43 protein-coding genes and 1 pseudogene (1 of these 44 running past the window's edge) are annotated in these 50,425 nt (G+C 56.2%); 21 read left to right on the top strand and 23 right to left on the bottom strand.

The window, feature by feature from the left end:
* From PH256_RS09380 to PH256_RS09395, 5 genes and pseudogenes are all read right to left on the bottom strand, one after another.
* A protein-coding gene (locus PH256_RS09380; RefSeq protein WP_270913928.1) for an insulinase family protein crosses the window boundary here: on the bottom strand, nucleotides 1-2,522 show its 5' portion. It extends 361 nt beyond the left edge of the window; only the first 2,522 of its 2,883 coding nucleotides appear in the window; the start codon lies at nucleotides 2,520-2,522; its stop codon lies beyond the left edge, outside the window.
* Nucleotides 2,523-2,851: 329 nt separating this feature from the next.
* Nucleotides 2,852-3,913 (bottom strand): glycoside hydrolase family 3 protein, encoded by a 1,062-nt coding sequence (locus tag PH256_RS09385; protein ID WP_333766356.1) that lies wholly within the window; start codon nucleotides 3,911-3,913, stop codon nucleotides 2,852-2,854.
* Nucleotides 3,914-4,093: 180 nt separating this feature from the next.
* Nucleotides 4,094-4,216: pseudogene (locus PH256_RS15275) on the bottom strand (fibronectin type III-like domain-contianing protein); the annotation flags it as partial.
* Nucleotides 4,217-4,631: 415 nt separating this feature from the next.
* Nucleotides 4,632-5,834: an IS110 family transposase gene (locus PH256_RS09390; protein WP_270913929.1), complete on the bottom strand. Its 1,203-nt coding sequence runs from the start codon at nucleotides 5,832-5,834 to the stop codon at nucleotides 4,632-4,634.
* Between the two features lie 402 nt (nucleotides 5,835-6,236).
* A complete protein-coding gene (locus tag PH256_RS09395) occupies nucleotides 6,237-7,460 on the bottom strand; it encodes an IS110 family transposase (protein ID WP_087185407.1) in 1,224 nt (407 codons plus the stop codon).
* A 283-nt stretch (nucleotides 7,461-7,743) separates the two neighbouring features.
* Between PH256_RS09395 and PH256_RS09400 the strand changes: the two genes are divergently transcribed.
* From PH256_RS09400 to PH256_RS09425, 6 genes are all read left to right on the top strand, one after another.
* Nucleotides 7,744-8,586, top strand: a complete 843-nt coding sequence (locus PH256_RS09400) for a sigma-70 family RNA polymerase sigma factor (protein WP_270913930.1) — start codon at nucleotides 7,744-7,746, stop codon at nucleotides 8,584-8,586.
* A gap of 31 nt (nucleotides 8,587-8,617) precedes the next feature.
* The gene (locus PH256_RS09405; protein WP_270913931.1) at nucleotides 8,618-9,532 is read left to right on the top strand and encodes a hypothetical protein; all 915 of its coding nucleotides are present in this window, start codon (nucleotides 8,618-8,620) and stop codon (nucleotides 9,530-9,532) included.
* Nucleotides 9,533-9,538: 6 nt separating this feature from the next.
* Complete coding sequence (locus PH256_RS09410; RefSeq protein WP_087249498.1) at nucleotides 9,539-9,991, top strand: GNAT family N-acetyltransferase; 453 nt, start codon at nucleotides 9,539-9,541, stop codon at nucleotides 9,989-9,991.
* A gap of 134 nt (nucleotides 9,992-10,125) precedes the next feature.
* Entirely contained in the window at nucleotides 10,126-10,674 is a 549-nt protein-coding gene (locus PH256_RS09415; RefSeq protein ID WP_087249496.1) for a GNAT family N-acetyltransferase, read from the top strand.
* A complete protein-coding gene (locus tag PH256_RS09420) occupies nucleotides 10,674-11,150 on the top strand; it encodes a GNAT family N-acetyltransferase (protein ID WP_087171134.1) in 477 nt (158 codons plus the stop codon). The genes PH256_RS09415 and PH256_RS09420 overlap by 1 nt, the downstream gene beginning before the upstream one ends.
* 77 nt (nucleotides 11,151-11,227) lie before the next feature.
* Nucleotides 11,228-12,256 carry a virulence RhuM family protein gene (locus tag PH256_RS09425; RefSeq protein ID WP_270913932.1) on the top strand — a complete coding sequence of 343 codons (1,029 nt, stop codon included), beginning with the start codon at nucleotides 11,228-11,230 and terminating at the stop codon, nucleotides 12,254-12,256.
* Between the two features lie 68 nt (nucleotides 12,257-12,324).
* Here the strand turns inward: PH256_RS09425 and PH256_RS09430 are convergent, their stop codons facing one another.
* From PH256_RS09430 to PH256_RS09460, 7 genes are all read right to left on the bottom strand, one after another.
* Nucleotides 12,325-12,600: a DUF6809 family protein gene (locus tag PH256_RS09430; protein ID WP_002596150.1), complete on the bottom strand. Its 276-nt coding sequence runs from the start codon at nucleotides 12,598-12,600 to the stop codon at nucleotides 12,325-12,327.
* A 13-nt stretch (nucleotides 12,601-12,613) separates the two neighbouring features.
* Nucleotides 12,614-12,964: a TnpV protein gene (locus tag PH256_RS09435; RefSeq protein ID WP_154041233.1), complete on the bottom strand. Its 351-nt coding sequence runs from the start codon at nucleotides 12,962-12,964 to the stop codon at nucleotides 12,614-12,616.
* Between the two features lie 526 nt (nucleotides 12,965-13,490).
* A complete protein-coding gene (locus PH256_RS15335; RefSeq protein WP_082669622.1) occupies nucleotides 13,491-13,679 on the bottom strand; it encodes a poly(ADP-ribose) glycohydrolase domain-containing protein in 189 nt (62 codons plus the stop codon).
* Between the two features lie 365 nt (nucleotides 13,680-14,044).
* A complete protein-coding gene (locus PH256_RS09445) occupies nucleotides 14,045-15,319 on the bottom strand; it encodes a TIGR02679 family protein (RefSeq protein WP_270913935.1) in 1,275 nt (424 codons plus the stop codon).
* The gene (locus PH256_RS09450; protein ID WP_270913936.1) at nucleotides 15,316-19,350 is read right to left on the bottom strand and encodes a TIGR02680 family protein; all 4,035 of its coding nucleotides are present in this window, start codon (nucleotides 19,348-19,350) and stop codon (nucleotides 15,316-15,318) included. The genes PH256_RS09445 and PH256_RS09450 overlap by 4 nt, the downstream gene beginning before the upstream one ends.
* 19 nt (nucleotides 19,351-19,369) lie before the next feature.
* A complete protein-coding gene (locus tag PH256_RS09455; protein WP_270913937.1) occupies nucleotides 19,370-20,491 on the bottom strand; it encodes a TIGR02678 family protein in 1,122 nt (373 codons plus the stop codon).
* Nucleotides 20,484-21,986, bottom strand: a complete 1,503-nt coding sequence (locus tag PH256_RS09460; RefSeq protein WP_270913938.1) for a TIGR02677 family protein — start codon at nucleotides 21,984-21,986, stop codon at nucleotides 20,484-20,486. Before PH256_RS09460 ends, PH256_RS09455 begins: the two co-directional genes overlap by 8 nt.
* A gap of 247 nt (nucleotides 21,987-22,233) precedes the next feature.
* Here PH256_RS09460 and PH256_RS09465 point away from each other — a divergent pair, with 247 nt between their 5' ends.
* Both PH256_RS09465 and PH256_RS09470 read left to right on the top strand, forming a co-directional pair.
* Nucleotides 22,234-22,503, top strand: coding sequence for a hypothetical protein (locus PH256_RS09465; RefSeq protein WP_270913940.1), 270 nt, complete (start codon nucleotides 22,234-22,236; stop codon nucleotides 22,501-22,503).
* A 338-nt stretch (nucleotides 22,504-22,841) separates the two neighbouring features.
* Nucleotides 22,842-23,285, top strand: coding sequence for a molybdenum cofactor biosynthesis protein MoaE (locus PH256_RS09470; RefSeq protein WP_270913941.1), 444 nt, complete (start codon nucleotides 22,842-22,844; stop codon nucleotides 23,283-23,285).
* 114 nt (nucleotides 23,286-23,399) lie between these two features.
* On the opposite strand, the gene PH256_RS09475 is transcribed toward PH256_RS09470, so the two are convergent.
* The 4 genes from PH256_RS09475 to PH256_RS09490 form a co-directional block, all read right to left on the bottom strand.
* Nucleotides 23,400-24,329: an AEC family transporter gene (locus PH256_RS09475; protein WP_270913942.1), complete on the bottom strand. Its 930-nt coding sequence runs from the start codon at nucleotides 24,327-24,329 to the stop codon at nucleotides 23,400-23,402.
* A gap of 29 nt (nucleotides 24,330-24,358) precedes the next feature.
* Nucleotides 24,359-25,147 carry a DAPG hydrolase family protein gene (locus PH256_RS09480; RefSeq protein ID WP_270913943.1) on the bottom strand — a complete coding sequence of 263 codons (789 nt, stop codon included), beginning with the start codon at nucleotides 25,145-25,147 and terminating at the stop codon, nucleotides 24,359-24,361.
* A gap of 16 nt (nucleotides 25,148-25,163) precedes the next feature.
* Entirely contained in the window at nucleotides 25,164-25,607 is a 444-nt protein-coding gene (locus PH256_RS09485) for a MarR family winged helix-turn-helix transcriptional regulator (protein WP_270913944.1), read from the bottom strand.
* A gap of 228 nt (nucleotides 25,608-25,835) precedes the next feature.
* Complete coding sequence (locus PH256_RS09490) at nucleotides 25,836-26,828, bottom strand: LacI family DNA-binding transcriptional regulator (RefSeq protein ID WP_087184874.1); 993 nt, start codon at nucleotides 26,826-26,828, stop codon at nucleotides 25,836-25,838.
* 297 nt (nucleotides 26,829-27,125) lie between these two features.
* On the opposite strand from PH256_RS09490, the gene PH256_RS09495 reads away from it, so the two are divergent.
* The 12 genes from PH256_RS09495 to PH256_RS09550 all read left to right on the top strand — a co-directional run bounded on the left by PH256_RS09495 (nucleotide 27,126) and on the right by PH256_RS09550 (nucleotide 43,974).
* Nucleotides 27,126-28,358 carry an extracellular solute-binding protein gene (locus tag PH256_RS09495; RefSeq protein WP_270913945.1) on the top strand — a complete coding sequence of 411 codons (1,233 nt, stop codon included), beginning with the start codon at nucleotides 27,126-27,128 and terminating at the stop codon, nucleotides 28,356-28,358.
* Nucleotides 28,359-28,378: 20 nt separating this feature from the next.
* Complete coding sequence (locus tag PH256_RS09500; protein WP_270913947.1) at nucleotides 28,379-29,758, top strand: carbohydrate ABC transporter permease; 1,380 nt, start codon at nucleotides 28,379-28,381, stop codon at nucleotides 29,756-29,758.
* A 63-nt stretch (nucleotides 29,759-29,821) separates the two neighbouring features.
* Nucleotides 29,822-30,628, top strand: coding sequence for a sugar ABC transporter permease (locus tag PH256_RS09505; protein ID WP_442866657.1), 807 nt, complete (start codon nucleotides 29,822-29,824; stop codon nucleotides 30,626-30,628).
* Nucleotides 30,629-30,661: 33 nt separating this feature from the next.
* Nucleotides 30,662-32,578 carry a type I pullulanase gene (pulA, locus tag PH256_RS09510; protein ID WP_270913948.1) on the top strand — a complete coding sequence of 639 codons (1,917 nt, stop codon included), beginning with the start codon at nucleotides 30,662-30,664 and terminating at the stop codon, nucleotides 32,576-32,578.
* Between the two features lie 24 nt (nucleotides 32,579-32,602).
* Nucleotides 32,603-34,552: an amylo-alpha-1,6-glucosidase gene (locus PH256_RS09515; RefSeq protein WP_270913949.1), complete on the top strand. Its 1,950-nt coding sequence runs from the start codon at nucleotides 32,603-32,605 to the stop codon at nucleotides 34,550-34,552.
* Nucleotides 34,553-34,574: 22 nt separating this feature from the next.
* Entirely contained in the window at nucleotides 34,575-36,833 is a 2,259-nt protein-coding gene (locus PH256_RS09520) for a glycogen/starch/alpha-glucan phosphorylase (RefSeq protein WP_270913950.1), read from the top strand.
* 10 nt (nucleotides 36,834-36,843) lie between these two features.
* Complete coding sequence (gene malQ, locus PH256_RS09525; RefSeq protein ID WP_270913951.1) at nucleotides 36,844-38,307, top strand: 4-alpha-glucanotransferase; 1,464 nt, start codon at nucleotides 36,844-36,846, stop codon at nucleotides 38,305-38,307.
* On the top strand, nucleotides 38,304-40,034 hold the full coding sequence (locus PH256_RS09530; protein WP_270913952.1) for a glycoside hydrolase family 13 protein: 1,731 nt from the start codon (nucleotides 38,304-38,306) through the stop codon (nucleotides 40,032-40,034). The genes malQ and PH256_RS09530 overlap by 4 nt, the downstream gene beginning before the upstream one ends.
* 19 nt (nucleotides 40,035-40,053) lie before the next feature.
* Nucleotides 40,054-40,809, top strand: a complete 756-nt coding sequence (locus PH256_RS09535) for an HAD family hydrolase (RefSeq protein WP_270913953.1) — start codon at nucleotides 40,054-40,056, stop codon at nucleotides 40,807-40,809.
* A 12-nt stretch (nucleotides 40,810-40,821) separates the two neighbouring features.
* Nucleotides 40,822-42,450, top strand: coding sequence for a glycoside hydrolase family 13 protein (locus PH256_RS09540; protein WP_270913954.1), 1,629 nt, complete (start codon nucleotides 40,822-40,824; stop codon nucleotides 42,448-42,450).
* 313 nt (nucleotides 42,451-42,763) lie between these two features.
* The gene (locus PH256_RS09545; RefSeq protein ID WP_087184863.1) at nucleotides 42,764-43,360 is read left to right on the top strand and encodes a sugar O-acetyltransferase; all 597 of its coding nucleotides are present in this window, start codon (nucleotides 42,764-42,766) and stop codon (nucleotides 43,358-43,360) included.
* Entirely contained in the window at nucleotides 43,357-43,974 is a 618-nt protein-coding gene (locus PH256_RS09550; RefSeq protein WP_270913955.1) for a DUF1349 domain-containing protein, read from the top strand. The genes PH256_RS09545 and PH256_RS09550 overlap by 4 nt, the downstream gene beginning before the upstream one ends.
* 121 nt (nucleotides 43,975-44,095) lie before the next feature.
* Here the strand turns inward: PH256_RS09550 and PH256_RS09555 are convergent, their stop codons facing one another.
* Genes PH256_RS09555 through PH256_RS09565 form a run of 3 tightly spaced genes read right to left on the bottom strand, consistent with a single transcriptional unit; the run spans nucleotide 44,096 to nucleotide 44,918 of the window.
* The gene (locus tag PH256_RS09555) at nucleotides 44,096-44,329 is read right to left on the bottom strand and encodes an ABC-2 transporter permease (RefSeq protein ID WP_087184861.1); all 234 of its coding nucleotides are present in this window, start codon (nucleotides 44,327-44,329) and stop codon (nucleotides 44,096-44,098) included.
* Nucleotides 44,311-44,538 (bottom strand): ATP-binding cassette domain-containing protein, encoded by a 228-nt coding sequence (locus tag PH256_RS09560; RefSeq protein WP_442866658.1) that lies wholly within the window; start codon nucleotides 44,536-44,538, stop codon nucleotides 44,311-44,313. The genes PH256_RS09555 and PH256_RS09560 overlap by 19 nt, the downstream gene beginning before the upstream one ends.
* The gene (locus tag PH256_RS09565; RefSeq protein WP_087184860.1) at nucleotides 44,535-44,918 is read right to left on the bottom strand and encodes a GntR family transcriptional regulator; all 384 of its coding nucleotides are present in this window, start codon (nucleotides 44,916-44,918) and stop codon (nucleotides 44,535-44,537) included. Before PH256_RS09565 ends, PH256_RS09560 begins: the two co-directional genes overlap by 4 nt.
* A gap of 222 nt (nucleotides 44,919-45,140) precedes the next feature.
* Here PH256_RS09565 and PH256_RS09570 point away from each other — a divergent pair, with 222 nt between their 5' ends.
* Nucleotides 45,141-46,025 carry a DMT family transporter gene (locus tag PH256_RS09570; protein WP_270913956.1) on the top strand — a complete coding sequence of 295 codons (885 nt, stop codon included), beginning with the start codon at nucleotides 45,141-45,143 and terminating at the stop codon, nucleotides 46,023-46,025.
* A gap of 75 nt (nucleotides 46,026-46,100) precedes the next feature.
* Here PH256_RS09570 and PH256_RS09575 read toward each other — a convergent pair whose 3' ends face one another.
* The 4 genes from PH256_RS09575 to PH256_RS09590 all read right to left on the bottom strand — a co-directional run bounded on the left by PH256_RS09575 (nucleotide 46,101) and on the right by PH256_RS09590 (nucleotide 50,118).
* Nucleotides 46,101-46,475, bottom strand: coding sequence for a desulfoferrodoxin family protein (locus PH256_RS09575; protein ID WP_270913957.1), 375 nt, complete (start codon nucleotides 46,473-46,475; stop codon nucleotides 46,101-46,103).
* A gap of 15 nt (nucleotides 46,476-46,490) precedes the next feature.
* Nucleotides 46,491-47,051, bottom strand: a complete 561-nt coding sequence (locus PH256_RS09580) for a DUF308 domain-containing protein (RefSeq protein ID WP_087184857.1) — start codon at nucleotides 47,049-47,051, stop codon at nucleotides 46,491-46,493.
* A 234-nt stretch (nucleotides 47,052-47,285) separates the two neighbouring features.
* Nucleotides 47,286-49,184, bottom strand: coding sequence for an alpha-amylase family protein (locus PH256_RS09585; RefSeq protein WP_270913958.1), 1,899 nt, complete (start codon nucleotides 49,182-49,184; stop codon nucleotides 47,286-47,288).
* A 4-nt stretch (nucleotides 49,185-49,188) separates the two neighbouring features.
* The gene (locus tag PH256_RS09590; protein ID WP_270913960.1) at nucleotides 49,189-50,118 is read right to left on the bottom strand and encodes a carbohydrate kinase family protein; all 930 of its coding nucleotides are present in this window, start codon (nucleotides 50,116-50,118) and stop codon (nucleotides 49,189-49,191) included.
* Nucleotides 50,119-50,425: the final 307 nt, after the last annotated feature.

The raw sequence follows: 50,425 nt of genomic DNA on the forward strand, positions 1-50,425 counted from the left end.
CATGCCGCCAGGCCGGTGTCTCGCACCGCCAGCCCGGTACCGTAGGCCCCGCCCTGCACCCGCACGGCGTTCCACAGGTATTCAAGCCCCAGCAGCTTGGACGCCAGCTGCCAAGCGCCGGTGTAACCCTGCCCGGCGCGGCGGAAGTCCCCGCCGCAGCAGGCAAAGGCGATGTCGGCCGGGATGGCAATGCCCTCCCGCCGCGCACCCCAGGGGGCCAGCGCGGTAGCTTCGGGGGCGGCGACGCCTTCGGGCAGGGCCGCGGCCAGCCGGGCGGCGGCCTGCCCGGCCAGGTCATGGTCGGTGGTCACGGCCAGCGTCAGCCGGGCCTGGCAGGCGATGGCGTCCAGCAGGCTTTGCAAGGCCGGGCGCAGGGCGGCCCAGTCCCAATGATCCTCCTGGGCTTTGACCCACTGGTAGCCCGCAAACCCGGTCAGATATTCCTGCGCCGCGCCGGCAGCCGAGAACTGCGCCGCCAGCCGGCCAATGCCCACATTGTGCCCGGCCATGATGCAGTTCTGCATCCGCTGCGTCCGCAGCTGGCGCAGAATGTCTCGGGCGGCAGGCTCGGCGCTCAGGTCGGTGGTGGTCAGCACCTCGGCGGCCAGGTCCAGCGCTGCGTCCAGCTTGGGCTCCAGCGCGCTCAGGCTCAGGCAGAGCTTGACATGGCAGCGGTCGGTCTCGCCGGGGATCGCAAAGGCGGTGGCGTAGAACCGCAGTTCGCCGCAGGTCAGCCGGATGCGGTCGTTGAGCTGTTCCGCTGTGTAGTGCCGGGTGGGCAGGTGGCCCAGCAGTTGGCACAGATAGCCGAGTTCGCTCATCTGCTCGGGGCGCAGGCCGTCGGCGTCCAAGTAGAAGGTCACGTAGACGATGCCCCGCGTCTTGACCCGGTGCCGCAGCACCGGAATCCCCGCCAGTGTGGCCGTTTCCAGCGGCAGGTCAGTGGGGGCGGCGGGCAGGTCGGCCAGCGTCAGGCTGGGCAGCGTGGCCAGCGCTTCGGGGCTGTCCGGCGTTTGCTGCCAGGCGTCGAGCTCCTGCTGCTTTTGTTGCAGCGCGGTGCGGTCGGCTTCGGTCCAGGCGGCGGCCTCCCGGGCCAGACGGTCAGCCTCGGCCTGGCGGCGGGCCTCGCCGGCGGTGTGGCTCGGGGTCAGCACCACCTTGGCCTTGTGCGGGTTTTCAAGGAAGATGCGCCGCAGCAGCTCCTCAAAGTAGCCCTCGCGCATCTTGGCGCGCAGGCTGTCGAACAGCGCGCCCACCTGCAAGTTGGCTTCCGGCTGGCCGCCGTACAGCCAGCTTTCCAGCGTCTGCATACACAGGCCCACGCCCGGCGTGTAGGGGCCGAAATCCCGCTCCCGCATCTCAAATTCCCGCCGGGCCAGGGCGGCTTCCAGCTTGGCGCGGTCGATGCCCTGCTCGGCCAGGCGGCGCAGCTCGTCCAGAATCGCCTGCTCGGCGGCGGCCGCGTTCTCGGCGTTGAGGTCGGTGATCTCCATTTGCAGCCAGGGCTGGGCTACGCTGTCATACACCCGCAGCATCAGGTCCTTGGCCAGCTGGCGGGACAAAACTGCCCGGCACAGCGGGGATTCGTTGTCCCCGGCCAGCACCTGGGCCAGCACCCCGGCGGCCACCAGCGTCTCGCGGTCGGCGTAGCTGCCCAGCACAAAGCCGTAGCCCAGGCGGGTGCGGCCGGGCTCCTCGGCCTCGCTGGCCACCTCGTACTCGATGCGCTGCACGCCGCCGTCCACCGGGGCTTGTAGCGGCGGGAACACCGTGCGCTCGCTGCGCGCAAAACTGCTCAGATATTCCTCGTCCAGTACCCGCAGCACGGTGTCCAGGTCCACGGCGCCGTCCAGAAAGATCAACGCGTTGGAGGGCGCGTAGAACTTGCGGTGGGCGGCCAAAAACTGTTCGTAAGTCAGGTCTGGAATGCAGGCCGGGTCGCCGCCCGACACAAACCGGTAGGGCGTGTTGGGGAAAAGCGCACGGTTGAGGGCGTTTGTTTCCAGTTCGTCGGCATCGGCGAACGCACCCTTCATCTCGTTAAACACGACGCCCTTGTAGTGGGGCTTGCCGTCGGCGTCAAACTCGTACCGCCAGCCCTCCTGCCGGAAGATGGCGGGGTTGTGGTAGATGGCCGGGTGGAACACCGCGTCAAGATACACCCGCATCAGGGTCAGAAAGTCCTTGGGGTTGCGGCTGGAAATGGGGTACAGCGTTTTATCCGGGAAGGTCAGCGCGTTCAAAAAGGTGTTCATCGAGTGTTTGAGCAGTTCGACGAAGGGCTCCTTGACCGGGTAGCGGTCCGACCCGCAGAGCACCGAGTGCTCGAGGATATGAAAGACGCCGGTGTCGTCTTTTGGCAGGGTGGGGAAGGCGATGCCAAAGGTTTTATTCTCCTCGTCCCGCTCGAGCCAGACCAGCCGCGCGCCGGTCTGCGTGTGTTCCATCTCGTGTAGGGTGGCGTCGAGCTCGGGCAGCGGGGCCTGCCGGATTTCGGTAAAACCGTGAAGGAGTGTGTTCATGGGTGGTTCCCTCGCTTTCTGCAATGAAAATAGCGGCCGTCCCGGGGGCGGCAGGCGCGAATTGTCCGCTTCTTATACTTACTGTAAAAGGTAGCACCGGTTTTGTCAATTTGGTTTGTCGATTCTGTCCGGTTTGCGTTCTATTTGGTATGGATTTACAGCGCCAACGCTGCAAGCAACACAGAAAAGCGCGCATCCGCCGATGGGGCTGAAACCGAAACGGCGCGGGGATTTGTGTGGCGTGCACAAATCCCCGCGCCGCGTACTATACAAGACAGAAGAATGTCAGCGTGTGAAAGAAATCTCCCAAAGTCACGGCCGTCCGGTGCTCACCCCCCGCGCAGGGCGCTGGCCAGGGCGATCAGGCGGGCGGCGGACTGGCGGGCAGCGGTTTCGGGCAGGCGGCCGTCCGCGAGGGCGGCCCGGATGTCGGCATCATCGTGGGGGTTGCCCGGCATGATGACGTCATTGCCGGCCCAGGCGCACCGCCAGGGGGTGGAGCCGTCCTGCGGCACGGTGGTATTCCAGTCCGACATGACCAGGCCGGCAAAGCCCCATTCCTGCCGCAGCACGACGGTGCACAGGTCCCGGCTGTTGGCGGCGTGCACCCCGTTGATGCAATTGTAGGCCGACATGACGGCGGCCGGGGCGGCGGCTTTGACCGCGATCTCAAACCCGCGCAGGTAAATTTCCCGCAGGGCGCGCTCCGACACCCGCGCGTCCACCGCCATACGGTTGTCCTCCTGGTTGTTGCAGGCAAAATGCTTGAGGGTCACCCCGTGCCGCCCGGATTCCTGCACGCCGGCCGTGATGGCCGCCGCCAGCGTGCCGGTGAGCAGCGGATCCTCGGAATAATACTCGAAGTTGCGCCCGCACAGTGGGTTGCGCTGGATGTTCATGCCGGGGGCCAGCCACAAATCCACATGGAACTCGTCCATTTCGCGGCTGACGGCGCGACCCACCTGCGCCAGCAGGTCGGGGTCCCAACTCTGGGCCAGGGCGGTGCCCACCGGGAACGCCGTGCAGAACTGGTAGTAGGTGTCGGCGCTCTCGTGGCGGGGCGGCGCTTCCAGAAAGCCGTTTTCGAGCGAGCCCAGCACCCCGGCGCCGTAGACCTCGCCGGTGGCGCGGTCCGCCTGGTAGCACTGGCGCAGCCGCAGCCCGGCGGGGCCGTCCGCCATAATCAGGCTGGGGATCTGGCGGCTGGCCTCCAGCGCTTCGGAGGTCTCGCCGGCGGAACCGGGCACTCGGATCCCCGCCGAGCCCAGCGTGCTGGCCCCCGCCGTGATGTTGCCGTACAAAAGCGGCACCAGGCTGTCCAAATCCCCTTCGGCCAACAGCGGTGCGGCGGGCGCCGGGGCCGCCGGGGCCACCGGCACAAACTTGTACACCGGCAGGTCGTACTCCACTTTCTGGCGCCACTGGTCGGCTTCCCTGTCCTGTGCATCGGGGGCGGCGCCCAGTTCCCCAATGGGGTGCTGCGGCGGGCAGATCGGATGGGTGCGCTCCAGCGTCACCGCCGCATCCACCTCGAGCAGCGCGCACAGGCGCAGCGCGTCGCTGCTGTTGCCCACCCAGACGCCGTACAGGCCCGCGTCCACCACCCAGGCGTTCTGTTCCGGGTGGAAGGCCGCCAGTTGCTTTTGCGGGATCTCGAGGGTCAGGGTCTGGGTTTCGCCGGGGGCGAGCCGCCGGGTCTTGGCAAATGTGCCGGGTCAGAAACACGGCGTTTTTATCTGCCATAGAACCTCTCTTTCTTGCGCTTTCAGCGCATCCGGTGTATACTGTTGTTATGGTTCCGTTGTTTGTAACCTGTGATTATGTTACTACTTTTTTGTGTCAAGCGTGAACGAGCCAATGTAACCCAAGTAACTTGTTTTCAGATTACTCTTTCACTAATAGGAGAAATCCGGGGTGCAAAACGGAACCATTTTTGAAAAATCGCAAAATATTTTTTTAAAAGAGTCCTGCAAAACCTGCCAAGAGTTGTCAAGGCCTAAAAGCATAAAAATCTGGAAAGGGTGATCCAACAAAAATGAGCGTAGAAAAGTAAACCGTCATGTTCTGGCGGTCATGGAATTGGTATGAAAATCGTCGTCTATGATGGGGTTATAGCTTCTTTAAATAAGCCATGACAGTACCGTAGTAGATTCTCAGAAACTTATTTGCGGCAGCGGTCATGTAGACGTAATAGTGCTTGCCCTCCCGTCTTTTACGGTCAAGGAATTGGAATACAGGATCGTCAGTAGGTGCGTGTTGGATGATGGTGGACATGACTTGAAAGAGCGTTTTGCGCAGCCTGGGAGACCCGCGTTTGGAAATATGTCTGTTCTTCGATTCAAAGGTACCAGACTGGCAAGGCGGTGCATCTACACCAGCAAAGGCCACTAAAGACTGCTTGCGGTCAAATCGGCGCACATCGCCAATCTCTGCCATGAGCTGAGGCCCAAGAACGGGGCCAACGCCAAACATCCGCATCACGACAGGATACTCTGGAAGCTGAGCAGCCAGAGTGAGCATCTCGTGTTGGATCACGGAAATCGTTTCTATGATTGTGTTGAGTTGAGAAACCGCAAGAGTAACAAGGCATTTAATCGAGTCAGTCATCGGAAGCGTATTTACCTGTGAGACGGCGTGAGCATAGATGGACGAGGCCTTTTCCTCTTTAAATCTGTACCCGGCTTTGGCACACCACTTTTTGTATTGGCTTGTGAACGCTTTTTCGGAGTTCCTGCAGATACACTCCCGATGCCAGAATTTCTCGGCAAAATCCACCCATTTTTCGTGTCCGTCCATATCCCGGGGAGCACTTTTGAACAGGATATTGAGGCCAGGAAACGTTCCATCCAGTAGTGCGATTAAATTGTTTTTGAGATTGACTTTCAATCTTATGTACTGGTCGTACTGGCGACGGCACGTTTTGAGCGTCTGCCGGATTTGGTCAACAGGCGTGTAACGTTCAAGAACTGTCCAACGGTCAAGGCAGTAATTTGCAATTTTCACAGCGTCCAACTTGTCTGTCTTACCCTTCCGGATCGAGTTGTTGCCGTATTTGTAGATTAACAGTGCATTTACGATAGAAACAAAAATGCCTGCATCGTACAACACATTGGCGATAGGTTGCCAGTAGTTCCCGGTGTACTCCATGACAATCTTTGTTTCTCCGGGCAGCTTCTCCAAAAAGCAAGCCAGTTTCCGCAACTCTGTATCCGTATGGAGTACCTCAAACGGTTCCGCAACCACTTCGCCGAAAGGCCGCATAATGGCTACTGTGCTTTTCCCTTTGGAAACGTCAATCCCTACTGCGTTCATTTCACTTGTCCCTCCCTATCTAATCAGTTTCAAATTGGCGGCCATCGATTTCTCACTGCCGATTCAAATTGCTTGGTCACACGAACATCCTGGATTTCCAGTGGTTCAACCTGCCTCAACCGAACGCTACAGTGGAAGGATGGCTGACTGTTTAGCAGCCGGACATGGTTAGTCCATTAAAAGTCTCGTCAGGCCAATTTCCCTTCCATTGTAGCTTAGGCGTGAGTACGAGAAAAGCACGCCTGGCTGGCGTGCTTCACCCGGTTGTTGACATTGTAGCAACAAAAGTCAATAGATGAAATAAAAAAAGTCCCGCAAATTTTGCGAGGCTAAAAAAGGTACAACAAACCAGACCGGAGAGAAAGCATCTCGCCAGCCGGAAAGAAATTCGGTTGTTAAAGATTACGATTGCTTAGCAGGTTCTGTATCAAAAGCCTCCAGGCATTCTTTCACGCGGGCGTAGTAGATGCGCAGGAACTTGTTCTGAGCGGCAGTCATGTAGACAAAGTAGGGCTTGCCCTCTGCGCGTTTCTTATCAAGGAACTGGTACACCGGCTCATCCGCTGGAGACTTTTTCAGGTATGTGCAGATGATTTGGTAGAGTGTTTTACGCAAATGTGGTGAGCCTCGCTTTGTGGTGGGAACGCTCTTTGCGCTGTGCTTGCCGGATTCATCCACGCCGGGATCAACACCTGCAAAGCCCACGATGGAGCTGCGGCGCGGGAAACGGCGCACATCTCCAATTTCGGCCATAAGCTGCGCGGCAGTTATTTTCCCAACGCCGTACATGGCGCACACGGTTTCGTATTCTGGAAGTTGGGATGCAAGCCGCGTCATTTCCGCCCGCAGAGTGGCCAGCGTGGTCTTTCCCGCCAGAAGTTGTTGAGCAGCCGTGACAATGAGCAGCTTTGTGTTCTCGTTTTTCGGCAGTGTCGTAAAATGGCCACAGCTTCCGGCGTAAATGTCCAGCGCCTTCTCTGCACTGAAATGGTATCCCTTGCGTTTGCACCACTTCTGGTAACGTTCTGTAAACGCCTTTTCGCTGGCACGGCAGATGCAATCGCAATGCCAGAAGGTCATGACAAAATCCACCCATTTCTGGTGGCCGTCAGCACGCTCTGGGCTGGAGAAAAGCTCGTTTACACCGGGAAAGGTCTTGTCGGTCAGCGAAATGAGATTGTTTTGCAGCGACACCACTGTTTTCATGTAGAGATTGTATTGGCGGCTGCACAGCTTCAGTTGTTGTCTAATCGTATCCATGGGAGTATATTCCCGCAGATCCACCCAGTTGTCAAGGCCATACTTTGCAATCTTCAGAGCGTCAGCCTTGTCGGTCTTGACCTTGCGGATGGAGCCGCCGCCGCTCTGCTTGATGAGCAGCGGATTCAGGACGCAGACGTAGATCCCGTACTCATGTAGTGCTGCCGCTACCGGTTCGTGGTAACGGCCTGTGGATTCCATGATGACGCGGGTATCTTCGCCCAATGCGACGATGGCGCCAGCCATCTGCTCCAAACCAACTTCGGTATGGAGAAATTCCTGTGGCAGAAATGCCACTTCACCCATTGGCCGCAGGGCAGCCACCGTGCTTTTCCCTTTGGAAATGTCGATCCCTACTGCGTTCATTTTGCTCCTCCTTCTGATTGGATATGGCTTTCCGCCGTTTACTCATCGCCTGTTCAATCTCCTGGGTGACGCGAACGCACCGCAAATCGGTGGTACAACCTGCGCAAATCGAATGCTGCGAATGAGAGAGGCGGCTGACGGACTCATTTACGGGCGTGTCGGCCCAAGGTGAGCTATGTCAGGCAATTTGCTCTCCCATTCTAACAGCTTCGGCTTTGAGATGGAAAAAGACGCGGCTGGCTGCCGCGCCTTGAACCGTAACTTTATTGTAGGAGGTGGGGTCATGGCGTATCTGTCTGATGACGAGCTTCTGGATACCGAGGGTGGCTTCACCGGATGGGACGATGGGACAGGCGCAGGGGCGGAAGAAACGCTGGAACAGGCGCTTGCGGAAGAACGTCTGGCCGAGCTGGAAAATGAGCTGGAGCAGGACGAGCATCCCATTGACTATGATGCCGAACTGGAAACCGAGGAAGAAGAAGCTGCCCCGGTCAGTGATAAACGGCTCAAACGGGAGATGCGGGCCGAGGCCATACGGCGGCTGGAGGAAGCGGCCCGCACCGAAAAGGATTTCCGGGCCGTGGTGGAGGAATGGAACAAGCTGGACCGGAACCGGGAGCGCCGGGAACGGGACCACGAAAACCTTCGTGGGGATGTGCCGCTGGAATATCAGGCGGTGCCGGAACCGAAGCTCATTCCCCGCTGGATGAACAACCCCGCATACCGGCAGCTGATGGCCGGAAACTTTCTGGACATCCTGTTTGACTGCCCCTATGAGATGCACAACCTGACCGCCGACGCCTTTATTTCCCGCATGGTGGAGGAACTGAGCGAGGAACACAAGGAAGTTCTATATTTTCTCTCTTTGCGGCTGTACAGCACCACCCGGCTTGCCGCTGTGCGTGGGCAGTCTGACCGCAATATCCGTAAGTTGCGAAAGACCATCCATAAGAAGTTGCAGCGCCAGATGTATGACCATCTGTGCGGCAAACCGGAACATAGTCTGACCTTGCGGGAACGTCAGTTTTTGGAGGAATACTCGAAAATCGCAAAGAAACAGGGCAAGGATGCCGTGATCCGGCGGGAGAACAAGACCAAGCGCAGAAAAAAGAAAAACCGCCCCTGATAATTGGGACGATTAAGGAGAAAGGGCGTGTATGATGAAAAATTTGTTTGAACAGTCCCGTTCCCATTGGGTGCGGTACGATCATTACGAGCTGAAAACAGCGGAAGATGGCAAGCGGTACATCACCCCCGGCAAGAGTGCAAAGCCGGATGTCTACAATCCGCTGAAAGAGGTCCCTGGCATTGTGCTGGATGCGCTGAATGTGGGGATGCTGATGATGGGACGCAAGCCGGAAGCAGAAGTGGAAAAGGCGGTAATGGAGTTTATCACCCGGTACGGCCTGCTGGGGCTGATGACCGCCCTGCCCACCACGCCGTCCTTTATGGACTATGAGGCGGTATACCTGCCCAAAAACCACTTCATTAAGGAAGAATCCATGGCGACAGACAAATACCTGTCCCTGTTTTATCCTTTTGACCAGCTGGACTTGGTGAAGAAAGGCATAGAATCCACGTGGAATGTGTCCGGTGACCGGACGATGATTGCACTGACCATGACCTTTATGGACGAGCCGATGGCGAAAAACATGAGCTTCCAGCGGGAATATGCGGAACCCTACGAGTGGGTTGCTCAACAGTTCAAGGACTGGGCTTTTACGCTGACCACGGCCATTTTGTACTACAATGACTATGATTCCATCGACGAGGACGCACGGGGGCTGTATCGCAAGGCCATGGCTGCGTTCGGCGGGATCGCCCCCAGCTACCACATTGAGCTGCTGGATAAGCCCACTATCTATTGGGATTTCCATTCGCTGCTGCTGGGTATTCAGATGATGTTCAGCTTCATGCTGGTGGACGGCGACCAGCCCCTGCGCCTGTGTAAGCATTGCCAGAAGGTGTTCCTGGGCAGCCGATCCAACGCTGCCTTTTGCAGCCCACGGTGCAAGAACCAGTACAATGTCTACAAGAGCCGTTCTAAAAAGGGCGGAGATGAGGAGGAATGATACGCTATGGAAATTCTGAAACTCAGGGAACACAGCGAACTGGCATCGGAGGCCGCAGAGTGGTTTCATTCCAAGTGGGATATTCCAGTTGAAGAATATGCGGGAAGCATACAGGAGTGCTTGACGGGCAAAAGCATTGTTCCGCAGTGGTATGTTGCAGTCGAGAATCAGCAGATTATTGGTGGTATTGGGGTCATCGAAAACGATTTCCATAACCGCAAGGATTTGACGCCAAATGTCTGCGCGGTATATGTTGAGGAAAACTACCGTTGTCAGGGAATTGCAGGAAAGCTGCTGGAATATGTTTGTGAGGATATGCGTTCATTTGGTCTGGAAACCTTATATCTCATTACAGACCACACAGGCTTCTATGAGCGCTACGGATGGAAGTTCCTGTGTATGGCGCAGGGCGATGGTGAGGTAGATTTGTCGAGGATGTATGTTTATGATTTGAAATAGAAACGGTTATCGTTAAAAATTAGACATTTGGAGAGATCCGATAAATCATTTTGCGTTCGATTGGAGCGGCATTTATTGGAATCCAGAATTTGAAAATAAAGTAAACACCAAAGGGAGCTGCATGGATAATAGAAATGGAGATTATATATAAAAACTTACAAGAGAATGAGATAAGCCGAGAGCTATTTAGACATTTTGTACGGCATCAAACTGTTGTTAAATGTAGGCGAAAAGAAAACGGAAAATGGATTATCAAAGATGATCCGTTTATTGACGATTGGAGCGAAGCGGATTATAAATTCCTGGTTTCCTGCCTGAGAAACACAGCAGCAACAGGTGGATTGGTATATGCTGCTTTCTGCGAAGGGGTGTTGAAAGGTTTCGTGTCAGTTGAACCGAAACTTTTTGGGGGAAATCACAGATACCTTGACCTCTCAAGTATCCATGTGTCAGAGGATATGCGAGGAAAAGGGGTTGGCACTGCACTGTTTCGAGCAGCGAAAGAATGGGCAAAGGCACATGGAGCAAAAAAGTTGTACATCTCAGCCCATTCAGCCGTTGAAAGCCAGGCATTCTATCACAAAATGGGCTGTGCAGAGGCGGCTGTCTACAATCAGTCTCATGTAGAAACCGAGCCGTATGACTGCCAGTTGGAATGTAAAGTATGTGAGGATGACAGTTGATGAAAATAAGCAAAATTGAGGATAATAAAAAGAGATACATGAGCCTGCTTTTTCTTGCGGACGAGCAGGAAGATATGATCGACCGGTATCTTGAAAAAGGTACGATGTATGTTTTGGAGGAAAATGGCGTAAAAGCGGAATGTGTTGTTACTGACGAAGGCAGCAAAGTTCTTGAAATCAAGAATATTGCTGTTCTGCCGGAATGCCAGCGCATGGGCTACGGAAAACGGATGATTGAGTTTATTGAGCAGACATACCGTGATAATTTTCGTATTCTTCGTGTGGGGACGGGTGACAGTCAGCTGACGCTCCCTTTTTATAAGAAATGCGGTTTTATAGAAAGCCATCGTATCAAAAACTTTTTCACGGACAATTATGATCATCCTATCTTTGAATGCGGCGTTCAGCTTATTGATATGGTATATTTGGAAAAGAACTTACTATGGGAATCCAATACGATTCATCGAAAGAAGTAAATGGAATACCTGGCATTTTGTAAATGAATTACAAAATACAATCCAAACTTACCAAAACGATATGGAGATGACGAGGAATGAGCGAGGAACAGGGGCTGACCCCGTATGAAACCAGAGAAATCCTCTTTTACAAGACCGAAAACGGAGAGGTGCGGGTGGAAATCCTGCTCTTTCAGGAAAACCTCTGGCTGACACAGGCAAAAATGGCAGAACTGTTCGAGGTGCAGAAAGCGGCTATTTCCAAGCATCTGAAAAACATTTTTGAATCCGGCGAACTGAGCGAGGATTCAGTTGTTTCCAAAATGGAAACAACTGCGGCGGACGGGAAACGGTATCAGACCAACTATTACAATCTGGACGCCATCATCGCTGTGGGGTATCGTGTGAACTCCAAAAAGGCGACCATGTTCCGCATTTGGGCAAACAGAGTGTTGAAAGAGTTCATCATCAAAGGTTATGTGATGGATGACGCACGGCTGCGGGAGCCGGAGAACTTTTTCGGCAAGGATTATTTCGAGGAACAGCTGGAGCGCATCCGGGACATCCGGGCCAGCGAGAGAAGATTTTACCAGAAAATCACGGACATCTATTCCCAGTGCAGCGCTGACTACGATGTGGAAAGTCCTATCACAAAGGAGTTTTTCGCCACGGTGCAGAACAAGCTCCACTATGCGGTCACCCATCATACCGCCGCCGAGATCGTATATGGCCGTGCCGACAGCACCAAGCCCAACATGGGCCTGACCACATGGAAAAACGCCCCCAAGGGCCGCATCCGCAAATCCGATGTCATCGTCGCTAAAAACTATCTGAACGAAACGGAAATGCGAAACCTGAATGAGATCGTCACCATGTACCTGGACTATGCGGAACGGCAGGCCCGCCGTGGAAATGTCATGTATATGGCCGATTGGGTCAAGCGGCTTGACGCATTTTTACAGTTCAACGAGGAAGATATTCTGCATGATAAGGGCAAGGTGACCGCCGCCATTGCCAAAGCCTTTGCCGAGAAAGAGTTTGAAAAGTTCCGGGTTTTGCAGGATCGGACCTATCAGAGCGACTTTGACCGGCTGCTTGCGGAAACTTCGGATGCCCTGACAGAATAACCATATACACAGAAAGCCCACGCCACCGGTTCTCTCTTTCCGGCTGCGTGGGCTTTTTCGGTCATTGCTTATTTCTTGTTTTGCAGCTGTTCATGGGCTTCCTGCTGGACGATCAGCCCCGCCGAAAAGCCATACTTGAAATGGCTCTCACTTTCCTCACACTGGGCGATAGCGTTCTGCGCCCGGAGTTCTTCCACCAGAGCATAGTCCTCTTTGCTGAGCCGCTGGGATAACTGCTCCATCAACGCCGCACAGGTTTGGATCGCCTTGCGGTATTCCGGGGACGTGGGCACTACCGTTTCACAGGGATAAAACTCCCCGTTATACATGGCTTCCAAAATCATTGCGTTCCCTCCCTCAACAGTAGACCAACTCAGCCAGGACGATTTCCTCGGCTCTGTTGTGGATGGAGTTCATGGAGCGCACCCATGCCATCTGGTCGGCAGCTTTCAGGGCTTCTGTGACACCCTCTTGCTGCATCATGGCTTTTTCAATAATTTCCAGCCGCTCCCGGCAGGCGGTGTCGATTTCCTCCAAATGGGGAAACAGCTTTTCGGTGACAATGAGATCGGTATACAGAATGGGCCGGTGTTCTTTTAAGTAGGCACGGCGCAACCGGCCATATTTCCCGATATGGTACTCTTTGGTATCCGATAACACAAGGTCAGGAATGAGATAGTCGCCGCATTTGGTGTAAGTCAGTTCCATACAAGGCTCCTTTCGTGGGAATGTGGTTGACAGTTACGGTAGGTTTGAGGGCATCCCTCCTTTATCATAACTGTCTTTTCATTCGCCACAAATGAGCCGCCAGTCATGATGTGATGTTTTTTGGTGTAATCCACCCTCTATACATTACATCATGCTTTTGATTGATGAAATGAGTGATGCGTGATATATGATAAAAAATAATAATTGACCCGGTGAGGTGTTGCGTGAGAAGCCAAAGGTCTCCTTTTGAAATTACCAACCAAACGATTGACTATGTGGCGGAACTTGCCGAGCTGGTGGGGAAACGATCGGCAGTATCTTTTCGGCCAATCCGACACTGTGACGCAGCAATCGGATTGGAACAATCCATGGAACGATTACTTTAGTTACATACGAAGCCCGGAATGCCTGTCTGCATCAGGCCTTCCGGGCTTCGTTTACATTAGCGGCGTCGATATCCCTCCGGGGTATAGATGCGGGCATCCATATAAATGACATGGTGCCGGTCACGATGCATTTTTGTTTTTCAAAGCGTATCCTTCAGCAGGCAGAGGGATAGGGGACTGCAGCGGCAAAGTGCTTCCTCCTGTGCGGAGCGGCCAGAGGGGATGCCGCCGTCCGGATTGGTTGCCGATGCAACTTTAATCCGGCAACCGCTCTGCCGGATTTTCCGACTGCCTGCAGAGTCAGATCCCGGGATGCAATTCGGGTGGATTGCTCAAACCACTCCGGTAGTTCAGCATCAGGGGAAACCGGACTGAAACCGTAGAATACAGAGTCAGGTCTGCTAAAGTAGGATTTACATAAGAGGACATTGCCTGAAACTCCCGCCCAAGGGATTCCGGCACACTCCCTCATCTGGAGTTTTACGCAACCTCGCCATCACAGAGCCCTGCAAATCCGAAAGATAAAATCGGTATGCGCAAACGAAAATCAAATTCTGTAAAACGGGTATAAAAAGGTATGCACAAAATCCGCTGAATTTTTCGGATTGGGGATAAAACACAGGCAAAAATTCCGCTTTTTGTGCGAGAGCAATCCGAAAAAGCATCACGAAACCATGCGCTTTTGCAGAACAGATTACCCAGGCTGTACCAAATCGGACCGATAGCGTTCCACCAGTGCCTCCTGGTATCCCGCCTGTTTCCGATGCAGGATTGCCTGTGCCACCGGTTGCAGGAAGGGACACTGAACCTTTTCCAGCTGGCTGAGCCGGGAAGAGGATGAGATGGGCTTTGCGGAAAGGGCAATCTGGTAGTCTTGCAAGGTCATGTGCCAGAGGTGGAACCGGTCGCCATAGGTTTGCCACAACCGATCGGCAATGGCCAGCCCCTCCGGATCAAAATCCCCTGCATAGTAAAGGGAACACCCGGATGCAGCCAGCAGATCCAGCAGCTGCCAGGAAGCTTCCCGCAGCTGACCGGAGGTGCAGATCATGGGATGCAGGATCCCCGGCTGCCGGCACAGCGTGGAAAACACCATCTGGTTTTCCAGAAGGTAAACGCAGCCGGTGGGGCTGAACGCCGCTCCGAGTGCAGAGATCTGGGAAGAGGTCAGCAGACAGAACTGTTCCTGCTGACGCAGCTGGGCACAGGCGGGATGCTCCCGGCCATCCGGCAGAGCCAGAATCAGACCGCGCTGGACCGTAAAGCAGGAGATGTCATCTAGCATCAGGCCACATTCCCGGTACAGTGCCAGCCTGTCCCGGGAATGTGCGGGGACAGGCCGGTCTTTCCAGTAAGCCAGCGCATGCAGCAGCAGATGACCGGCGGGCTTTTGTCCGTCCAGTGCATGGGGATCAGTGGAAACCGCATAGCTGCACAGCGCCAACTCCTCCGGTTCAGAGGCCGTTGCCAGTCGATCCAGTGCGCAGCAGACCCAGTGCAGCCAGTGCGCCGCGTCCTTGTCGGTTTCAATGTGGGGTGCAAGCAGCTGAAAGCCATTGCTCTTGTCCTGTGCCATGGCGCAAAGCCAGTTTCGGGTAACCGGCTGGTGGGGCAGTGCGTCCTCGGCGGCAAAAAATGCCTGTACGGTATCCTGCCGGACTGCTTTCTGGAGCGGATTGGAAAGCAGCGGCCGGCCATCCAGCCGCTGCCAGAAGTCGGCCATATCTGTCACGGCGAATCGACTGGTACGCAGGGCTTTTTCAAAATCAGAAAGCTTGTAGCGCAGGCGCGGCGGAACAAACCGGCGGCCCAGAAGACCTTCGGCGGCCTGACATTCCGCGTCGGATGCATCCTTCAGCTGAATCACGCCGTCGGAATATCCCGCAAGGGATTTTTTGCGCAGCTGTTTCAGCTGACGTTCCCAGGCAGGGGAATTGGTGAAATATCGGCAAAGTGCTTCGTCCTTCATAGTTCCTCCATCCGGCGTGTATGGCCGTCCCAGTGATAGCGTACCACCGTGACCACGTCCGCGTCCTGCGGCCGCCAAAGCTCGGCGATGTTCAGGCTGGGAACCGACGCATAGCAGCCCCACAGCGCCTGCGAGTTCATGATATAGTTCAGTCCCAGCTGATGAACCAGAGCGAACATGCTCTCAATGTTGGTTTCGTCCACGCCGGCAAAGGCTTCATCCAGAGCCATGAGCTGGGGGGCATCCTCGCTGGCCGCAGCATATTGGGCGGACAATGCAGCGAACAGCGGCACATACATGGCCATGGCTTTTTCGCCGCCGCTGAAGCTGTTAAAAGCAGAATCCGTCAGTTCTCGTTTTGTGGGTGCCGGGTTGACAGAATTACCCTTCTGATAATAGAGCTGGAACTCGAACCAGTTGCGAAAATCCAGTGCCTGCCGCATCAGTTCGGAATAGGTGGCAGGCACAGCACTCTGGCGGGACAGCTCCCGGGCCTTGGCGATTTTGGCGCGGAAATGGCTGGTGATCTTATCCCGGTCTGCATCGCCCATCACAGCGGGATCTTTACGCAGAAGATCGATGAGCTCGCGGGTGGTCAGCTCTTCCTGCTGATCGGCGGGTTTTCCCTTCCAGTTCAGGCTGAACCGCAGACCCATGGAGGTGTTCAGCTGTTCCATAATTCCGCTCATGCGGCGGGTCCAGTCCTGACTGTTGTTGATGCGATGACTCAACTTGGCGGTGATGGTCTGGTTCAGGATGGTTTCAAACAGACGCCGGTCCTCCATGGAAAGAATCTGCTGGTCATCTTCAATGTGGCGTTCGGTGTACTGGATGAAATCCAGAAGATCCATCCGCTGCCCGTTGGGATACAGGTCGATGCAGGCGCGGGTGCGCAGCAGGTTGTCTTCATTCTCGAACAGGGGGTTCAGGGTAATGCGATAGGAGTTCAACACGCTGGCATCACGAACATTTTTTTCAAGGGAGGTGCGCAGCCGGTCCAGTCCCAGATTCCGGTCGTTCTGTCGGATGGCATTCTTTGCGATTTCCGCCTGCTTCCAGAGTTCGTTGTCATTGCGTCCCGGCTGACCCGGCCCATGGCAGAGCTCTTCCTCAAAAATCTGGCGCTTGCGTTCCTCGTCCAGCATGTCCCGCTGTAGCCGCTCCTTGCGCTGAGACAGATCCGGCAGATCGTGCTGCAGATCGTTCTGGCTCAGTGCAAGTTCCATTTTCGCACCCTCCAGGCGCTCGTGCACCTGTGCCAGCTCCTGGCGCAGTGACTCCAGCTTTTCGGCCAGAGCCCGGGTTTCCGGCTGGTTCAGGTACTCCTCCAATGCGTCAATCGAGACTTGTGTTTTGCGCAGATTCGCCTCGTGAAAACGGATTCGGTCGGTGCATTCCAAAAGTTCGTCATTCAGTTCATCCAGCTGCTGTTCCAGATCGTTCAAGCGGCCTTCGGTGAGTTCCAGCTTCCGTTTGTCGGCGGAAATATCCTGAAACAGGCTTCGGTACCCGTCACAGCAGCCTGCCATGGCTTCATAGGTATCGGCATTTCGTTCGTACGGCAGGTCCTTGGTCAGCGGAAGCAGCTGGGCCCGGAGCGCGTTTGCCTGTTCCTGCTGATGCAAAAAACGCTGCCGTCGATCCTCATAGATGCGTTCCTTTTGCTCCATTTCAGCCCGCTGGGTGGATGCAAGCTGCAGACAGGCCGCCAGATCGGCGGTGGTGGGGCGCTGCTCGTATCCGTTTTGCAAAAGAGACAGATCCGTTTCCGCCCGATGAATCTGTTCCAGTGTGGCGTGGATCTGCTGTTGCTGTTCCTCGATCTGCAAAGAAAGGGCGGCAATCTGGCGGCGCCGATTTTCCCGGCGGGTGGATGCACCGATGTAACCGGCGGGCTGCAGCGCCACACTGCGGCCCTGAATAGCGCCCTGCCGGTAGCGTCCGTCGGAGGAAAAATAGACTGTGCCCTCGGGCAGAGAAGAGATCCGACTCAGAAGGTCGGCCACATTGGCCCAGGCGGGCGCATCGAACGCAGGACGCAGCGCAACAGGAGCGGTGGCCTTTGGGGCGTTTTCCAGATTCAGAAAATGGTCGGGGTGCTCTGCCAGAATCACGGCGGCATCCTCTTTGGCGGATTCCGGCAGCACCAGCGCATCCAGAAGGCCGGTTTCCATCAGCTGGGTTTCCAAAAGTGCCTGTTGCTCCGGTGAGAGCTGGTCATCAAAATCCACCAGTTCGTAAAAAGCGGCGTGAGGAATGCCGCGCTCCTTCAGCAGATCACGGGTCTGCTGAACTGCTTTGGAGCGGGGAGGAGGAAGTTCTTCCTGCTGTTCCAGCTCTCTGCGTTTGGCCGCAAGGTTATTGAGTGCCGCCTGCTGTTGAGAAGAGAGCTGCTTGAGTCGATAAAATTCGCCCTGAAGGGGACGGGCGAGGGCTTCACGGGCTGTGCGCAGCAGTTCCTGGATGGCCTGTTCCTGACAAAGACCTTCATATCCGTTCACCAGCTGGAACAGCTCCCGCACCTCATCCCGGTTCAGCCGGAAGGGGAGAGTGGGAGTTTCCAGCTGGGCAAAGGCTGCACACAGGCTGTCGCGTTCCCGCACTACAAGCTGTTCTGCTGCTTCCATCTGACTGCGGGCATGCTGCAGTTCCAGATTGGCCGCATCCAGATCCCGCTCGTAGCCGTCCAGCAGCTCCAGAGCGGATTTGTGTTGCTGCAAAAGATTTGCGGCACTGCGCAGCCGCTTTGCATACTGTGCCAGCAAGGGTAACTGAACATTGAAATCAAAGGCCGACAGGGAAGAGGGGTGATGCGCCCAGCGCAGCTCCACGTTCAGCAAATTCAGCTGCTGGAACTGCTGCTCTAAATTGTCCTGATGATCCTGAACCTCCTTCCGGGCCTGGCGCTGCTGGAGCTCCTTGCCGGAAAGAGTGGCCTGCTTTTGGCGTTCCTTCGCTTGTTCCTGCTCGATCTGAGTTTGATGCTGGCGCTTTTCCTCTTGCAGCTGTTCCAGTCGCTGAACACTGCTCTCCAGACGGCTGTCTGCCTGCAGAGTATTCAGTTGTCCGGTGAGTTCGCTCTCCCGCTGGGAAAAGTTTTTGACATCGGTCTGCGCCTGTTGAAGACGGCGTTGTGTCCGTAAGATGAAATCCTCCTTTTCCTGAACTTCCAGCTGCTGTTTTTGGACAAGATGGCGGGCAGTGAGATAGGTTTCTGCTTTTTTGCCCAGCACAAACTGATTGTAGCGGATGTATTCCTTGCGCAGCTGGCGGGCCGCCTGCAAGCTTCGCTGCAGCTCGTCCAGCTGAACTTGAATATTGTCCATCCGCTCCATGGAGTTGACCATCGGGGCAATATCGTCTTCACTGAGGGGCTGCAACGAGGAATTCAGAATTTCCCGCACCAGACGGGGCGAGAAATCCTTGCTCAGTTTTGGTTTTCGGATCTGGATCAGCAGCCGAAGAAGCCGCTCATACTGTTCCAGCTCGGCGCATCCAAACAACATGCGGTTGACCATCTCTTTGTAGTCGCTGCTTCGTTCTGCCCAGTTTTCGTTTGGCCCCAGCCGGTTGCGGACTTCCTGACGGCTCAGTGAGATATGCTGCGAACCTTTGGTTTCAAAAAGGGGGAAATCGTGTTCGCCAGTTCCGATCCGCCGTCCGTCGCTCAGGCAGAACCCCCAGAACTCCACGGGCTTATCCCGCCGGGCGCGCAGTCCCACCACAAGGGTGCGATAGAGCTGGGATTGCGGCTTCACAAATTCCAGATAGAGATACCCAGTGCTTTCCTCTTTCTCGTCGCCCAAAAGATAGTATTTCATATTGCGGTCCTTACTGCCGAAGGCATCCAGTCGATACGGACGAAGATCGCCATCCAGCATAAAGGGAATAAAGCTTTGGGTGGTGACGGATTTGCCCGCGCCGTTTTCGCCACGAAGCAAAAGCCGCCCATCGCTGAAGGAAAATTCCTCCCAGTCATACAGCCAAAAATTGACAAACCCCAATTTGTTCATCTGCCAGCGTTCCTGCATACGAATATAAACCCTCCCGTCACTGTTTTTTTGGGTAAATTCCCTGCCAGAGACTGAACCCTGGATTGAATGTAATGATGTCCTGATCGACGAATGCAAATCCCCAGTAAGACAATTCCTCCAGCACATCCTGTGCCAGTGCGGAAAGCTCTTTTTCCGCAGCGGTTTTTCCCCACTGAGCCTGATGTTCCCTGCGAAGTGCGTCCAATTCATCAAAGAAAGCCTGATAGGTCAGATGAATCCGGTCGTCCGCAGTTCGGTCAAAAGTGCCGCAGGCGGTTTTTTCACTCAAACGCTCAAAAAGCAACAGAATGATGTCGCTGAGCATCTGATCCCGTGGAAAGCAGTCGCCGCAGGGGACTCCTTCTTCCGGAAGGAAAAATGCCCCGTTATGATAGACCTGCAGCGTTCCGCCGATGGTTTCGTCCAGATTGTGTTCCACCATACCGCGCTGATTTTTGATGTAGGCATATACCGGGTCTGCCGGGTCTGTCCAGTACACAGCGGGCGCCAGCGCCAGCTGGCGATATACCCGATAGGTACGGAAAGTACCCCGGTCGGAATCCGGCCCGTCCACAGGAGGATTTTCAAAATCCGAAAGCGAAGTATAGCCGGAAATATCCCGGTGAAAATTCACACTGAAATAGCGGCAAAGGCCGGTATTCTCGTACAGCACTTCCTGCTCCTGATGGGATGCAAAGGCGTTGCTTTCCCCCTCGTAGCTGTGCAGCAGACCAATTCGTTCCGAATATTGCAGTACGCGGACCAGAGAGGCGCGGCACTGATAACGCTCCCAGCTCAGTTCATGCCAATAAGGCTTTACATAAGCGCTCAGTGCCTGTGTGAGCTCAGACAGCAAAAAGCGCTGACCATCGTCCTTGTCCTCCAGCATCAGCAAAACACCACACAAAAGGCAGTAGTCGCTGATTTCGGTAAAGTCGGAAATTCCGAATGCCGCATCAGCCTTGCCCGGTTCCTTGACCAGTCGGATCAATGTTTCGGTGCTGACAATTTCCCATCCGAACTGATCGCGCAGGGTGCGCCGCAGATCGGGGAGTTTGCGCCGAATCCGATAAAACAGTTCCCGGTCATCCTCTCTGCGAATCCAGAGCTGATTCAAAAGGGTGCGAAATTCATCCATGGGAGTGCACCTCCTCGAAAACAAGACAGTATGCGGGCATGGTCAGATTTCCATCGGTGCAGGGAAGGACACAGGTTTGTCCTTGTGGGCAGGTTATGGTGTAAATCTGACCATATTCCGTTCGGGCACGTTTGCTGGCGTTCGCGTTTGCTTTCACCACCCAGGACAAAAGTGTTTGCCGGACCTGAGGAGAAATGGGCTCCTCGACGGATGCGAAATCCAGCCGGCCGTTCCGGATGAGACGCTGCAGCTGATTGTGCAGTTCTTGTTTCTGCTGCAGATAGGCTTGCCGCTGAGCGGCCTTTTCCAGTCCCTTGTCGGAGAAAAAGCTCTTTTCCCGGGGTGGGCGGCCTGGTCGTCGCCGGTTGCGCAGAGGGTAGAGAAAGGGCTGTGCATCCAGACAGGGGTCGGTTTCATAGATGGTTTCCGCGTTGATTCCCGTCAGATGAACCGCCTGCTGTGCACCAAACACCATGCCGGAAAGACGGTGGGCATCCGCCAGTGTGGGACAGGCGGAAAAAAGCTCCAGAAATTTTTTGTATTCGTTTTTTCGGTTGGCGCCGCCGCTGTGAGCCTGCAGAATCAGCTCAGCATTCATCAGGATCCGCTGAATAATATCGTTAGCCAGATCCAGTACATGCTGGCTGTCGCTCTGGCTGTTTTCCGTCGGGACAAACCAGTGATAAAAGCTGTTCCAGAACCCGTAAACCTGATCACGCAGCTGCTGGTCATAGTTGTCATCCCGCTGGATCAGACGCCCTTCGCCTTCGCGCTTCTGGGCCGCATACACCTGTTCCAGAATTTCCGCGATCCGTTCATCGGGAAGACACAGAAGAATCCGGCGGATTTTCTCCGCATGGCGCTGCAGCTCCAGAACAAACTCCTGCAGATAGCGAATCACCTTATCCTTATAAGGCAAAAATTCGGTGGTCTGCAGAATATGTTCCGCCTGCGAAGAATAAAAATCCCGCAGATAATCCTGATACCGATTGGTAAGCTGGCGGAAATCCTGCTGCAGCAGATCCCATGACTGACTGATCGCATCGCTGTTCTGGATGGAAAGCGCAGACATCCGATCCACGGTATCAAGAATTCGCTCAAACAGCTGAGAGGACAGCACAGCGGTGCGCAGGTTCAAACTTTCCAGAGAAAGGGTCATCCGCTCGATTTCCGTGGCGGCTTGAGACATGGAATAGCTGAACTGTTTGTTTTTGTATTCAGCGATGCTGCCGGGGCGATGAGGGTCCTGGATGGGAACCAGATTCCGCCATTGGCACAAGGCACTGAGATCCTGTTCCAGCTCTTCTGCAGTGTATTGGGTGAAGTGGGAATCGGAGCGAAGCAAAGCCAGCAGCTGCTGCTTGTTCAAACGAATGTTTGCTTTCTGGGATTCCAGATAGAAGATTCGCATAATCGCGCGATATCTGGATGCGTTCGCTGCTGTGAGGTAACTTGCCTCCGGAATATCGCTCAGTGTAATTGCTCGGAATTGCATGGCGTTCACCGTCCGTTTTGCAAAAATCAGGGCCGCTTCTTTTTGGTAACGGGATAAAGGACCCTGTTAATAGTGTAATGGATGATATGTCCGATAAAAAGGGTTTTCAAGCAATCGGAAGATTTTTGTCGGAAAGATAAAACGAGCGGCGAATGAATTGTGGAATACTTCCAAAAGCATCCAAGACATCCAAATCATGGGGATCATAAAAAGAAAATATACTCGATTGAATTTCGGGAGAAGCGGCATGGAAAAACAGGCCGCAAAAGAGATTACAGGCGCATACCGATTTTGCGGAAAAATCGGTTCGCTGAAAGGCCTGTTTGGGGAAAGTTTTTCTGTGTTCTGTTTTTGCCTAAAACGCATACCGGTTTCGGAGCCGTTTCGTTTGCAAGCGCATACGGATTATAGACGGCAACCCGGGGACAAACCCGTTTGTGATAAGGCTTTGGAGAGAAAATTTCATACCGGAAAACAGCGAGAAATGTATACCACAAACAGGGTGAAGAGAACATGAGTTCATTCGGACTGTTTGGAGCAGTGCGTCGGGAGGTAAAATTTATACCAGAAATGCCCGGCCGCGAACCGTTTTGAAAGCAGTTGCAGCTGGGCGTTTTGGCGGTGGGCTTCTATCTGGAAAAGATCGATGGAACGGAAGAAATCATTCTGACCGGGTGATTCCTTTAAGACAAGAGTTCAGAGGGGTTCTATCAAACTCTCAAAAATAGCCTGTTGATTTGGGTGGCTGTGTGCTAGAATAGTATCCATAAGACAGAGCAGGGCAGTTCGAAATTTACTGTCCGCAGGGAAAATCCGAAAAGAACACGGTGGTTCTTTTCAGGGAGGAGAAGCAAGATGAATAACGAAACAACTGCCGTTACCAGCCCGGCGGAAATGAACAATGCACAAAGGCAAAACGTGCCTTCCATCGAGCAGTGGCTGAAGGAGGCAAAGCAGCAGCCCGATGCGGACCAGTGCGGGATGTACCTGTTTCACAATGGTGTGGTGCGGGGCACTGCCAAAGCACAGGTGCGCCATGGCGAGAACTCGCCGCGGGTGACGGGAATGCAGTTTTCCTTTGATCAGAAGAAGGTGGATGCAGCGGTGCAGCGCATCAAAAAGATGCCGGGCATCTTCCATGTGCGGGCATGGCTGAACAGCGGAACGATGCAGGTGGGCGACGACCTGATGCTGCTCCTTGTGGGCGGCGATATCCGTCCCCATGTGGTGGATGCGCTGCAGGCCCTTCTGGACGAGCTGAAATCCATCTGCGTGAAGGAACAGGAGCATTACGAATAAGAAGTTCTCTCAAAATCAAAGAAACGCGGCAGCAAGGCCTTTTTCGGAGGGCTTTGCTGCCGCGTTCTTTTATAGGGCTAACATTTGGTTTAAGAATGAAAAGTGAAGGCCCAGTTACCCCACCAGCTGAAGCAGCCAGTAGGCCAGCGGAATGGTCACAATGGAACAGACTGTCGTAACGAAGATGCCGCCCATGGCGTAATCACCTTCAGTGCCGGAGGCCTTTGCCATCATGACCAGAGAGGACATGGCGGGCATGGCTGCCAACAGGGAAACCGTCAGGTGGATGCTCTCATCGATGGGAAGCAGACTGGTTGCCAGATAAAAAATCACCGTAAATGCGACCATCTTTACCAGTACAATCCCATAGAACTCTTTCACCCGGAGATAGCTCCGGATGTCCATACAGGCGAATACGCCGCCCAGATAGATCATGGCCATAGGGGTGGCGGTGGCGCCGATCTTGCTCAGCGCAGTGTTCAGAAGCTGGGGCAGGGGAATACCGGTTACCACCAGCAGCACCGAAGCGACAATGGCCACGGTGCAGGGGTTGATCATCTTTTTCGGCTGGAACGTACCCTTTTCACCGGATCCGGTCAGCTGAACGCCCAGCGTCCAGAGAACCAGCTGATCCACAATGGTGAATACCGAGATGTACAGCATACCCTGTTCCGGAAAGATGCTGGAAACAATGGGGATGCCCATAAAACCCACATTGCCGAACATACTCAGCGCCCGGTATACCTGAGCCCGGCTGCCTTGCAGATGAAACAGGCGAGCCAAACCCTTGCCCATGAAGAAGGTACAAAAATAGAATGCCACTGCCAGCCCCAATACCGGCAGCGAGCGGATCAGAGCAGCCCGATCCACACCGCTTACTGTGTTGATAAAGATCATGACCGGCAGGCCCAGCTTCAGCACAAAGCGGGACAGGGTTTCCAGCGTGGTGGCGTTGAACACCTTTGCTCTGACCAGCAAAACGCCCACAATGATATAAATGACGAACAGACCGATCTGTTCAAGAATGATTGTAAGAATGTCCATGAATATGCTTCTCTGCCTTTGCGATTGAATTATTTCAAGCCCTTGTGCGGGCAGCAGTATTCCCACTGCTCCTCGCCGGTTTTGCGAACACTCAGATCGCACACCACGTTCTGCGAGGGGTCCGGATGACCTTTCCACAACTGGTACAGTTGGGGCAGAAATTTGGGCCACCGGCTGGCCTCGTACTCCGCGTGATCCGTGGTGCTGGGAGGCTGCAGTCTGGCATGAGGATCTTTGGCAAGAATCTCCTTCACGAAGTGGGGCGGTTCAGACACCGTGGTGCTTGCCACTGCTGCGGTGATGTGGTTACAGCCACCCTCACAGTCCTGCCACATGTGCACGGTCATGTCCACAAATTCGTCTTTGTCGTTGAACACACCCTCCACGAGGACATGGCTCAGCGCATAGGTAAAGGGAAAGTACCCCAGTCCCAGACGGTGGATCTCTATGCCTTCGCCGCCAAACACCGGGCTGCCCTTGCCCACAGATTCGGAGATCATGTGCACGGAGTTGCCGAACCCATACTCCCAGGGAGCTTTTACCCAGCTGAACCGTTTGTGGGAACCGGGGGCCCAGAGGTAATAACCCTTTTCCATGTTGGCCCAGAACCAGTCCAGCATCTTTGCGCTCACGCCGGGAAGAAAATGCTGCGTCTGGGACTGCAGCACCCACTCCTTCTCCTGCGCCATAGCGTTCAGCTCCAGCGGAGGATATTCCGGCTGGGGGCGGCTTAGCCTCTCATAGGGTAAAATGTCGATTTCGGTATTTTCCCGGGCGGGCATATAGGTTTGCCCGGCGGTTGCCTGATAGTCTGTCATGGTTCTTCCTTTCTCGTTACAGATGATACCCGATGTTATCCAGCATACAATCGGTAAACCGGATCAGCTCTGCCTGTTCCTCTGCCGAAAGACCAGCGCAGAGAGTTTTTGTGATTGCTTCGTCCGCCTGTGCCAGTTCCAGATACAAATTCCGGGAACGCTCGGTGCAGCTGATCTTCTTATACCGGCGGTCGATGGTACTGGTGGTACAGGTCACAAAGCCTTTTTTCTCCAGCCGTTTGATCATCTCGGTCATGGTCGGATGGGTTACCTGCTCGGCTTGTTCAAGATCCCTCTGATTTACTTCCGATACACCGAACGCCTCCATGCGGCTCAGCTCGCCAAGGACCCGCAGCTGTACAGCCGTGAGCCCCAGCTGGTCCGCTTTTTTGTTGAGGTGCTGCTTGAATGCCCGGTCAATGATGGCAAAGCGTCTGCCCAATGGGATGTATTCCGCCATATGCTCTCCTCCTAATAGGTAGTATACTACTTATTTTATCCCTGTTTTAGAAATTGTCAATGGGTGCGGCTGACGGGAAAATGAGGCAAAATACCGCATAGCATCAATGGCGTACGGGGTGCGGTTTCCGCAGAAAAAGGGCTATTGCTTCACGAAAGTGAAGCAATAGCCCTTGGCATATAAAATGGATGTGTATCGGAAGTTTCGCGATCAATATTTCGCTGCCTTTTATTGCGGCGCTTTGCCGGACGAATGGCGTACCATCAGGCGGGCATGCAGCAGCAGCGTGCTGATGGGCACATCCGCCAATAGACTGGACAGCGCATAGAAGGCGCTTTTGCCCAGTTGGGTCCGGTCCTGGCGGATGGTGGTCATGGTGGGCTGGGTATAGGCACAGAGGGGCAGATCGTCAAAGCCGATGATGCTCAGATCTTCGGGAATCCGCAGGCCCATCTCCTGACAGTGGATCATCACCGTGTGGGCCAGCAGATCGTGGCTGCATACAATGGCGGTCACCTTCTGCTCCAGCAGGGCAGGCAGGTGCTTTTGCAGGCACTCGGAAAAATAATAGTCGCTGCCCGCCAGGCTGTGGTCGTCCGGCAGGTTGTGCTTGCGCAGTGCATGGAAAAAGGCGCTGTAGCGCTGCTGGTTCACATAGGAACCCAGCCCACCGCTCAGATAACCGATCCGCCGGTGCCCCTGCTCCTTCAGATGAGCCACAGCCAGGTCCATGCCTTCGCTGTTGTCCACGCCCACATAGCAGGTGGAAGGGTTGGCCCGTATATAGTTATCCAGCAATACGGCAGGAGTATGGCTGGTTTGCAGCTGATGCAGCCAGGGGTCCGCCAGCGAAAGGCCCAGGAAAAAGGCCGCCACGTAGTTGCTTTGCAGCATGTATTCGTCGTAGGAAATGCTTTTCTGGATCTGTTCGTCCAGCGGTACCACGCACACCACAAAGCCTGCAGGCTCGGCCACCTTGCGAAAGCCGGTCACAATGTCGTAGCCGAAGTCCGAGGGTTCCTCGCAGGTCATGTTTTCAATAAAAAGGCACAGCTGTTTCGCACCTCGTTTGCGCATGGAGCGGGAATAGCCCAGCTCCACCGCGGTTTCCAAAACTGCTTTTCGCAATGTTTCGCTCACGTCCGGTGCGCCGTTCAACGCCTTGGAAACCGTCCCTTTGGAAATGTTCAGTTTGTTGGCAATATCTTCGATTCTGGCCATGAAGCTCCTCGTTTTTTCAAAAAGAAGAAAAGATTCGTTTGTGTTGTATCCATTATAACGGTTTTTGGGCGGAAAATCAATGTGAAGGGCGATTTGTACAAGGAACAAGCCGACGAAAAAAGAAGTTTCGTAAAGTTTTGAAGCGCCGCTGTAGAAAGTGACGAAAGTAACGGGGGATCCTTGTGCATTAGGCAGAAAATGGCGGAATAGCCCCAGAAACCTTGACGGCGAAGGGGGAAGGGGAGTATAGTGATTACGGCGAAACTTTACGAAACAAATTGAAGGAGGAACAAACAAATGCAGGGAAAATTCGCGCGGGCGGCAGCAGCGCTGTGTGCGGGGGCATTGCTTCTGACCGGCTGCGGCGGCACCGAAAACGCGCAGCAGACGAAAGAAAAGGTTCGACTGATGGTGTGGTCCCCTTCAGAGGACCAGTCCCAGTCCAGTGGGCAGTGGCTGCAAACCTGCTGCGAGCGGTTTGCTGAGATGCACCCGGAATGGGACATCACCTTTGTATATGGTGTGGCAGACGAGGCTTCGGCAGCCACAGCGGTGGCGCAGGACCCGGAAGCGAGCGCGGACGTGTTCCTGTACGCCAACGATACCTTGACCACCATGACCGACGCAAAGGCGCTGGCTAAATTTGGCGGCAAGTACGCCGACGAGCTGAAGGCGACCAACAGCGAAACCCTTCTGGATTCCCTTACACTGGACGGCTACATCTACGGGGTGCCCTTCACCACCAACACCTGGTACATGTATTACGACAAACGGGTGTTCAGGGAGGAGGATGTGAAAAGCCTGGACACCATGCTGGAAAAGGGTGTTGTATCCTTCCCCTTCGTGAACTCCTGGTATCTGCCTGCCTTCTACTTCGGCAACGGCTGCACCCTCTTCGGTGACGGTACTCAGGAAGAGCTGGGCGCGGACTTCGGCGGAGAAAACGCCGTGGAAGTGACCGAGTATCTGGTGGACCTGGCGGCAAATCCCAACTTCAAGATTGATCAGGACGGCAGCGGCCTTGCCGGCCTGCGGGATGGTAGCATCCACGCCATCTTCTCCGGTTCCTGGGATGCTGCCGCGGTGCGGGAGATCCTGGGGGAGAACATGGGTGTGGCGGCTCTGCCCACCTACACGCTGAATGGTGAGGAAAAGCAGATGTACGCATACGCCGGCTCCAAGGCCATCGGCGTGAACACCTCCACCGATTACATGGTGCAGGCAGTGGAGCTGGCCATGTATCTGGGTTCCGCCGAAGCGCAGCAGCTCCATTACGAGCTGCGCGGCGTGATTCCCTGTAATACCGAGCTGAACGAGGACCCGGCCATTGCGGCGGATGAAGTGGTTCGGGCCCAGAACGACACCTTCGACCGTACCTCCAAGCTGCAGCCCTTCGTGGCCCAGATGAACAACTGCTGGACGCCGGTGGAAAATATGGGCAAGGCGATCCGAAACGGTACGGTGACCAAGGAAAACGCCGCTGAACAGACCAAAGCGATGAATGATGCCATGAACAGCGACGGAATCTGAGAAAGGTGTGAGGTGTGACGATGAAACGGTTCAATTCCAAGCAGGCAGAAGGGTACTCTCCCTACACCTGTATCCAGGCCCTTCAGCAGGGCAGCGCTGTGACCCGCCTGTCCGCGCTGGTGCTGGGCCTTGGCAACATGCTGAACGGGCAGATCATCAAAGGCCTGCTGTTCCTGGCCGGGGAGCTGGCGTACTTATTCTTTATGATCCGCTATGGCTTCCACAATCTTGTGATGCTGGTGACTCTGGGCTCGGTGGAGCAGCAGGAGATCTGGGACGAAGCCAATCAGGTGTTTTTGTATACCAAAGGGGATCAGTCGGTGCTGCTGTTGTTGTACGGCGTGGCCACCATTTTGCTCACGGTAATTGCCTTCTGGGGCTGGCGCGGTGCGCTGCGCAGTGCCTACAAGGCGGAATGCCTGAAAAAAGAGGGCCGGCATGTGAACAGCTTCCGGGAGGATCTGGCCAGCCTGCTGGATGAAAACCTCTACCGGCTGCTGATGACCCCGCCCATGTTCTTCATCACGGCGCTCACCATCCTGCCGCTGGCCTTCATGATCTGTATGGCCTTCACCAATTACAGCCGGATCGACAACCATCTGGTGCTTTTCGACTGGGTGGGCTTTGAAAATTTCGCGGCTCTGTTCGATTCCAGCAGCGTGCTGGGCAGCACCTTCTGGTCGGTGCTGGTCTGGACGCTGGTCTGGGCAGTGTTTGCCACCTTCACCAACTATATTTTCGGTATGCTGCTGGCGCTGCTCATCAACCGGAAGGATACCCGGGCCAAGAGCTTCTGGCGGTTCTGCTTCGTGCTTTCCAGCGCGGTGCCCATGTTCGTATCGCTGCTGATTATGCGCACCATGCTTCAGCCCAACGGCGCAGTGAATGTGCTGCTGCGCAACCTGGGGCTGATCGCCCCGGACGCCAGCCTGCCTTTCTTCACCGACCCTACCTGGGCCAGAGTGACTGTGATCGTGATCAACATCTGGGTGGGCGTGCCCTATACCCTGATGCAGCTCACCGGAATTCTGCAGAACATTCCCGGCGATTTGTACGAGGCCGCCAAGGTGGACGGCGCGGGCCCGGTGCGTACCTTCTTCAGCATCACGCTGCCCTACATGCTGTATGTGACCACTCCTTATCTGATTGCAACCTTTACCGGCAACGTGAACAACTTCAACGTGATTTATCTGCTCTCCGGCGGTGACCCCATCACCAATCTGTCCTCCACGGCGGGCAGCACCGATCTGCTGGTGACCTGGCTGTACAAGCTGACCATCGACAAGCAGTATTACAACGTGGGTGCGGTCGTTGGCATTCTGACCTTTATCATCCTGTCGGTGGGTGCACTGTTTACCTACCGGCGCAGCAAGTCCTACAAAGAGGAAGGTGGATTTTAAGCGATAAAACGGTATAAAAGCGCAAAGGCCGCCCGGCGGCGCACCAATATCCTGGTCCATACATTGCTGGCCGTGCTGGCCGCCATCTGGGTATTCCCGGTGCTGTGGGTCATCATGACCAGTTTCCGGGGTGAGAAGGGGTCCTATGTGTCCACCTTCTTCCCCCAGACCCTGACCTTGGACAACTACACCCGCCTGTTCACCGATACAGCGGTGCTGAACTTCCCTCAGATGTTTATGAACACCCTCATCATTGCAGTGTGTTCCTGCCTGCTGTCCACCTTCTATGTGTTGTCGGCCTCCTACTGCCTGTCCCGCATGCGGTTCAAAATGCGCAAGCCCTACATGAATATGTCCATGGTGCTGGGCCTGTTCCCGGGCTTTATGTCCATGGTGGCAGTGTACTTCATTTTGAAGGCAGTGGGCCTGACCGAGGGCTCCATGATTCGTCTGGCGCTGATTCTGTGCTACTCCGGCGGCGCGGCGCTGGCCTTCCAGATTGCCAAGGGCTTTTTCGACACCACCCCTTACGCGGTGGATGAGGCAGCTCTCATCGACGGCTGCACCCGCTGGCAGATCTTCACCAAGATCACACTGCCGCTGAGCAAGCCGGTGATCGTTTATACCCTGCTTACCTCCTTCATCAGCCCTTGGGTGGACTTCATCTTTGCCAAGGTGATCTGCCGGGCCAACTCCGACCAGTACACCGTGGCCATCGGCCTGTGGAAGATGCTGGAGAAGGAATACATCGACAGCTGGTACACCAGCTTTGCAGCGGGCGCAGTGCTCATTTCGATTCCCATTGCGCTGCTGTTTCTGAAGCTACAGAAATATTATGTGGACGGCATGGCCGGTGCAGTCAAGGGCTGACGGCAGTTCGTGACCGGAAAGGAATGCAGAGGAATGGATTTTAACAGCAAAGCGTTTGCGCGCAGGTTCCACTACGAGGGCAATGATCTGGGCGCCCGGCTTACCGAAGCGGGCACCGAGTTCCGCCTGTGGGCTCCCACCGCCGAAACGGTGCAGCTGCGGCTGTTCCGGTCCGGCCATGAGGGAGAAGCCTTTGAGACGCTGGCTCTGGACCGGGGCGAAAAGGGCGTGTGGTTTGCCGGTATTAATCAGCGGCTGGATGGCGTGTATTACGACTATCTGGTCACAGCGGCGGGGAACACCCGCCGCACCGCCGACCCCTATGCCCGGGCCTGCGGTCTGAATGGCCAGCGCAGCATGGTGGTGGATCTTGCCGCCACCGACCCGGAGGACTGGCAGATGGACAAAGCCCCTGCCCGCCAGACAGAGGACATCATCTATGAAGTGCATGTGCGGGAATTCTCCTGGGCGGAAAGCGGCGGTTTCCCGGAGCACTGGCGGGGCAAATACAAAGCCTTCTGCTGCGCGGACACCACCCTGTTCGACCGGGGCAGCCAGCCCACCGGCCTTGCATATCTGCGGCAGCTGGGTGTGACCCATGTACAGCTGATGCCGGTGTACGATTACGGCTCGGTGGATGAAGCCCACCCGGACGACAGCTTCAACTGGGGCTACGATCCGGTAAACTACAACGTGCCGGAGGGCTCCTATTCCACCGACCCGACCCGGGGCGAGGTGCGCATCCGGGAATTGAAAGAGCTGGTGCAGTCGCTGCACCGGCAGGGCTTCCGGGTGATCATGGATGTGGTGTATAACCACACCTACCATCAGGACTCCTGGCTGGAACGCACGGTGCCCGGTTACTACTATCGCACCTGGACGGACGGCAGCTGGAGCAACGGTTCCGGCTGCGGCAACGATGTGGCCAGCGAACGCTCCATGTGCGCAAAATACATTCTGGACTCGGTGCTCTACTGGGCCGAAGAATACCATATGGACGGCTTCCGCTTTGACCTGATGGGCCTTCTGGATACCGACCTGATGGAACGTATCCGCGCTGCGCTGGACGAGCGCTTCGGCCGGGGCGAAAAACTGGTGTTCGGCGAGCCCTGGGCCGCCGGTTCCACTGCCCGGAAACGGGGCGTTCGGCTGGCAGACAAAAAGGCCCTTGCCGGGCTGGACCCGGAGATTGGCGCCTTCTGCGACGGCGTGCGCGACGCGGTGAAGGGCCCGGTGATGTATCGGGAGAAACCGGGCTTTGTGAATGGCGGTAGTGGTTTTGAGAAGAGAATCCTGCACAGCATCACCGCCTGGTGCGGCGAGGCGCGGAACTTCCGTGCGGCAGCGCCCTCCCAGGTCATCACCTATCTTTCCTCCCACGACGACATGACCCTGTGGGATAAGCTGGTGGTCACCATGGACCCGCAGCAGAACTTTGACGACCCGGCCCCGCAGGTGATGCGGGCCAGCCGGCTGGCGGCGGCCATCTACATGACCTGTCAGGGGCGGCTGTTCCTGCTTTCCGGCGAGGAATTCGGCCGCACCAAGCAGGGGGAGGATAATACCCACAAAGCACCCATCGAACTCAACCGGCTGGACTGGGAGCGGGCCTGGCAAAACCGGGAGTTGGTGGAATACTATCAGGGACTGATCGCCCTGCGCAAGCAGCTGCCCGCCTTGTGCGACAAGACCGAACAGGCCGGTAAGCGGCTGCTGCATTCCCAGGTGCCAGCAGCCCGCTGTGTGACGGCTCTGCTGGAAAACGGCGGACGCTGGAGCAAGCTTCTGCTGGCCTACAATGCTTCTTCCCATCCGGTGGAGCTGGAACTGGAAGAGGGCGAGTGGGAGCTGCTGGCAGATGAACGCAGCAGCTTCTGGTGGCAGGAGTACCCCGCTGTGCAAAGCGCGCAGGTGCAGCCCATGGCCGCGATGATCCTGGGCAAACGATAACAACAAGTATAAGAGGGGAAACCAATGCGGTTTATATATGGAAAACAGGATTTTCGCAGTCAGGAGCGCGGACAGGAGAGCTGCTGGCTGGTGACCAACGGTCTGGGTGGCTTTTCCTCTCAGACCATCACCGGAGCCGCCGCCCGCAACGACCACGCGGTGCTGATGGCCTGCACCCAGGCGCCCAACCACCGCTGGAATCTGATCCACCGGCTGGAGGAGGTTCTGGAAACCGGGAACGGGATGGAGCATCTGTCCAGCCAGCAGTTCCGGGGTCTTCCGGCGGAGGAGGGCTGGAAGCATTTGTGCAGCATGGAGGTGGACGGTCTGCCCCATTGGTGGTATCAGCTGAACGGCGTACGGGTGGAAAAGGAGCTGGCGCTGGACTGGGAGCGCAACACCCTGGCGGTGCGCTACCGCATCGGCAATGAATCCGGTGCGGACTGCACCCTCACCGTCACGCCCTGGATGCAGTTCGTGCCCAAGGGCAATGACCTGAGCGCCCGGCAGCGGTTTGTTTTCCGGGAGGGCGCGGTGGAATCTGCCGGGCTGCGGTTGCGCATCAAAACCAACGGCCAATTGCAGGAAACACCCCTGCGCCGCCAGACCCTCTGGTATGCCTACGATGCCTGTGACGGCCGTCGGGCTGCCGGGCATACGGCATCGAACGTGCAGATTTCCATCACCGTTCCGGCGGGAGTGGAGAAAACACTGGACATGGTGTTCTCGCTGGAACAGGAGCTGTCTGCCGCTGGTAAGGTGCTGCAAAACGCCAAAAAGCGGCTGCGGGCGCTGGAACAGCAGAGCGGATTCCGTCACCCGGCGGCCCGTCAGCTGGCGGTGAGCGCCGACGCCTTCATCACCCAGCGGGCCTCCACCGGGGCAAAAACGATTCTGGCGGGCTACCCCTTCTTTGAGGACTGGGGGCGGGACACCATGATCGCCCTGCCCGGCTGCACCCTGGCCACCGGCCGGTACGAGGATGCAAAGAGCATCCTCACCACCTTCCTGGAGCACGAGCGGGGCGGCCTGATGCCGAATCTCTTCCCGGAAGGGGGCAACGAGCCCATGTACAACACGGTGGACGCATCGCTGCTGTTCATCAACTGCATCTGGCTCTACCGGGCTTACACCGGCGACGAAGCCTTTGTGCAAAAAGCCTGGCCGGTGATGAAGCGGATCATAGAGGGTTACCAAAAGGGCACGGAGTTCGGCATCCACATGGAGCCGGATGGTCTGATCGCCGCCGGGCAGGGGCTGGATCAGGTGACCTGGATGGATGTGCGCATCGGTGACATCCTGCCCACCCCCCGCCACGGCAAACCGGTGGAAATCAACGCCTACTGGTACAACGCACTGCGGATTATGGAACGGCTGGCCTCCGAGATGGGCGAGGCCGGGCAGAGCTACGGCGAGCTGGCGGAAAAAGTACGGAAAAGCTTTGTGCGCCAGTTCTGGATGGAAGAGAAGGGGTGTCTGAAAGATCTGGTCTCCGGCACAAAGGCCGACGAGCAGATTCGCTGCAACCAGATCTGGGCCGTGTCCATGCCCTTCACCATGCTGGAGCCCCGGCAGGAAAAGCAGGTGGTGCAAACGGTTCTTCGCCACCTGTACACGCCGGTGGGCCTGCGGACGCTTTCGCCGGAAGATGAGGAATTCCATCCCACCTACGGCGGGCCGCAGCAGCAGCGAGATCTGGCCTACCATCAGGGAACGGTGTGGCCCTTCCCGTTGGGAGCCTGGTATCTGGCCTATTTAAAAGTGAACGAATATTCAGCACAGGCAAAACGGCAGGTAAAGCAGCAGCTGGCTGCACTGGAACCGGCGCTCAGAGAGGGGTGCGCCGGTCAGCTGCCGGAAATTTACGACGGGGAAATCCCCACCGCCTCCCGGGGCTGCTTTGCCCAGGCGTGGAGCGTGGGCGAGCTGTTGCGGGTATACGAAGCCCTGGAACGTTCCCAACCGAAACACTGAGAGAAATGAGAGGGAAAGGTATATGAAACAGAGACTGCAGAGCATTCTGAACAAGCACTACGGCAAAAATCTGGACACCGCCACCGATCGGGAAGTCTACACTGCCCTGATGCTCTACACCAAGGAGCAGCTGGCCGCTATGCCCCGTACCGAGGGCAAGCGCAAGCTGTATTATGTATCGGCGGAATTTCTGATCGGCAAGCTGCTCAGCAACAACCTGATCAATCTGGGCCTGTTTGACGAAGCAAAAGAGCTGCTGGCCAAGCACGGCCATGAGCTCACCGCCGTTGAGGAAGCGGAGAACGAACCCTCGCTGGGCAACGGTGGTCTGGGCCGTCTGGCTGCCTGCTTTCTGGATTCCATCGCCACGCTGAACCTGTGCGGCGACGGTGCGGGCCTGAACTACCACGACGGCCTGTTCTATCAGAAGCTGGAGAACAACAAGCAGAAGGAAGAAAAGAACCCCTGGATCACCCCGGAAAGCTGGCTCACCGACACCGGCGTGCGTTTCGATGTGCCCTTCGGCGGCTTTTCTCTGCGCTCGGTGATGTACGACGTGGGCGTGCCCGGCTACAACGGGCGGCGCAACAGCCTGCACCTGTTCGATGTGGAGACGGTGGACGAATCTATCATCGGCGATGGCATCTCCTTTGACAAGAGCGACATTGCCCGCAATCTGACTCTGTTCCTTTATCCGGACGACAGCGACGAGGCAGGCCGCCTGCTGCGGGTGTATCAGCAGTATTTCCTGGTGAGCAGCACCGCCCAGCTGATTCTGAAGGAGACCCGGGATCGGGGCGGCAGCATCGAGAAGCTGCATGAGTCTGTGGCGGTGCAGATCAACGACACCCACCCCACCATGATTATCCCCGAGCTGATCCGCCTGCTCACCGCCGAGGGCATGAGCATGGACGACGCCATCCGTGAGGTGAGCCTGACCTGCGCCTACACCAACCACACCATTCTGGCCGAGGCGCTGGAAAAGTGGCCCATGGATTTTATGCGCAAGGCAGTGCCCCAGCTGGTACCCATCATCGAGGAGCTGGACAAGCGGGCAAAGCAGGTGAGCGACGATCCCCGGGTCGCCATTCTGGACGATCAGGACCGGGTGCACATGGCTCACATCGACATCCACTACGGCTACAGCGTGAACGGCGTGGCTGCTCTGCACACCGAGATTTTGAAGGAATCCGAGCTGCGGCCCTTCTACGAGCTGTACCCGGAAAAGTTCAACAACAAGACCAACGGCATCACCTTCCGCCGCTGGCTGCTCCACTGCAACCAGCCCCTGGCCGCCTTCATCGAGAGACTGATCGGCCCCGGCTTCAAAAAGGATGCAGCAGAGCTGGAAAAGCTGCTGGCCTTCCAGAACGATGAGGAAGTGCTGCACCAGCTGCGCCGCATCAAGACCGAAAACAAGCAGGCACTGGCCCGTTATCTCAAAGAGACTCAGGGCGTGGACCTGAACGCCGATTCCATCTTCGACATTCAGGTCAAGCGCCTGCATGAGTACAAGCGCCAGCAGATGAACGCCCTGTACGCTATCTACAAGTATCTGGAGATCAAGGCCGGCAAGCTTCCCGCCCGCCCCATCACCATGATCTTTGGTGCTAAGGCGGCCCCGGCCTACACCATCGCCAAGGACATCATCCACCTGATTCTCTGCCTTTCTCAGCTGATCGAAAGCGACCCGCAGGTCAGCCCCTATCTGAAGGTGGTAATGGTAGAGAACTACAATGTGACCAAGGCGGAAAAGCTGATCCCTGCCTGCGACATCTCCGAGCAGATCAGTTTGGCCTCCAAGGAGGCCTCCGGCACCGGCAACATGAAGTTTATGCTCAACGGCGCGCTCACTCTGGGCACCCGGGACGGCGCAAACGTGGAGATTGCCCAGCTGGTAGGCGAGGAGAACATCTATTCCTTCGGCAAGAGCTCCGAGGAGGTTATCCGCCTGTACGACGAGCAGGCCTATTCCTCTGCTGCTCTCTACGACGGCGATGAGGAGATCGCCCGTCTGGTGGACTTCATCATCGACAAAAAGATGATCCGCATCGGCGATGTGGAAAGCCTGTGCCGCCTGTATAAGGAGATCGTAAGCAAGGACTGGTTCATGACCCTGCTGGACGTGAAGGAATACATTCAGAAGAAGGAAGCGATGCTGGCGGATTACGAGGACGAACTGGCCTGGAGCCGCAAGACCCTGGTGAACATCGCCAAGGCGGGATTCTTCTCTTCCGACCGCACCATCGCCGAGTACAACCGGGATATCTGGCATCTGTGAGGATGATTGAATGAAAGAAACAGGAATTCTGCTGGCGGTATCCTCTCTCCCATCCCGTACCGGGGTGGGAGAGCTGGGCCGGCCGGCATATGAGTGGATTGACCTGCTGGCCGAGAATGGGGTGAGCATCTGGCAGATTCTGCCCCTGAACCCCACCGGTTACGGCAACTCCCCCTATCAGCCCTATTCCTCCTGCGCGGGGGATGAGCTTTATCTGAGCCTGGAACTGCTGGCACAGCAGGGCCTTTTGCCCGAGGTGCCGGAGTTTGCCGGGGCCAACCCGGGCCGAGTAGAGTATGAGGCAGTGCGCGCCTGGAAGGAGCCGCTGCTGCGCGCTGCCTGCGCGGCCTTCCAGCCGGACGAGGAGTACAACGCCTTTGCCCGGCAGGATTGGGTGCAGAATTACAGCGTGTTCCGGGCCTTCAAAAAGGCAAACGAAAGCCGCTGCTGGCTGGAATGGCCCCAGTGGCAGCGGGACTGGCCCCAGACTCGGCAGGGAGACCTGAGCGAGTTTGCTGAAGAAATTGCCTACCACAGCTTTTTGCAGTATCAGTTTCTGAACCAGTGGAAGGCTGTGCGGGAATATGCCCATCAGAAGGGCGTGCGCATCATGGGCGACGTGCCCTTCTATGTGGGCGTGGACTCGGTGGACGTCTGGGCCGGACGGGAGAACTTCCTGCTGGATGAGGACGGCCGCCCCACCTTCATCGCCGGGGTACCGCCGGACTATTTCAGCGCCACCGGCCAGCGGTGGGGGAATCCCATCTACAACTGGGAAAAGATGCAAAAAGACGGCTTTGCCTTCTGGGTGGAGCGCATCGGATACAATCAGAAGCTGTTTGACATCATCCGCATCGATCACTTCCGGGCATTCGATACCTACTGGAAGATTCCATCCAGCTGCCCCACCGCCATTGAGGGCGAGTGGATCGAAGCGCCGGGTTATGCGGTGCTGGATACCCTGTATGAAAAGATTCCGGCCCTGGAACTGGTGGCGGAGGACCTGGGCGATCTGCGCCCGGAGGTTCTGGAGCTGCGGGACCACTACCACTTAAAGGGCATGAAGGTGCTGGAATTTGTGCTGGATGCGTCTGGCAAATATGTGCGGGACACCGGCTCGAACCGGGCCTGCCAGATCCACTACACCGGCACCCACGACAATGCAACCCTGAAGGAATGGTACGAAAGCCTGCCTGTGGCGCACCGGCGAAAGCTGCGCCGCTGGCTGAAGCGGCAGGGCTTCGGTACCGGCAGCGTGGTGGAGCGGCTGAACCGCTGTGCGCTGGCAAGCCCGGCAGACTGGACCATCCTGCCTGTGCAGGATATAATGGAGCTGAACGCCAGTACCCGCATGAATACCCCCGGCACCGTGGGCTCCCCCAACTGGGAGTGGCGACTGGCTGATTTTGACCGGGCGGCCCGTGCGCTGCGTGCGCTGCGGCCCGCCATCTTACAGCGGAGGAAAGCACAATGAATTTCGCGGCGGTCTTTCACTGGGCTCAGGCCCCTTACAGCTATGCATTGAATCCGGATGAGCTGATTTTGCGTTTGCAGACCGGTCCCGAGGCGGAGCGGGTCTTTCTGCACTGGGGCGACCCCTTCGAGGCGGGCATTCTGGGCGGTGCCGAGCGCTGGCAGGGCCAGCGGCAGGAGATCACCAGCCCACTGCGGCTGGAGCACTGCCTGTGGTGGAATGTTACCATCCGGCCGCCATACAAGCGGTGCCGCTACTATTTTGAGCTGCATCAGGGCGGCGAGGTCTGGTTCTATGGAGAAGACGGCTTCTGCACCCCGGAGCAAAACAAAAGTGAGGATCGCCCGGCGGCGTTCCATCAGCCCTGGATGAACCCGGCAGACATTCCCGCCCCGCCTCAATGGGTGCGGGACACGGTGTGGTATCAGATTTTCCCGGACCGGTTCTGCCGCAGCGGGGCCAGCAGCTGCCAGACCCCCTGGCGCACTGGTCCTGTGACCAATGAGGAACGCTTCGGCGGCGACCTGCCAGGCATCTGCGAAAAGCTGGATTATCTGGCCGGCCTGGGCGTGAACGGGCTGTATCTGAACCCCATTTTCGCGGCGGACTCGGTACACAAGTACGATACCCGGGATTACGAGACTGTGGACCCGGATTTCGGCACCAATGAGGATCTTGCCCGTCTGGTGAAATCCGCCCACGAGCGGGGCATCCGGGTGATGCTGGACGCGGTGTTCAACCACTGCGGGGCCAGCTTCGGTCCCTGGCAGGACGTACTGCAAAAGGGTCCGGCCTCCCGCTACTGGAACTGGTTCATGGTGAACCGGTGGCCGGCTCCGACTCCCGACCGGGACACCCGGGACAGCCGCTATTACTCCTTCGCCTTTGCTTCCAATATGCCCAAGCTGAACACCAACGAGCCGGAGGTCATCGAGTATGTCTGCGGCCTGTGTGAGCGCTGGGTGGGGGAATACGGTGTGGATGCCATCCGTTTCGACGTGGGCAACGAGGTGTCCCACCGCCTTTTGAAGGAGCTGCACCGGCGGCTGCGGGCCATCCGGCCGGATGTTTACCTGTTGGGGGAAATCTGGCACGATGCCTCTCCCTGGCTGGAGGGTGACGAGTACGACGCGGTGATGAACTACCCGCTGCAGCAGGCGGTGAAGGGCTTCTTTGCCAACAAAGACAGAACCGCTCGTACATTGGCCTGGGATCTGTACCGCTGCTTGGGCATGTACCGCCGCCAGACCGGGCAGGTGATGTTCAATCTGCTGGATTCCCACGACACCGACCGGCTGTTCACCCGAGCGGGCAGTGAGGATGCGTTTTTTCAGCAGCTTGCCATGCTGTTCACCCTGCCGGGCAGCCCCAGCATTTATTACGGTACCGAGATCGGCTTGCCCGGCGGGCACGATCCGGACTGCCGCCGCTGCATGCCCTGGGACCGGCTGGACGAGCCGGAAAACCGGCAGCGCATCCGGCAGCTGAAAGAGCTGATCCGGCTGCGGCGAACCCTGCCTGAACTGCGGGAAAGTGGTCTTTGCTTTGCGGAGACTGAAGCGGAGGGCCGGAACGTGTGCTATCGGAGAGGCGACGTGGAGGTGCTGCTCAACTGTGGCGAAACGCCCTGGCAGCTGCCCGGAGAAGGAGAGCCTTTGTTCTACCGGAACCTGCGGGAAAATACCCTTGCCCCCGGTGGCGTGTGTATTCGCCGGATGACTGAGTGAAACAGACGGGAGGAAAGCGATGGAAACAATCCGCGCGGTTGTATTTGACCTGTATGGCACACTGATCCGTATTCATACCGATGAGGAGGATCTGGAGCGGGTCTGGAAGCCGATGACCTTCTATTACGGATATCATGGGGCCAAGTATGACGGTCCCGATCAGCTGCGCCGGGCCTACCGGGCTGAGGTGCGCCGTCGCCAGCATGCGGCGGATGTACGCTTTGGCCCCGGCTGCGGCGAAGTGGCGCTGGAGCAGGTTCTGGAAGCCTTGTTCCGCAAAAAGGGCGCGCCCTGGGTGACCGGAGAAATGGTGCGCGGTGCGGGCACGCTGCTGCGGGCCTGCTCCACCGATCAGGCCGAGCTGTACCCCGGTGTGCACCAGCTGCTGGACACACTGCGTAGTGCAGGGAAGAAGGTGTTCCTTCTGTCCAACGCACAGAGGCTGTTCACCTGGCCGGAGATGACCATGCTGGAGCTGTGCAGCCGGTTCGACCGGCTCTTTCTCTCCTCTGACTGGGGCATAAAAAAGCCCTCGCCGGATTATTTCGGCCTGGTGCTCCAGGAATGCGGATGTCCGCCCGATCAGGTGATGATGGTGGGCAACAGCATTCATGACGACATTGCCCCGGCCCGGGCACTGGGAATGCATACCTGCTTTCTGAATACCGACGGTTTGAACGAAACACCGGAATGCGACCTTGTCTGCGAAGGCGCAGATTACGAGAAATTATTGCAAACGCTATTGCCCGGCACTGCATCGGCCGGAGTGTGGTAAGGAGGAATCACAATGCTGGACAAAACCAAAAAGGACTGGTGGAAATCCGCCGTTGCCTACCAGATTTACCCGAAAAGCTTCCAGGATACCACCGGAAGCGGCGTGGGTGATCTGCAGGGCATCATCAAGCGGCTGGACTATCTGAAAACGCTGGGCATCGACGTGATCTGGCTGTCGCCGGTGTGCGCCTCTCCCCAGGTGGACAACGGTTACGACATTTCCGATTACCGAGCAATCGACCCCATGTTCGGCGACCTTGACGATATGCGTCAGTTGATCCAGGAGGGGAAAAAGAGGGGCATCGGCATCATGATGGATCTGGTGCTGAACCACAGCTCCGACCAGCACCGCTGGTTTTTGGAGGCAAAGACCAGCCGGGACAATCCCTATCATGACTATTACGTCTGGCGAGACGGTACGCCCGATGCTTTCCCCAACGACATGCAGGCCACATTCGGCGGCCCGGCCTGGGAGTGGGTGCCGGAGGTGGGGCAGTATTACTTCCACCAGTTCGCACCTCAGCAGCCGGACCTGAATTGGGAGAATCCGGCCCTGCGCCGCGAGATCTACGACATGATCCTGTGGTGGATGGAGCAGGGCGTGGAGGGCTTTCGGTTGGATGTGATCGACCAGATTGCCAAGGAGCCGGACAACAAAATTACTAACAACGGTCCCCGGCTGCACGAGTTTCTGCGGGAACTGAGCGCCGAGACCTTCCAAAAGGGCTGTCTTGTCACCGTGGGCGAGGCCTGGGGCGCGGATATCCCCCGGGCAAAGCTGTACAGCGCGCCGGACGGCAGCGAGCTTTCCATGGTGTTCCAGTTCGAGCAGATGGTGCTGGACCAGCAGCCCGGCAAGGATAAATGGGACCTGGCGCCGCTGCCCTTCGTGAAGATGAAGCAGAGCTACGCCCGCTGGCAGCAGGGTCTGCACGGCTGCGGTTGGAACAGTCTGTTTCTGGATAACCACGACCTGCCCCGCATCGTTTCCCGTTGGGGCGACGACGGCGAATACCGGGTGCAGTCCGCGAAGTTGCTGGCTACCATGCTGCACGGAATGCAGGGCACGCCCTACATCTATCAGGGCGAAGAGCTGGGCATGACCAATGTGCGCCTGCCGCTGGAGCAGTACCAGGATGTGGAAATCCACAACATGTATAAAAAACGGCTGGCCGAGGGCTACCCGGAGGAGGAGATCCTCCGCTCCATCTACGCCAAAGGAAGAGACAATGCCCGCACCCCCATGCAGTGGAATGGGCAGGAGAACGCCGGGTTTACCACCGGCACTCCCTGGCTGCCGGTGAATCCCAATTATACGAGCATCAATGCAGAGGCTGCTCTGGCAGATCCGGATTCGGTGTTCTGGTATTACAAAAAGCTGATTGCTCTACGTAAAGAATACCCGGTGTTCGTGGAAGGCGACTTCACTCTGCTGGAGGAAGAACATCCTCAGCTGTTTGTTTACCGGCGGAGCACCAAGAATGAGCAGATTCTGGTGGTGTGCAATTTCTCGGGAACGGATGTGTCCTGGAGCCTGCCGGGTGAGTGGACCACGGCCGAGGTGCTGATCAGCAACTACCCCGACCAGGTGCAGAAAACCTTGCGCCCCTGGGAGGCAATGATCCTGCATCGGGCTTTATAAAAGCTTGAACGGACTTCAGCAAAGGCGGCACTCTTTGTGTCGCCTTTGCTTTTGTGATTTACGGCCCGGCGCCGCAGTTAGAGTTCGAAACAGGCTGATTTTGGCCTGGAGCGCGTCGCGTAGAACCACGCTCTTCAGGGTAGTCGTTTGTGGGAATTTGTTTGCCGAGAGAGACCTTAAGGGGGCACGAAAATTTTTGCCATTCGCTGTTAAGGTGCTATAATGAGAAAAACAGAAAAAGCGCATGGCCCGATACCGCTTCTCTCCAAAGAGGATGACCCGGGCAGCTGTGAATAGAAAGGGGAATGTTGAAATGACAGAACGGGAAAAGATGCAGGAGGGCCTGCTGTATGATGCCAATTACGATGCGGAACTGCTGAAAGAGCGGGAGCGCTGCAAGGACCTGTGCTTTGCATACAATCAGCTGCGGCCCTCACTTGCCAAAGAACAGGAAAAGATCATTCGCCAGTTGTTCGGAAAGACCGGCAAACGGTTTTACATCACTGCACCCTTCTGGTGTGACTACGGGAGCAACATCGAGATCGGCGAGGATTTCTACACCAACCACAACTGCACGATTTTGGACGGTGCCAAGGTGACCTTCGGAGATCATGTGTTTATCGCGCCGAACTGCGTCTTCTCCACCGCGGGACATCCACTGGATGCGGAGCAGCGTAATCAGGGATTGGAATATGCCTACCCCATCACGGTGGGCGATAATGTGTGGATCGGTGCCTCTGTGGCGGTGCTGCCCGGTGTGACCATTGGAAGCAACACGGTAATCGGTGCGGGAAGCGTTGTCAACCGCGATATTCCAGATGGTGTGGTGGCTGTGGGCAATCCCTGCCGGGTACTGAGAAAGATCACCGAAGAGGATAAGAAGAAATATTGGAAAGAGGGAAACAAATGAAATTCGACGTAAATTCCCTGCAGTGGACAAGGCAGCCGGAGAGCAGTGCCATTTCCCAGGATCGAATCGAGATCGTCACCAAACCGCATACCGATTTGTGGCAGAGAACCTACTACCATTTCCGGAACGATAACGCCCCGGTGCTGCAGATGTCCACCGAAGAACAATTCTTTTCCTTTGTGGTGAAAACGGAATTCTCCGAAAGCCACCACCGTTTTGACCAGTGTGGCGTGGTACTGTATCTGGACAGTGAAAACTGGCTGAAGGGCTCTATCGAATATGAAAACGATACGTTCCAGCATCTGGGCAGCGTTGTTACCAATCACGGCTATTCGGACTGGGCAACCACCGAGATTCCCGCCAGTGTAAAATCCATGTGGTACCGGCTGAGCCGTCGGGAAGACGATTTCTGCATCGAGTGTTCGGAGGATGGCAAGGTGTTCCATCAGATGCGCGTCTGCCATCTGCATGAGGCAAAAGGCGAAATCCGGTTTGGCGTATATGCCTGCAGCCCGGAGGATTCTTCCTTCCGTGCGATTTTCACGAATATGGAGCTGACCGAATGCAAGTGGCTGACTCACGATGGTCAGGCACCGGATGAAGTCGAAGAATAACTACACAGCGGCCTGACCGAAAAGGGGTAAGAACCTGCTGCGCACAGAAAAAGAGCCGGTAACGCACAAGAATATCATTTCTTGTAGTTACCGGCTCTTTTGGCAGGTTTATAAAGTTGGATTAAAACTCTTTGCTCTTATGAATCTTCACAGAAACGAAGTAAGAGGCAAGGAAAAGTAGGATTGCAGCGATGGTTCCGGTTGCCTCCACAAGCGGATGCCGCATATTCATGCCGTCGGTCCATTTGGATAAACCTGCGGCAAGCAGCAGCTGCATTCCAATCGCGCCGAATGTGGACAAAAGCAGAATCAGTTCGTTTTTCTCAGTGCCCAGCTTCAGAACAAGCGGATACATGACCGCGATGGAAAAGAAGGATAAGGTAAGCCCAACCTCAAAACCACTTGGACGAGACCCAGTGCGGCGCTGATGGTGGTGCTTTTTCCGGCACCGTTCTCACCGATCAGTCCCACAATGGAGCCCCGGGGAACGGAAAAGGAAACGCCATTCAGTACAAAATCTGGATAGCTTTTCTTCAAGCCTGAAATGGTCAATGCGTCGGTCATTCTCGGTCATCCTCCTGATACATGAGTGTCAGCAAGCCGATCAGCCGCTCCAGAGATATTCCGCTGGTACGGGCGATCTCGATTGCTTCGCCAAACTTTTCCTCAATCTTTTTCTTCTGTTCTTCCAGATAGAACTCCTGATTCTGGGCAGATACATAGCAGCCTTTTCCCGCAGTGGTTTCAATGAAGCCGTCTTCCTGCAGGCTGGCATAGGCTTTTTGCACGGTAAGAATGCTGATATGCAGGGACTTCGCCAGCGATCGAACCGAGGGAATGGCATCTCCTGCCTTCAGCTCGCCGCTCATAATGGCCGCTTTGATCTGGGAGGAAATCTGTTCATACAAAGGCCGGCTTGCCTTGTTGCTTACAACGATATCCAAATGCTCACCACCGTTTTATCTAAACTGTATTACTATAACAAGTACAGTGTAGTACGCCGTGATACAGCTGTCAAGAGCAATTGGAAAATCGGTATTGTGTCTTCACTTTATCACTGGAATATGATAAAATAAAAAGCATCCTGCAACGCCGCAGAAAAAGCCCGGCGAAAAGCGGCTTTCAATCAGAGCCGTTGGAATTAATAGGATAAGGAGCATATCGCAATGAAGCAGCCCGCAAGCCCGCAATTGATGCTTATCATTTCCATGGTCGTGTTCGGCACCCTGGGATTGTTTGTGCGGAATATACCGGTGTCGTCAGGGGAGTTGGCCCTGTATCGGGCGATTCTGGCGGCACTGCTGCTTCTGGTCTATTTTGTGGCGACCAAACAAACCATCCCGTTTCGTAAAATACGAAGGAAGCTCCCGCTGTTGCTGCTGTCCGGCGTGGCCATGGGGTTCAACTGGATCTTGCTGTTCGAGGCGTACAAGTACACCACTGTGTCAGTGGCAACCCTGAGCTATTATTTTGCGCCGGTGATCGTGACGGTGGCCTGCCCGATCCTGTTCAAGGAGAAAATGACCATCAAACAGTGGATCTGCTTTGCCATGTCCACTCTGGGAATCGTTCTGATCACCGGGGTGGGGGATATGGCATCCGGGAGCAACCACCTGCTGGGAATTGCCTTCGGTCTTGGCGCAGCCTGCTTCTATGCAGCGGTAATCCTGCTGAACAAATTTATCCGAAATGTGGAGGGCATCCATCGCACCTTCCTTCAGTTCATTGCCGCCATTCTGGTGCTGATTCCCTATGTGGGCGTTACCAGCGGCGTGACCCTTTCCAAGCTGGATGCCACCGGTTGGGTCTGCCTGCTGGTGGTAGGATTGGTGCACACCGGTGTCACCTATTGTTTGTATTTCTCCTCGCTGAAAGAGCTGCCGGGGCAAAAGGCGGCAATTTTAAGCTATATCGATCCGCTGGTGGCCGTTTTGGTATCGGTGCTGCTTTTGCGGGAAAGCCTGACTCCCATGCAGATGGTCGGGGGGCTGCTGATTCTTGGCTTCACTTTGTGGAATGAGGTGACACCGAAAGTAAAAGTTAACGGATGAACGAATTTGTGGCAGCAAAGAACCGCCCTCCCGGAAGTTTTCCCGGAAGGGCGGTTCTTTCTGTGTGGGATGGAGTCAGAGTACGGATTCCCAGATGCCGTGCAGGTTGCAGGCAGCGTATACACCGCGGATGCTTTCGTATTTGTCCAGACGGAAGGTGGTGGAGGGGCTGTCTCCGGCGGCAAGGTAGTGGACATGGAACCCCAAGTTGGTTTCCAGAACGATCCACAGGATGCGGTGCTCCGGGCTCATGGGATGCGAGATCTGGCCCACTTCAATCAGGATGTCCATTCCGTTCTGGTGAAGGATGGGAACGTGCTTTTCTGCAGCGGCGTCTCGGGTGCCCGGGAGCACTTCCGTCATGGGTGTGCCGCAGCACACCATCGGAACGCCGGAATCAGTCAGTTTAACGGCAAGGTTGCCGCAGTGTTCGCATTGATAAAATTTCATAAAGAACTCCTTTGTTCAGATGGATGAGTGGTGTTGAATGGTTTGTGCAGAACGCTTTTCCATAATGACGGTGACCAGATCGCTGATGCCGTCTGCGGCAAGTGTTGCGCCGAATACCATTACAACCAGCTGCATGGTGGTGAAGGGATTGATGATGATCAGCCCGCCCAGAAGGATCGGGATGATGGAGGAAAGCAGCATGGGGATCATGCCGGGATGCTGTTCCCGAACACCCATGTATGCCAGGGGGAGTTTGCCGACGCCGTCCACCAGAAGAAGGGAACCGAGTACGAGCGGCAGAACCGACAATACGGCCTGCGGCCAGATCAGGGAAAAGGCGGCGAATGCGGCGGGAAGAACGGCGAGAAATACGTCGCCCGGATTGCCGCAGCCCATTTTGCGGGCCTGCAGATAGCGAATCAGGTGGATGAGCCCGTATGCACCGGCTCCGGCAGCAAGTGCCCAAACGAAAAGAGTACTGCTGGCGGCAGGAAACACAAAGAGCAGAATGCCCATCAGGATATACAGTGCAGCGACCCAGACAGAAGCGGTACGAGTCCAGAAAAATTGAAACATAAATTGCCTCCTAAAATAAGAATGGAAGGAAACAGAAGACGGGGAATTTGTTTTGTGTCTGCTGTTTTGTTGTTATCATCGTACCATTTGCAGCCCTGAGAATCGGTGTGCCAGACAACGGAATTTCATATTCGGGAAAATTCATCGGGAAGATCGTTTTTTATAACAAAAAGGCCCCGGCATTCAGGATGCCGGGGCTGTTTTTGCAAGTATGTAAATGCCAAATGGTAGGGATTACTCCTGACGGTTCAGGAACCAGGCGAAACCGAAGGGATACAACTCCACGTTCTGCAGGCTGTTGCGGGTTCCGCCGTATACCAATTCCTCAAAGGTACCCTGCTCGGGGCTGGAGGCGGTGACGAACTGGTTGCTGAAGTTGAAGAATGCGATCAGCTTGTGCCCCTGGTACCAGCGGCCCACACCCAGCACATGCTCGGAACCGGTGTCAAAGGTCCAAACATCCGCCCGGCTGTCGAAGGCAGGCTCGGCGGCGCGGATTATTTCCAGTTTGCGCAGGCCCATGAACTGCTTGCCCTGACGGGTGGAGCCGTCGTGACGCAGCTCAGCCAGCACCCACTGGAAATTGCCCCGGTGAATGTAGCGGCTGTCATCCCAGCGCTCGGGGTCCTGATGGTAGGAGTAGTCGTTCAGCTGACCCACCTCGTCGCCGCTGTACAGCACGGGGATGCCGCTCTGAATGAGCATCCATGCGTGCAGCATCAAATCGCAGGCGATTGCGCGCTCCAGCTTGAAGGGGTCCTTCTCGTAGTCTGCAGCCTCCACGCCGCACAGGGATGCGGTGGTGCTGCAGAGGCGGGCGTCGCCAAGGCGAGGGTCGTCGTTGTACAGCTCGCCCCGGCTGTCGCTGCCGGGCCACTTGCCGGTGAACCAGTCATTCAGGTATTTCTTGTGTGCAACCTCGTCCGAGCCAAAGCGGCCGCCCAGCCAGGTGTAATCCAGACCCCAGCCGATGTCATCATGGCAGCGCAGGTAGTTGAGGAACAGAAACTCCCGGGGCAAAGCGCATACGGTGTCCATCTGATGGCGCAGCAGAGAAACGTCGCCGGTGGCCAGTGTGTGCCAGGTGGTGGCCATGGTGGTCACATTGTAGAGCATGTGGCACTCGGGCTTTTCCGGGGTGCCGAAGTAGGGGACCACCTTGGCAGGCTCCATAACCACCTCACCCAGCAGCAGAACACCGGGGCAGACGATCTCACACACAATGCGCATCATGCGAACCAGGGTGTGGACCTGCGGCAGGTTGCGGCAGCTGGTGCCCAACTGCTTCCAGATATAGGGAACAGCATCCAGACGGATCACATCAATGCCCCGGTTGGTGAGGTAAAGCAGGTTTTCCGTCATGTCGTTGAAGACCACCGGATTTGCATAGTTCAGGTCCCACTGGTAGGGGTAGAAGGAGGTCATAACCACCTGATTGCAGTCCGGCAGCCAGGTGAAGCTGCCGGGAGCGGTGGTGGGGAACACCTGAGGAACGGTTTTCTCAAACTGGTTGGGAATGTCCCAGTTGTCGTAGAAGAAATACCGTTCCCGGTAGCCGGGCTCACCGGTACGGGCTTTTTTGGCCCACTCATGATCCTCGCTGGTATGATTCATTACAAAGTCCAGGCACAGGCTCATGCCCTTGGCACGGCAGGCATCCGCCAGGGCTTCCAGGTCTTCCATGGTACCCAGCTCAGGCTGGACACGGCGGAAATTCGCCACGGCATAGCCGCCGTCGCTCCGACCCTTCGGGCTTTCCAGCAGGGGCATCAGATGCAGGTAGTTAACGCCGCACTCCTCCAGATAGGGCAGCTTTTCCTTCACGCCTTCCAGGGTGCCGGCAAAGGCGCCGGTATAGAGCATCATGCCCAGCAGCTCCCGCTGACGGTACCAGTTGGGATCGGCCTCACGGCGCGCATCCTGGGCGCGCAGATCCTCTTTCCGCTCGTCCCAGCTGCGGCGGAGCATGCCCAAAAAGTAATCGAACGCGGCCATATCGCCATTGTACAGCTCGCAATACAGCCATTTCAGTTCATCATAATATTTGCCCAGGCGCTGGTCAAAAGCGCTGGTGGTCTGGGAGGTGCTGGTTTTCTTGCGCGGGGTAGAACTTTTCTTCGTGCTCTTCGCCATCGGATTATTCTTCCTCCAATTCGTCTAATGTGGGCATAGCGGGAATCGCTCCGCTGCGGGAGCAGGTGATGGATGCCGCCCGATTGGCAAAGGCCAGAACCTTCTCCAATTCTTCAGCGGTCAGTTTTTCCAGGGGGCGGTCGCCGCGGGCAGTCAGGCGGCTGAGCGCTGCGCCAAGGAAGGTGTCGCCGGCGCCATTGGTATCGGCGACAGAGGTAGCCACACCGGGCACAACGCCGGTTTTTCCCTGCCAGCGGTAGAAAGCGCCCTTTTCTCCCATGGTGATCAGGACAAGCTGGATGCCCAGCTCCTCCAGATAACGGCTTGCCGTTTCCGGGTCAGCTGTGCCGGTCAGCAGGGGAAGCTCCTCTTCCGAAAGCTTGATCAGGTCCACCAAAGGCAGAGGGTTGCGCATCCATTCCACTGCATTCTCTTCGCTTTCCCAGAGGGAGGCGCGGTAGTTGGGGTCATAACTGACCAGTACACCCTGCTGCCGGGCCTGCCGGGCCGCAAAGATAGTAGCGGACCGGGCAGCTCCCGCGGTCAGACTCACCGAACCGAAATGAAGCACTTTGGTGTTTGCCAGGCTGCGGATGTCGATCTCTTCCGGACAAAGCTCAACGTCTGCACCCCGGACGAAACGGAAGGAGCGCTCGCCTTCCTGCGACAGCGTGACCACCGCCATGGTGGTAGGTGTTTTGCTGGTATGCAGGCCGGAAACGTTCACACCGTTTTCCTGCAGTACCTGAGAAAGATAGCTCCCGAAGCCATCGCGCCCCACCTTTCCGCAAAAGGCGGTCTGTGCGCCCAGGCGGGCGGCAGCCACGGCCACGTTGGCGGGAGCACCGCCGGGATTTGCAGCCAGCATCGGTACGTTCTGGTCATTGACGCCGGTTTGAGTCAGATCAATCAGTACCTCGCCGATCGTTGTAATGTCCGTCGTAAAGGGTCACCTCACTAAATTACTTTTAAAAATATATTCCAAACAAAATGATTTCGAGTTGTATGATAGCATAAGTTAAAACGATTGACAATTCTTTTCCGGCATTTCCTTGGGGCTCGTTTTAACAAATTTTTTGCAGGAAAATTGATGAATCATACAAAGGTTTCAGTAAACACGAAAAAATATTTCGGGATGGAAAATTTTAATTGTTTGCGTGCTCCCGAATGACGGAAACAACAGACTTTACTTGCGGGAAAAATAAAACATCCGGAACCGCTCTATTCGGTTCCGGATGTTC

The sequence above is a fragment of the Allofournierella sp. CML151 genome, from assembly GCF_027853465.1.
GTDB lineage: Bacteria > Bacillota > Clostridia > Oscillospirales > Ruminococcaceae > Allofournierella.

Bases quoted from the DNA above. Each gene is read 5' to 3' on its own strand.
- PH256_RS09390 (WP_270913929.1), bottom strand. From the start codon at position 5,834: ATGAACGCAGTAGGGATTGACGTTTCCAAAGGGAAAAGCACAGTAGCC.
- PH256_RS09395 (WP_087185407.1), bottom strand. From the start codon at position 7,460: ATGAACGCAGTAGGGATCGACATTTCCAAAGGGAAAAGCACGGTGGCT.
- PH256_RS09400 (WP_270913930.1), top strand. From the start codon at position 7,744: ATGGCGTATCTGTCTGATGACGAGCTTCTGGATACCGAGGGTGGCTTC.
- PH256_RS09405 (WP_270913931.1), top strand. From the start codon at position 8,618: ATGATGAAAAATTTGTTTGAACAGTCCCGTTCCCATTGGGTGCGGTAC.
- PH256_RS09410 (WP_087249498.1), top strand. From the start codon at position 9,539: ATGGAAATTCTGAAACTCAGGGAACACAGCGAACTGGCATCGGAGGCC.
- PH256_RS09415 (WP_087249496.1), top strand. From the start codon at position 10,126: ATGGAGATTATATATAAAAACTTACAAGAGAATGAGATAAGCCGAGAG.
- PH256_RS09420 (WP_087171134.1), top strand. From the start codon at position 10,674: ATGAAAATAAGCAAAATTGAGGATAATAAAAAGAGATACATGAGCCTG.
- PH256_RS09425 (WP_270913932.1), top strand. From the start codon at position 11,228: ATGAGCGAGGAACAGGGGCTGACCCCGTATGAAACCAGAGAAATCCTC.
- PH256_RS09430 (WP_002596150.1), bottom strand. From the start codon at position 12,600: ATGATTTTGGAAGCCATGTATAACGGGGAGTTTTATCCCTGTGAAACG.
- PH256_RS09435 (WP_154041233.1), bottom strand. From the start codon at position 12,964: ATGGAACTGACTTACACCAAATGCGGCGACTATCTCATTCCTGACCTT.
- PH256_RS09445 (WP_270913935.1), bottom strand. From the start codon at position 15,319: ATGAAGGACGAAGCACTTTGCCGATATTTCACCAATTCCCCTGCCTGG.
- PH256_RS09450 (WP_270913936.1), bottom strand. From the start codon at position 19,350: ATGCAGGAACGCTGGCAGATGAACAAATTGGGGTTTGTCAATTTTTGG.
- PH256_RS09455 (WP_270913937.1), bottom strand. From the start codon at position 20,491: ATGGATGAATTTCGCACCCTTTTGAATCAGCTCTGGATTCGCAGAGAG.
- PH256_RS09460 (WP_270913938.1), bottom strand. From the start codon at position 21,986: ATGCAATTCCGAGCAATTACACTGAGCGATATTCCGGAGGCAAGTTAC.
- PH256_RS09465 (WP_270913940.1), top strand. From the start codon at position 22,234: ATGGAAAAACAGGCCGCAAAAGAGATTACAGGCGCATACCGATTTTGC.
- PH256_RS09470 (WP_270913941.1), top strand. From the start codon at position 22,842: ATGAATAACGAAACAACTGCCGTTACCAGCCCGGCGGAAATGAACAAT.
- PH256_RS09475 (WP_270913942.1), bottom strand. From the start codon at position 24,329: ATGGACATTCTTACAATCATTCTTGAACAGATCGGTCTGTTCGTCATT.
- PH256_RS09480 (WP_270913943.1), bottom strand. From the start codon at position 25,147: ATGACAGACTATCAGGCAACCGCCGGGCAAACCTATATGCCCGCCCGG.
- PH256_RS09485 (WP_270913944.1), bottom strand. From the start codon at position 25,607: ATGGCGGAATACATCCCATTGGGCAGACGCTTTGCCATCATTGACCGG.
- PH256_RS09490 (WP_087184874.1), bottom strand. From the start codon at position 26,828: ATGGCCAGAATCGAAGATATTGCCAACAAACTGAACATTTCCAAAGGG.
- PH256_RS09495 (WP_270913945.1), top strand. From the start codon at position 27,126: ATGCAGGGAAAATTCGCGCGGGCGGCAGCAGCGCTGTGTGCGGGGGCA.
- PH256_RS09500 (WP_270913947.1), top strand. From the start codon at position 28,379: ATGAAACGGTTCAATTCCAAGCAGGCAGAAGGGTACTCTCCCTACACC.
- pulA (WP_270913948.1), top strand. From the start codon at position 30,662: ATGGATTTTAACAGCAAAGCGTTTGCGCGCAGGTTCCACTACGAGGGC.
- PH256_RS09515 (WP_270913949.1), top strand. From the start codon at position 32,603: ATGCGGTTTATATATGGAAAACAGGATTTTCGCAGTCAGGAGCGCGGA.
- PH256_RS09520 (WP_270913950.1), top strand. From the start codon at position 34,575: ATGAAACAGAGACTGCAGAGCATTCTGAACAAGCACTACGGCAAAAAT.
- malQ (WP_270913951.1), top strand. From the start codon at position 36,844: ATGAAAGAAACAGGAATTCTGCTGGCGGTATCCTCTCTCCCATCCCGT.
- PH256_RS09530 (WP_270913952.1), top strand. From the start codon at position 38,304: ATGAATTTCGCGGCGGTCTTTCACTGGGCTCAGGCCCCTTACAGCTAT.
- PH256_RS09535 (WP_270913953.1), top strand. From the start codon at position 40,054: ATGGAAACAATCCGCGCGGTTGTATTTGACCTGTATGGCACACTGATC.
- PH256_RS09540 (WP_270913954.1), top strand. From the start codon at position 40,822: ATGCTGGACAAAACCAAAAAGGACTGGTGGAAATCCGCCGTTGCCTAC.
- PH256_RS09545 (WP_087184863.1), top strand. From the start codon at position 42,764: ATGACAGAACGGGAAAAGATGCAGGAGGGCCTGCTGTATGATGCCAAT.
- PH256_RS09550 (WP_270913955.1), top strand. From the start codon at position 43,357: ATGAAATTCGACGTAAATTCCCTGCAGTGGACAAGGCAGCCGGAGAGC.
- PH256_RS09555 (WP_087184861.1), bottom strand. From the start codon at position 44,329: ATGTATCCGCTTGTTCTGAAGCTGGGCACTGAGAAAAACGAACTGATT.
- PH256_RS09560 (WP_442866658.1), bottom strand. From the start codon at position 44,538: ATGACCGACGCATTGACCATTTCAGGCTTGAAGAAAAGCTATCCAGAT.
- PH256_RS09570 (WP_270913956.1), top strand. From the start codon at position 45,141: ATGAAGCAGCCCGCAAGCCCGCAATTGATGCTTATCATTTCCATGGTC.
- PH256_RS09575 (WP_270913957.1), bottom strand. From the start codon at position 46,475: ATGAAATTTTATCAATGCGAACACTGCGGCAACCTTGCCGTTAAACTG.
- PH256_RS09580 (WP_087184857.1), bottom strand. From the start codon at position 47,051: ATGTTTCAATTTTTCTGGACTCGTACCGCTTCTGTCTGGGTCGCTGCA.
- PH256_RS09585 (WP_270913958.1), bottom strand. From the start codon at position 49,184: ATGGCGAAGAGCACGAAGAAAAGTTCTACCCCGCGCAAGAAAACCAGC.